This is a genomic window from Formosa algae, from assembly GCF_001439665.1.
In the GTDB taxonomy this organism is placed as follows: domain Bacteria; phylum Bacteroidota; class Bacteroidia; order Flavobacteriales; family Flavobacteriaceae; genus Formosa; species Formosa algae.
In genome coordinates this window covers 1-57,671 of sequence record NZ_LMAK01000013.1, presented here as the reverse complement: position 1 = coordinate 57,671, position 57,671 = coordinate 1, and the positions used below count along the sequence as shown (strand labels likewise).

The following is a 57,671-nucleotide window of genomic DNA, read 5'->3' as shown; positions in this document are numbered from 1 at the left end:
CTATCTTTCCAAGATCCTCCTTTGTATACACGAACTTCGTCACTAATCATAGAAGTTTTGTTGTTAGATTTATCGTATTCTCTTACGATATTTCCAGCAGAATCTTTTGAGATTGTGTTTTTAGGTGCGTGATACATGTTTTCTTTTTCTTTTCCGTCTTCATTATAGTCGAAGCTCTCTGCGTAATAGCGAGAAGATCTTTTGTCTCCATCTCTAAAGTCACGGTTATCACTTGAACTAAAGTTAGATCTTAAGTAAGTATCATTTTCGTCAACTGGTACTTGTAAAATATCTCCAGGTAAGTTTCTAGCGACTATTCTTCCGTTACTTAATGTGTCATAAACGATATCATCTGTAGTAACTATTTTAACAGTACCATCTTCGTTAATTGCATTTTTAGTATATACGTTACCACGGTAGTAGTTAAAGTCGTTAAAGTCATCATCAACTATAGGACGATACACATCAGCTACCCATTCTGCAACGTTTCCTGCCATATCGTAAAGTCCAAAATCATTTGGCTTATAAGATTTTACTTGAGCAGTAATATCAGCATTATCATCAGACCAACCTGCGATTCCACCGTAATCTCCTTTTCCTTGTTTAAAGTTAGCCATTTGATCTCCTAAAGTTCTACGTTTTTCTGAACGTGTGTACTGACCATCCCAAGGATATTTTTTTCTACCTCTGTATGTATTGTATTCTCTTAACTCAGCAAGACCAAGTGCTGCATATTCCCATTCTGTTTCAGTAGGAAGTCTATATGCAGGAGATAAAATACCAGTTTCTCTAGTTGCGTAAATATTAGTTTCGTTACCATCGGCATCTGTTCTAACGGCACCTTTTTTTCCCGTTTTCTTTATTTCTTCGTTTCCAGAAAATGTTTGTTGTGGTGCGTTAATATATGCATCTGTACTGAAGTTAGACGATGCAGTTACATCTTGACGTAAAGCTTTTTTATCTAAATAACCAGCCTCAGCAAGATTGTGTTCATTTACACGGTCTGTTCTCCACTTAGCAAATTCAACAGCCTGAATCCAGCTAACACCTACTACAGGGTATTCTGCATAGGCAGGGTGACGTAAGTAATTGTCAGTCATAACTTCGTTATAACCTAAACGGTTTCTCCAAACTAAAGTATCTGGTAAAGCACCATTATAAATGGCTCTAAACCCTTCTTCTGCTGGAGGGAACATGCGTTTTAAATAATCTAAATATTCAAGATACATGATGTTTGTTACTTCTGTTTCATCCATGTAGAATGATTGCACGTGTTGCTGTGTTGGTGTATTATTCCAATCATGCATTACGTCATCTTGAACTTGACCTTTTGTATAGGTTCCTCCTTCAATAAAGACTAACCCAGGCGCAGTTTCTTGTTCTTTATATTGCGTGTTGTATTGGAAACCTCCTTCTTTAGAGTTGATTTCCCATCCTGTGGCTTTCGAACTATTCGAACTTGAATTTTTACAGCTAATAGCGGCTAAAGCGATTGTTACAACTAACAGCCCCTTTACGGTTACTATGTTTTTCATATCCATACTTTTAAGTAAGCAAATGTTATTTTTGGTCTCGCAATATAAGAATTTAAGCTTACACTACAAGCGATTTTGACTAATTTGAGTTAAAAAATATGTATTTCGTCCTATTTTTTATTCATTATAACGATGATTTGTCCGTTTTTACTCGTGTTTTAGTGTTTTGTATTAACGTTAAATAACATAAAATATTATTGTACTTTTGGCTCAATACTCGAAAAAACTAAGGTTTTATACTAATTTCTAACGTTAACCGTTATTAAAATAATGAAAAAAACAGTCGTATTCCTTCTATTATTGGTCACAACTTTAGGCTATACTCAACAAAAACAGTTTCAGTTAGACTGGGATGGATATACTACAATTTCTTCAGGAAGCTTTTCAATAGAAGTGCCAAGTTTTAATCCAGATCATTTTGATTTTAGTATTGAAGACGGATTGAAATTTGTTTCTAAGTGGGAAATAAGTTCATCTTTAAACCCTTCTTCAGCGCGCTTAGAAAATGTAACGTATTCTTCTATCTCTAAATCTGAATTAAAAGGGTTAGATGTTTCAACTATACCAAGTGAAATAGAGTTTGAACTTCATAAATCTGTAGCACGTTTTAAAACATATGGTTTTTTAGAAGTATCACCTATTATAAAGGACGGTGCAAATTCTTATAAAAAAGTCACATCATTTAATTTAATATATAGCACTCAGGCTTCAAGCAGGAGTAGTTCGGTGGCTTCTTCTGTACCAAGTGTATCAAGTTCTGTTTTAAAAACAGGTGAGTGGTATCAGTTTTATATAGACACTACAGGTGTGTATAAATTGTCTAAATCCTTTTTACAGCAATTGGGTGTTAGTGTAAATAGTGTGAATCCGAAACAACTTAAAATTTATGGAAACGGCGGAAGTATGATTCCTTATAATAATGCAGATGAACAATTTTTTGATATTACCGAAAACGCGATACAGGTTATAGGTGAAGATGATGGATCTTTAGACGACGACGATTATATTTTATTCTATGCTATAGGTCCGAATGGTTATAATGAAGCCAGTAATACTAATATAAATAGTTACACCACCAAGACGTCTTACTTCTTAAAAGTAGATGGTGTAGAGGGGAAACGTATTCAGCCTTTTGTGAGTTCTGGCAATGCAGCCGATTTTATTGTAGACACCCATCAGACCTATTTGTTTCATGAAACAGACGATTATAATTTAGCTCAAGTGGGAAGACGTTGGTTTGGAGATCGGTTTGATGTTACATTACAACAATCCTTTTCATTTAATGTACCCGATCTTGTAACTTCAGAATCTATTACATTTAAAACCTATGTTGCCTCTACATCAGATAGTGCTTCAAGTTTCGATGTGTCTGTAAATGGAACTTCAGTAGGTACATTAAGTATTAGTGGTGCAAGTGATCCTACTTTAGCAAATGGTGCGTCTATGAATAGATTTGTAACAAGTACTAGTGAAGATATTACAGTAAGTTTAACCTATAATCAGCAATCCAATCCAAGTGCTTTGGGGTATCTAGATTATATTTCAATAGAAGCGACTCGTGCATTAAAGTTTAATGGCGATCAGTTTGGGTTTTATAATTCTGATGTCGCGTTAAAAAGTGGCTATGTAGAATATCAGTTAGAAAATGCTTCAGGCGTTTCAGAAATATGGAATGTTACAGACCCGTTTGCAGTGACGTCTTTATCAAATTCAGGTTCAGAATCTACGCTAAGTTTTGTCCGCTCTGCCGGGCAGTTAGAAACGTTTGTTGCTGTTACGGCTTCAGATTATTATACACCAACACGAGAATCTAATTCGCGTATAGAAAATCAAGATTTAAAAGGGACTGTATTTTTAAATGACGAGGGACAATTTCAAGATGTAGATTATATTATTGTGGCTCCAGCGGCATATTATACCCAAGCAGTTAGATTAGCCGAAATTAACGAAACTCAAAACGGGTTAAACGTTAAGGTCGCGACTTTAGAAAACATATATAATGAGTTTAGTACCGGGAATCAGGATATTTCAGCCATCCGTAATTTCGTAAAATATGTTTATGATAATGCCAGTACACCAGATAACGCAGTAAAATACTTGTGTATGTTCGGGGATAGTTCTTACGATTATAAAGGACGATTATCTAGTAATGCATATTACGTACCATCTTGGCACGAGTATAATAGTTTTAGCTTAACGAGTTCTTATGTGTCTGATGATTTTTATGGGATGATGGATGATGATGAAGGTTCTATGGTAACTTCAGATCAATTAGATATTGCGTTAGGACGTATATTGGCAGATGATCCTGCTCAGGCTAAGGAAATGGTTGATAAAATTGAACGTTATTATCAGGATGGAGCATATGGAAGTTGGAGAAACAGTGTGATTATGGTGTCTGACGATGTAGACGATTCTTGGGAATATATCTTAGAAGAAACCACAAATGATATTGCCGATGAGATTGCGGAAAAGAAACCGTTTATAAATGTCACTAAAATTCATTCAGATGCTTATAATCAAGAATCTTCTTCAGGCGGAGATCGCTATCCAGAAGTAAATGAAGCCATGATAAACGCCATGCAAAACGGTGCATTATTGGTTAATTATTTTGGACATGGTGGGGAAGATGGTTTGGCTCTAGAACGTATTTTTATGTCTACAGATGCCGAAGATTTATCGAATGCTTATAAAATGAATTGTTTTGTAACTGTAACCTGCGAGTTTACACGTTTCGATAATCCATTGCGTGAAACAGCTGGAGAAGTTACATATTGGAATCCGGATGGTGGTGCTGTAAGCCTACTGACAACAACACGAGAAATTTTTGTAAGTGTTGGGATTAATTTCAACACCATATTAACTGAGTATTTATTTTCTTATAATACAAGTGATAGTTATGCCGACGATGAATATCCGTCCATGGCTGAAGCCTTGCGTTTAACTAAAACAAATTCTTCAATTTCTTATACCAGTCAAAAGCATTTGGTGTTTTATATAGGAGATCCAGCCATGAAACTTGCTATTCCAGAACCAAATATTAAACTTATTCAAGTTAATGGTAAATCTATTACAGGAGAAATCGATCAGTTAAAAGCTTTAGATAAAGTGACGTTTTCTGGCGAGGTTACAGATACGTCTGGAAATGTGCTTACAGATTATAATGGTGTTTTAACGTCTACAATTTACGATAAAGATATAAGTAGAACCACCTTAGGAAATGATGGTACTGTAGTTGGTGATGCAGTGTATATAATGGATTTTACAACATTAGGTGAGGTTATTTTTAGAGGACAAGCATCGGTTACAGCTGGAGAATTTAGTTTCGATTTTGTGGTTCCAAAAGATGTTGGAGTACCTGTAGGTTCCGGCCGTGTTAGTTTCTATGCAAAAGCAGAAGATGAGCTAAACGATCAATCTGGAGCAAGTGTAGATATTATACAAGTCGGAGGAATAAATGAAGATGCCGAGACAGATGATATCGGACCCGTGATTAATCTTTTTATGAACGATGAAAATTTTGTTACAGGTGGAATTACTAACGAATCGCCTTCTTTATTGGTGAAATTGGAAGATGATAACGGTATAAATACAGCTAGTGGAATTGGACACGACCTTGTTGCTATTTTAGATGGCGATGAAACAAATCCATATGTTTTAAATGATTATTATCAGACCGAAGTAGACGATTATCAACGTGGCGTTATTACGTATCCGTTTAGAGATTTAGAAGCGGGTTTACATACCTTAACTGTTAAGGCATGGGATGTGTATAACAATTCATCTACTTCAGAAATTCAATTCGTAGTGTACGATGAAAGCGAAAGTTTGGTTATTACAAATGTGCTTAATTATCCTAATCCATTTGTTAATTACACAGAATTTTGGTTTAACCACAATAGTTCGGGTACTTTAGACGTTTCTATACAAATCTTTACCGTCTCCGGAAAATTAGTAAGAACCATAAACGGACAGACAAATACTACAGATTGTTGTGGGAGTAGCAATTCTACATTGTCCAGAGATATAGCTTGGGACGGCAGAGACGATTTTGGCGATAAAATAGGAAAAGGTGTGTATGTGTATAAATTAAAAGTACGTTCAGAAACACTAAATAAAACAGTCGAAAAAATAGAGAAACTTGTAATCCTCTAATAAACATATATATTTGTAACATAAATTAATTAAATGAAGACAATACTTTTAGGAATACTTTTTGTGCTAGTAACCTTTAATATACAGGCACAAACTCCGACAACAATTATTCCAAATGATCAAGATTCTAGAGTAATTACAACAGGAGTTCCGTTTTTACTTATTGCATCAGACGCCCGAGCAGGATCTTTAGGAGACATGGGAGTTGCAACTTCTGTAGACGGATTTTCTCAACAATGGAATCCATCAAAATATGTTTTTTCAGAGACAAAATCAGGGATTTCCTTAAGTTATACACCGTATTTAAGCAAATTGGTTAATGATATTTTCTTAGGAAGTTTTACCTATTATAACCGTATAAACGAAAGAAGTGCTTTTGCAGCAAGTTTAAGATATTTTTCCTTAGGTGATATTGAATTTACTGAAGACGAGTTTTCAGATCCTTTAGTGCAACGTCCAAACGAATTTGCCTTAGATGCTTCCTATGCGTTAAGATTAAGTGATCAATTCTCTATGAGTGTTGCCATGCGTTATTTGCGTTCAGATTTAAAAATAAATACAGGAGACACAGAAGCTGAAGCTGCAGGAACTTTTGGAGTAGATATTGCTGGATTCTACCAGAGTGAAGAAGAAGCGTATAACGACTTTAATGGGCGTTGGAGAGCTGGATTTGCGATTCAAAATATCGGGCCAAAATTTTCTTATGATGAAGGTGGTGTAGAGAACTTTCAACCAACAACCTTACGTTTAGGTGGAGGGTTCGATTTTGTGTTAGATGAGTATAATACCATATCTGTTACTACAGAATTTACTAAATTATTAGTGCCAACACCTCCTATTTATGGAACAGAATATGAATATAGTGATGAAAATGGGAATGGTGAGTACGATGAAGATATTGATGTTTTAGGAGATCAGATTTCTACAACAAATGGACTTATTTATAAAGGAGAAGATCCAGATGTAAATTTCCTTTCAGGAATGTTTCAATCGTTTGGGGATGCACCAGGCGGATTCAGTGAAGAAATGCAAGAGTGGACTTGGGCTTTAGGTGCAGAGTATATGTATCAAGATTCTTTCGGGTTCAGAGCAGGGTATTTCCATGAAGCAGAAGAAAAAGGAGCTAGACAGTTTTTTGCCTTAGGAGCAGGGTTTAAATATAATGTCGTTAATATCGATTTATCTTATTTATTCTCGACATCTAAAGTGCAAAGTCCTTTAGAAAACACATTACGTTTCTCGTTAACCTTTAATTTAGGTACTGGAACGTATTACGAATACTAGATAATATTTCAATATATAGAATATTAAAACTATTGCTTTTTGCAATAGTTTTTTGTTTTAAATAGTTTTATATCTTTAGAAATAAGAATTTAAGATTGTTTTTTAATGAAGACTATAAAAATAGAAACAGAATTTGAGGTTTACGACGATTTAAACGACGTGCCTAAGAATGTTTCAGAATTAATGGAATATGCGGTTAAAGCGCGTTTAAGAGCTTATGCGCCTTATTCTAAGTTTTTGGTTGGCGCAGCCATCTTACTTGATAATGGAGAGATTGTTACAGGTAATAATCAAGAAAACGCCTGTTATCCATCAGGATTATGTGCAGAACGCACAGCTATTTATTATGCAGGATCTAAATATCCAGAGGCTAAAATTGTACTTATGGCACTTATCGCCGGATCTACAAAACACAAAACTACAACACCTGTACCGCCTTGTGGTGCATGCCGACAAGCCATCTCTGAATATGAAGTGAAGCAAGATATGCCAATAGATATTTATTTTATGGGAGAGACCGGAGAAGTAATTCGCTCTAAGTCTTTATCTAATTTATTGCCCTTTGTTTTCGAAAAGGCGATAATATAAAAAAATTATTTAATTTTTTACTTAATTCGGTTTTAGTTTAAAGCCTAAAGTGTTACTTTTGTTTCTCGTTTTTAAAATAGCGCAACTCATGCAAAAAATCACAAAGGAAACATACATTAAATGGTATGAAGACATGTTGTTTTGGAGAAAGTTTGAAGATAAACTTGCTGCAGTATACATTCAACAAAAAGTAAGAGGATTTCTACACTTATACAATGGTCAAGAGGCCGTATTAGCAGGTGCTTTACATGCTATGGATTTGTCTAAGGATAAAATGATAACTGCATATCGTAATCACGTTCAGCCAATAGGAATGGGTGTAGACCCTAAGCGTGTTATGGCAGAATTATTTGGAAAAGCAACAGGAACATCTCAAGGTTTAGGAGGTTCTATGCATATCTTTTCTAAAGAACACCGTTTTTATGGTGGTCATGGTATTGTAGGAGGTCAGATTCCTTTAGGTGCAGGTATTGCATTTGGTGATAAATATCACGATAGCGATGCTGTTACACTTTGTTGTTTTGGTGATGGTGCTGCTCGTCAAGGGTCACTTCACGAAACATTCAACTTAGCTATGTTATGGAATTTACCTGTAGTGTTTGTTTGTGAAAACAATGGTTATGCTATGGGAACATCTGTTAAACGTACAGCTTCTCACGAAGATATCTATAAATTAGGTTTAGGTTACGAAATGCCTTGTGCACCAGTAGACGGAATGAATCCTATCAAAGTAGCAGAAGCCTTTGATGAAGCTATTCAGAGAGCCCGTACAGGAGGTGGACCAACATTCTTAGAATTAAAAACATACAGATATAGAGGTCACTCTATGAGTGATGCACAACATTATCGTACTAAAGCAGAAGTAGAAGAATACAAGAAAATAGATCCTATTTCTCAGGTAAAAGATGTTATTCTTTCTAAAAAATATGCAACTGAAGCTGATCTTAAAAAGATTGATGCAGATGTTAAAAAACGCGTTCTTGAATGTGAGAAATTCGCAGATGAATCTCCTTACCCAGATAAGAGTGTGATGTACGATGTCGTTTACGAACAAGAAGATTACCCATTTTTACAACATAAAATATAAGCTATGGCTGAGATTATTAATATGCCACGTTTAAGCGATACCATGGAAGAAGGTACTGTTGCTACGTGGTTGAAAAAAGTTGGAGATAAAATATCAGAAGGGGATATCCTTGCTGAAATCGAAACAGATAAAGCCACTATGGAATTTGAATCTTTCCATGAGGGTACATTACTGCATATTGGTGTCCAAGAAGGTGAAACGACTAAAGTTGACGAATTACTTGCTATTATAGGTGAAGAAGGTGAAGATATTTCTGCACTAGTTAGTGGAGGAGGAGCACCTGCCGCAGCTGAAGAGACTACAACTGAAGCACCTGCTGCAGAAGAAGCACCTGCTCCTACTGCAAGCGCTGAAGTTCCAGAAGGTGTAATAGTTGTTACCATGCCTCGCTTAAGTGATACCATGGAAGAAGGTACTGTTGCAACTTGGTTGAAAAAAGTAGGTGATAACATAGATGAAGGAGATATTCTTGCTGAAATAGAAACGGATAAAGCCACTATGGAATTCGAATCTTTCAATGCAGGAACATTATTATATATTGGATTACAAGAAGGAGAATCTGCTAAAGTAGATTCATTATTAGCAATTATTGGCCCTGCAGGAACAGATGTTTCTGGAGTAGCTAGTAGTTTTGGTTCTGCACCTGCTGCGGCTCCTGCGAAAGCAGAAGCTCCAAAAGCTGCTGCACCGAAAGCAGAGGCGCCTAAAGCCGCTCCAGTTGCTAAAGCTGCTGCACCTGCAGCAACACCTAAAGTATCTAAGGATGGAGGACGTTTATTCGTGTCGCCATTAGCTAAGAAAATAGCAGACGAAAAAGGATTTAATATTGCAGATATACCAGGTTCTGGAGAAAGTGGACGTATCATTAAACGTGATGTAGAAAACTTTACACCTAAAGCTGCTGCTCCTGCGGCTGCTTCTGGAACTGCTGTACCAGCATCTGAAGAGAGTTTTGAAGAAATTAAAAACTCTAACATGCGTAAAGCGATTGCAAAAAACTTAGCAAAATCTAAGTTTTCTGCACCTCACTATTACTTAAATGTTGAGTTTGATATGGATAATGCAATTGCATTCCGTAAGGAAGTAAATGCTGTTCCTGATACAAAAATTTCATTTAATGATATCGTAGTTAAAGCTTGTGCTATGGCTTTAAAAGAACATCCTCAAGTAAATTCTCAATGGTTTGACGACAAAATGAGATTAAACAACCACGTACATATAGGTGTAGCGGTTGCTGTTGAAGATGGTCTTCTTGTACCAGTGGTTAAATTTGCAGATCAACGTAAATTGACTCAAATTGGTGCTGCTGTTAAAGAATACGCTATCAAAGCTAAAACTAAAAAATTATCACTTGAAGAAATGGAAGGTAGTACATTTACTATCTCTAATTTAGGTATGTTCGGTATAGATTCTTTTACATCTATTATCAACCAACCTAACTCAGCTATTCTTTCTGTGGGAGCAATTGTTCAAAAGCCAGTTGTTAAAGACGGAGCTATTGTAGTAGGTAATACTATGAAACTTTGTTTAGCTGCCGACCATAGAACAATCGACGGTGCTACTGGAGCTCAATTCCTTCAAACATTAAAAGGTTATATTGAAAATCCAATTTCGATGTTATTGTAATCGGAATTAAAATATATTGTAAAAAAGCCATCTTTAAGATGGCTTTTTTTATGCTTTCAATTTTCTCGAACCTTATAAAGTCTTATTAAAAAACTATGCCAATTCAATGTGGGCAAGTATCTTTGTTAGCAAACGTATTACGCTATGAAAAATGTTATAATTACAGGTACAAGTCGTGGTATTGGTTTAGAATTGGTAAAATGCTTTGCAGAAGCAGGACACCAAGTATTAGCCTTATCTAGAAATAGTCAGCCTGTCTCCGATTTAAATTTAAAACAGGTTACTGCGCTTAGTTTTAATCTAGCTGAAGCCACAGATTTTGAAACGGTAAAAGCTTATGTAAACACACATTGGAAGCAAGTAGATCTTTTAATACATAATGCTGGAGCTTTAGTTAATAAACCTTTTTCAGAATTAACACCTGCAGATTTTCAGAATGTTTATACCACTAATGTATTTGGGGTAGCAGAGTTAACAAGAGTCTTACTTCCAAATATGGTTAAAGGCAGTCACATGGTTACCATTAGTTCTATGGGAGGCATTCAAGGGAGTATGAAATTTCCTGGTTTAGCAGCTTACAGTTCTAGTAAAGGTGCCGTAATTACATTGTCTGAATTATTAGCCGAAGAATATAAAGATTCTGGAATAGCATTTAATGTATTGGCTTTAGGAGCCGTGCAAACAGAAATGTTAGAAGAGGCTTTTCCTGGTTATGAAGCGCCAACAACAGCAGCTGGAATGGCGAGTTATATCTTTAATTTTTCATTAACAGGTTCTACTTTTTATAATGGAAAAGTATTACAAGTGTCATCTTCAACTCCATAATTATGAGTAAATATAAATGTGTGATTTTCGACTGCGATGGTGTCCTAGTAGATAGTGAGGCCTTAAGCAATGGCGTTTTAGTGGAATTAGGCAATCATTATGGTGCAAAGTTAGATTTAAGTTCGGCCATTAAAATGTTTAAAGGCTGTTCTATGAATGCTTGTATCGAAAAAATAGAAACCTTAATTAATAAGCCTTTACCTGAAGATTTCGAGTCTCAATATAGAGCCTTAAGTATGGAGGCTTTTAAAAAGTATATAAAACCTATAGAAGGTATAAAAGAAGTTTTAGATCAGTTAGATTTACCATTTTGTGTCGCATCTAGTGCGTTGGAAGCTAAGATGCGGTTAAATTTAGAATTGACTGGTTTGCTAGATAAGTTTGAAGGCAGACTGTTTAGTTGTTATACTATTCAGAAATGGAAACCCGATCCTGCTATATTTTTGTGGGCAGCAGAATCTATGGGATTTAAACCCGAAGAATGTCTTGTTGTAGAAGATAGTTATTCTGGTGTGACTGCAGCCAAAGCAGGCGGATTTGATGTGTTTGGATATACAGCAGACGATATTCATCATCAATTAAAAGGCTATGCGACCTTAGAATTCGATAATATGAATCAGTTAATATCTTTAATCAAGCAAGCCAAATAAAGATGTCTTTGTAAATTAAAAAAGACTAATTTTACGCGAAATTTTCCTCAAACATGCAACATACTACCAATACTATTTTAATGGTTCGTCCTATTAATTTCAGGATGAACGAACAAACAGCTGTTAATAATTATTATCAACACGCTATGAAAGGAGTATTGCCGGAAACGGTTAATGCAAGAGCACAACATGAATTTGATGCTTTTGTAGATAAGTTGCGTGCTATCGGGCTTAAGGTAATTGTGATTAGTGATACAGACGATTTTGATACGCCTGATTCAATTTTTCCAAATAACTGGATTTCTTTTCATGAAAATGGTACAGTAGGGTTGTATCCAATGTTTGCAGAGAATAGACGTTTTGAACGTCGAGAAGATGTTTTAGAAGTGTTAGAAAATGAAGGTTTTGTAATACACGATATTATGGATTTTACCAGTGCAGAAGACGAAGGTTTGTTTTTAGAAGGCACAGGAAGTATTCTTTTAGATCGCGTTCACGGTAAAGCGTATTGTGCGTTGTCGCCTAGAGCAGATGAAGATGTATTTATAGAGTTTTGTGAAGATTTTGATTATTTCCCAGTGATTTTCACAGCCAATCAAACTGTAGATGGTGAAAGAAAGCCTATTTATCATACCAATGTTATGATGTGTTTGGCAGAGACTTTCGCCGTAATTTGTTTAGAATCTATAGATGATAAAAAAGAACGTAAGCAAGTCCTTCAGCATTTAAAAGAAAGCGATAAAGAGGTTATAGCGATTACAGAATCTCAAGTACAACATTTTGCAGGGAATATGCTTCAAATACGAGCTGCTAACAATGAATTGTTTTTAGTGATGAGTAGTTCCGCTTATCAGTCGTTAACAGAAAAGCAAATTAATACCATAACTAAACATTGTAAAATTGTTCACAGTTCTCTAGATACAATTGAAGCTTGTGGTGGAGGAAGCGCCCGTTGTATGATGGCAGAGGTGTTTTTACCCCAATTTTAATTCTGGAGTTTCTTGTTTTGTTTTTGGTAACTCTACAAAGAATGTAGATCCAGAATTAACCACACTTTCTACCCAAATTTTACCCTTATTTAAGTCGACCAATTCTTTACAGATAGATAAACCTAATCCAGTTCCTTTTTCATTTTTAGTCCCTCGGGTTGAGAATGTATTGCTTTTAAACAGTTTGTCTAAATTAGGTTGAGAAATACCAACTCCAGTATCTTCTATGCTAATTATAGAATGTCCGTTATTAATTTGATTTGAAATTGTAATCGTATCTCCTGCTTTTGTAAATTTTACAGCATTAGTCAGTAGGTTTTGAATCACGATTTCTACCATACTATAATCGGCATAGACAAAATCGCGTAAGGTATTATCAACCAATTCAATTTGTTTATCGACTAACTTATGTTCAATTAATTTAATTTTATCTAAAACAACCTCGCGAATATCGAATAATGTCGCGCTAGGTTCTAAAGATTCCATTTGAGATTTAGACCAATTTAAAAGGTTGAATAATAATAACGAGGCATTATTTGCATTCTCACTAAGTTCAGGTATTAATCTGTCAAATTCTTGACGTGTTAGAGAACCATCTTTTAATAAATCTATAAATCCGTTAATTGAGGTTAAAGAATCTTTTAAATCGTGAGATACAATAGAAAATAACCTGTCTTTTATATGATTGATGTTTTCTAGATGTGCAGATTGTTCCAGAATTGCTTTATTCTGAATTTCAATTTTCTTGGTTTTTGCCTCAAGGTCTATGGTGTATTTAATACGTCGCTCTCGGTTTAAATAAATAAGCACTAAGAATGTAGACACTATAACAAAGGCTGCTAATAAAGCATAAGTTATAATTTGTAGTCTGTCAAATTTTCTTTTGGTATCTCCTAATAACGGGTGCTCTGCAGTAAAAACAGTTTCACCATCAACCTGTCCCTCTTGTTGTAAACCATTAAAAAGGTCTATGCCTTGTAACGATTTTATTTTATTAGAGGCTTTAGAGTTTGTTGCAGCCAAGTCTAAACTATCTTTTAACGTATAATACTTCCCTTGCCACATAAAGGCACGTTGGTATTGGTGTTGAATAGAATCTACAATCTTAAGCAGCGAATAGTTTTTTAGTTCTTCTGTTTTATTAGAGTAGTTTTTTAGTAGCGAATTTGCTTCATTTAAACGTATTTCAGCAAGTTGTACTTTACCGCGTTTATAATTTAATTCCCCACAATTATTTAAGGTTTCAATTAAACCATATGTATTGTCTAATCTTCTGTTTAAATCAATACTTTCTGAAAGGTAAAGTCCTGCTTTATCATAATCTCTAAACTGAACATACTCAAATCCTAACTTTGGCAATATATCGGCACGTATAGAATCGTTATTGCTATGGTTAACCATTAAAATGCGTTCGTAATATTCTATAGATTTACGGTGTTCTTTTTTAGTAGAATATAAAGCTGCTAGATTTTTAACAGCTTCAATAATAGAGTTTTTATCACCACTTAATTCTTCTATCTCTAGTCGCTTTAGGTTAAACTCTATCGCTTTATCATATTTCCCATTATTATAGTAGGCAGTTGCTAAGCCTTTATAGGTGTCTTTTAATTCTTTTTCTAAATGTCTTTTTTCAAGTTCGTTTATAGCAGAAAGTGTATGCGCTAATCCTTGATCGTAATACCCGCGAGAAATTTCTATAAGCCCAACTTGATTGTTTATTCTGGCAATGGCCAAAGTATCATCTAACGAACTGTAAAGTGTCTTAGCTTCAGAGAAATTGTTAATAGCGTTTAAATAATCGCCCTTCTTATTATAAATTAATGCTTTTAAGTACGAGATTCTGCTTAATCCTTGAATGTAATTTAATTTGGTAGCTAGTTTATCCGCTTCTAGCACATATTTAAGGGCAAGATTGTAATCTTTATTATCGTATAATTCTTCAACAAGTTCTATTGAAGTTGAAATTTTTGATGTATCAGTTTTCTGAAAAGCTAAAGCTACAGTTAAACTATCTATATTTTTGGTTTGTGCATAACCAAAACATACAGATAAAAGAATAATTACATAAATTATCTTTTTCATACAGGTACAGACATACCTTAATTGTATGGAGGAAATTTTTTCAAATTTACCCATATAACTAAGTATACTTAATTAAGATTTGTTAGTAAATCTTCTCCCTCACAAAGAAGATTTGTTAAAATAATAGCATAATACATCTCAAAGTTATGAAATGTGTTTTATTAATATAATTTAAGCGGTTTAATACCAATTTATTAGTTGAAATGTTAATGGTCTAATTTGATTGCTCTCTAGGACTCGATAAACGACCAAAATCATAGAAAAACGACTGCTTTTAAAAAAGTATCATTTTTCACTAAAAGACGATTAGGTCTTATTATATCCGTATTTTTAAAGAAATAAACATACTTCGTTATCAAGCGCTTTGTTTTAAAAGAATAAAATACTAATGTGTAATATGTAGCTCTGCTTAAAGACCGTTTATCCATATGCTAATCCTTCTTATTAATATGAGAAAAATAGTATCTTTGCGCACTTAATTAAATCAATTGTAATGAGTATACAAGAGTCTTTGTCGCAACATGTAAAACAAGCCGTGGCATCCATTTATAATGCAGAATTAGAATCCGTAGAATTTCAATCTACTCGTAAAGAGTTTGAAGGAGATATTACGGTGGTTGTTTTTCCAATGTTACGCGTAGTAAAAGGAAATCCAGTACAAATTGGTGAGGCTATAGGTGCATATTTATTAAAAGAGGTAGACGATGTTACAGGATATAATGTAGTAAAAGGCTTCCTTAATATCGTTATAGCAGATTCGTATTATCAAAATTGGTTTAATACCATTAAAACAGATGCAACTTTTGGATATGCATTTCCAAACGAAGATGATAAAGCCGTTATGGTAGAATATTCTTCTCCAAACACAAACAAACCTTTGCACCTTGGACATATTAGAAATAACTTATTAGGTTATAGTGTAGCCGAAATTTTAAAAGCTTCAGGTAAAAAAGTTTATAAAACGCAAATTATAAACGACCGTGGGATTCATATTTGTAAAAGTATGTTGGCTTGGAAGCGTTTTGGAGATGGAGAAACACCAGAAAGCACAGGTTTAAAAGGTGATAAGCTAGTCGGAAATTATTACGTAAAATTTGACCAAGAGTATAAGAAAGAAATCGAAGCTTTAAAAGCGGATGGACTTTCTGAAGACGATGCTAAGAAGCAAGCTCCAATTCTATTAGAAGCTCAAGACATGTTATTGAAGTGGGAAGCAGGAGATGATGAAGTTGTTACGCTTTGGAAAACCATGAACCAATGGGTTTATGATGGTTTTGAAGTAACTTATAATGACTTGGGTGTCGATTTTGATTGCTATTATTACGAAAGTAATACCTATTTATTAGGAAAAGAGTTTGTAGCCGAAGGTTTAAAAACAGGAGTCTTCTTTAAAAAAGACGATGGTTCTGTATGGTGCGATTTAACAGATGAAGGTTTAGACGAGAAAATCGTGTTACGTTCAGATGGAACTGCGGTTTATATGACACAGGATATTGGTACTGCAATTCAGCGTATAAAAGATTATCCAAATGTTGGTGGCTTAGTATATACGGTAGGAAACGAACAAGACTATCATTTTAAAGTACTGTTTTTAATTCTCAAAAAATTAGGTTTCGATTGGGCAAAGCATCTATTTCATTTAAGTTATGGCATGGTAGATTTACCTAGCGGAAAAATGAAAAGTAGAGAAGGAACTGTTGTTGATGCCGACGATTTAATTTCGGAAATGGCTGAAACTGCAGGCGAAATTTCTGAAGATTTAGGTAAATTAGATGGATACTCTCAAGACGAAAAAGATGTATTGTACAGTACTATTGGTTTAGGAGCTTTAAAGTATTATATTTTAAAAGTAGATCCGAAGAAACGTATTTTATTCGATCCAAAAGAATCTATCGATTTTCAAGGGAATACAGGACCGTTTATTCAGTATACATATGCTAGAATTCAATCTATAATAAGAAAAGCAGATTTCGATTATACTATCGATACTCCAAAAATAGACTTGCACGAAAAAGAAAAGTCGTTATTAAAACAATTGCAGTTGTTCCCAGAAACCATTCAATTGGCAGCGGTACAATACAGTCCTGCAATTATAGCGAATTACACTTACGATTTGGTAAAGGAGTTTAATTCATTCTATCAGAATGTATCTATTTTAGGAGCAGACAATTTAAACGAAAAAATATTTAGAGTACAGTTAGCTCAAGCTGTTTCTACAACTATAAAAAATGCATTTAGTTTATTAGGAATTCAAGTTCCAGAACGTATGTAATATTTACAACCAACAGCATTAAAAAGATATGAGAGTAAAATTAAGATCTATTGTAGAAGATAATACGAGCAGAAGCGGAAAGCTTTTTGATTATCTTATACAAGTTTTAATCTTACTCTCACTTATTGCGTTTTCTGTAGAAACGTTACCTAATATTTCTACTATCGTAAAATTTTATTTAGATCTTTTTGAGACCTTTTGTGTGGTTATCTTTTCTATAGAATATCTAATACGTGTGTATGTTGCGAAAAAACCTTTAAAGTATATTTTTAGTTTTTATGGCATCATCGATTTATTAGCTATTTTACCATTCTATTTAAGAGGAACTTTAGATTTTAGAGCGTTACGAGCATTCCGAGTCTTCAGAATATTTAGAGCTTTAAAACTTATTCGTTATAATAAAGCGTTGCATCGGTTTCACTTGGCTGCAAAATTAGTAAAAGAAGAAATTGTTTTGTTTTTAATTGTTACGGCCATATTTGTATTTATAGCATCTGCTGGTATTTATTATTTTGAAAATGATGCACAACCCGAAGTTTTTGCTTCTATCTTTCATAGTGCTTGGTGGGCAGTCGTTACACTTACAACAGTAGGTTACGGAGATGTATACCCTATTACTACCGGTGGTAAAATTTTTACATTTTGCATCTTAATAATTGGAGTAGGGATTGTTACTATTCCTGCCGGATTAGTGGCAACATCGCTATCTAAAGCACGTGAAATTGAAGAGAAAGAAAATGAAACGCTTAGTTAATTTATAACGCAAGCGTGGTAATAGACATAAATTAACAACATGCTAACACTTTAGTATGTGTGTAATACTTATTTTTAACGATTGTATGCCTAACAAAAACACATATCATAACAGTACGTTATTCAAGATTTTTAGTCTTGGATTACTGTTGTTATTGTCTCCTTGTTCAGTTAGGAACAGTCTGCAATCTGTTTTGCAGTTAGAGCAAACAGAGGTTAGTAGTAAAAGTAAAGTGGCTCAACTAAATGGTAGTTGTGTTGCACTTGAGGTTTCAAAAGTTACTGTATCAACTTCTAGTAAATCTTACAGTAAGATTGCCCAATTATTACCTTTAAGCTCTAAGTATATTGGGTTAGCTTCTGTTTTAGTTTCAGGGAATCCTGTAACACTTCAGTTTGAAAATCAAATTGTAACTCCTTTAAAGGTCCCGCTTTATATTTTGTATAAAAATAAGAAAGATGCCATTTTAGCGTAATAGTTAATACGTTAAAATAGATTTTTTATTATACAAAATATACATTCATGAATACAAAAATATCACAGTCATATACTATGGCTGGAATGTTCACACTCAGCTTACGTTTAGTTGTGGGGTGGACTTATTTTTCTGCCTTTTGGCGTAGATTAATATTAGCTAATAAATTAGATCCGGAAACTGCTGGTTATATCGGAGAGAAATTCAATCATTTTTTACCCAATGCTTTAGGCATAAAACCTATAATTCTTCATTTAGTAGAAAATCCAGATTCACTTTGGTGGGCAATGGTGACATTTACTATTATTGAAGGTATTGTTGGTCTATTTATTATGTTCGGTTTATTTACACGGTTAATGAGTATTGGTGTGTTTGGATTAGCAATGGGAATTCTATTGGGTTCGGGCTGGATTGGAACGACCTGTTTAGACGAATGGCAAATTGGCGTGTTAGGAATTGCGACTGGATTTACGTTATTTTTAACGGGTAGCGGACGCTATTCATTAGATTATTACTTTCAGAAAAAAGGGTTTAAAATAACAACATCAAAGTTTTTTAGATGGTTTGGATCTGGACCACTTCCTTTAGCTAATAGTGTGCTCTCTAGAGTTACTTTAATAGGTGCCATCGGAATTTTAGGTTTAACTTTATATACTAATCAGTATTTTCACGGCGGACTTTGGGGCACTTTACATAATAAATCTGTGAAGCCAATTGTTGAAGTTTCAGAGGCTAATATTCAAGATGGAGTGCTTAATTTAGAAGTGTTTAGAGTTGAAGGTGTTGACGTTTATGGTTCCTTTTTAATAGGTATTGATGTGCTAGATGAAACAAATACATCGGTTTTATCTTTATCAGGAGTAGAATTATCTCAGTTTACTCCAGAAATGATTACTAATGCTTACATCGCTAAAGTAAAACCAGGTGCGCACAGTTTAGTCATTCCTTTAGGTGCAAGAGCTCATCTAAGAATAGCAGATTCACGTTTACAGACTTTGGACAAATCTACTTATACTTTACAATTAACAGATATAAGTGGCATAACTTGGAAAGCTCCCATAATTTTAAAATAAGATTTTAGTTTTAATTAGGGACATAAAAAAAACGTGTTAGACAGAATCTAACACGTTTTTTGATTAATATATTATCATAGAAATTAATCTAATTCCCAACCTAATGTTGTCTGAAACACATAATCTACTTCAGATGCACCTTCAATAGGTTTACTATCAAAGTTGTGTGTTAATCCTAGTTTTACAAAGAAATCTAAAGGTAAATCATATTTTAAATTTAAGTTTAAATCTGTTCTCACACGATCACTTTCTGTTAAACTCGGATATACCACAAAGTTTGAATATAAGCTAATATCATCAAAATCAAACATGTTCAATTCTAAAGATAAAAAGGCCTCTAAACTGTTTTTAGTATCGATAGAAGCATCTGTATAATTTTCATTTGTCCAAGCTAAACCTGTACCGGTTGCAAAATATACGCGATTAGAGTGTATAATGTATTTACCAATACCACCTTGTGTTGAAGATCTAAGTTTTAATAATTGTTCATCGTTAGAAAGGAACGTTGCATTTGCTAAAGCAAACCAATCGTGTCTCATAAAGTATTTGGCTCCAATATTGGCATCTGTACGTTTGGTTTCTTCTACATCGTCTTGGTTGCTTCTTACAGAATTGAAACCTGCAGAAAAGCCCCATTTATCGGCTGTATACCCTATGTTACTTAATACCGAAAACTGAGTTAAATTATTGGTTTTTGCAAAGTTAAAACCAATGGATAAACTGGCATCTAGACGCGAGATAAAACTGTTTTCTATGGCTTTAACGTAAACAACGTCTGTTATTTTAGTTTCTATGACTTCTGTGCCTTGAGTTAAGACAATCATGTTAGAATCTCCTGTTTTTGTTTGTAGTTTACTATTTACACGACGCCCATTAGATAAAGACATTAAATAAGTCTGATCACTACTTACATAAATAACATCTTTCCATTTAATCTGGAAGTCACTATCACTATAGTCGGTTTCTATAGTAAGTACACCTTTGTTCATTTCTTTAATGTCACCTATAAGTTTGTCTTTATTTTTAAGGACTAAGGTGTCATTTTGAGCTTTAACTTGTGTGTTGCAAAAAACTGCTAATGATAAGTAAAACATGAAGGTATACCATTTTGGTATCTTAAATTGTTCTAACATAATGTGGTTGATTTATTGATTTTTGGCGAAGATAGTGAACTTTATTAAAAATAAAATAAGAACCCTCATGATCTAAATCGAATCTGACTAGATTATGAGGGTTAAAAAATTTTAATACAAGTAAGTTTTCTTTAATGCACAGCGCTTAAATCTACTTTTCCTGCTCCTTTTTTAATGAGTAGTACAAATGGTACACATAGTAAAAATAGAATCCCTAAATATAAAAATATGTCCATATAAGAGAGCACGACAGCTTGTTTTGTTACAGATAAATCTAACAATTCGTAGGCTTTACTTAACGATTCGTTTACAGAGAATCCTTTGCCCATAAACATGTATTGTAAATTCTGTATGCGTTGTTGAACATTAAAATGTGTAGGATCTAAATTAGAGATTAAATCTACGCGATGTTGTTGTCCCCAACGTGAAATCATAGTCGTAATAATTGCTATTCCAAAAGAACCCCCTAATTGTCTTGTCATTCCTGTAAAGGCAGCACCATCTCCGATATCTTTTCCTATTAAAGTTGAAAGCGATAAAGTGGTAATAGGTACAAATAGTAATCCTAAACCAACACCTCTAACTACAAGTGGCCAAAAGAAATGTTCAACTCCAGTGTCTGGTGTCATTTCTAAATACATCCATAAACTGTAAATAAAGAATACAGAGAATCCTGCGGTTACCAAATATTTTTGAGGTACACCTTTCTGAATTAACTTACCAATTATAGGCATCATAATACCTGTTGTAATTGAACTAGGTATCAATAATAATCCGGCATCTGTAGCTGTAAATCCTAAAACAGATTGCGTGTAAATAGGAATAATAAAAGTAGACCCGTACAATCCAAAACCTAAAATAAAGGTCATTATAGTTCCTACGCGTAAATTACTGTCTTTTAATACGCGCAGATTTACTATAGGGTTGTCGTAAACTAATTCTCTCCATATAAAGAGAATCAAGCCAAAAAATGAAGCAACGCTTAAGGTGATAATTAATGAATTATCAAACCAATCGTCTTGCTGGCCATGTTCTAATACAAATTGCAACGAACCTATAAATGTTGCTAAAAATACGATGCCCCACCAATCTACCTGACTTGCTTTGAGTTTCTCGCCGTATTTAGGACTCTTAACATACATAATAGTTAAGAACGTAGCGATGATACCTAAGGGAATATTTATGTAAAAAATATAAGGCCAAGAATAATTATCTACAATATAACCACCAAGAGGAGGACCAAGCGTTGGCCCTACAATTACACCCATACCATAAATAGCCTGAGCCATTCCTCGTTTTGCCATAGGGTAACTTTCTGTGATTATCGTTTGTGCAGTCACTAATAAAGCACCTCCACCTAGACCTTGAATAAACCTAAAGGCTACAAGTTCCCAAATGTTAGTCGCATTACCACATAAGAAAGATGCTACCGTAAAGATAATTATGGAGGTTGCGAAATAATTTCGTCTTCCAAATTGTTTAGACAACCAACTAGTCATGGGTATGATAATAACATTTGCTATAGCATAGGCCGTAATTACCCAAGCAACATCTGTTAAGGTTGCACCCAAACTCCCTTTCATGTCGTTAAGTGCCACATTTACAATAGTTGTATCTACAATTTCAAGAAGCGCACATAACACTGCTGTTATGGTAATGATAACGCGTCTAAAACCGTATTCAACTAAACTGTTTTCGTCTTCTGTGTCTTGCATAATTTATTTTAAATGCACATCTATATTTACATTCATTCCAGAACGTAATTTTTTAAATTCTTCTGCGTCGTTATTGTCTGTAAAATCAATTTTTACAGGTAAACGTTGAATTGTTTTTACAAAGTTTCCTGTAGCATTATCTGGAGGCAATAGAGAGAATTTAGATCCCGTAGCAGGCGAAAAATTTGTTACAATACCTTCAAACTCGTAATCAGGATACGCATCTACAGTAATACTCACATGCTGCCCGATGTTCATTTTTTCTAATTGTGTTTCTTTAAAATTAGCAACAACCCATTTTTCTTGCGTATTAACAAGGTAGAATAAGGATTGTCCAGGCTGTACAAATTGTCCCGCTTGAATTTTAACACTAGCCAACTGTCCGTCTATAGGAGCAGTAACATAAGTGTAGTTTAAGTTTTGAAGTGCAGCACTTAATTGCGCTTCTGCTAATTGTATTTGTGCTTCTGCAACAGAAACTTGTTTTTTAGAAATTGTAGTTTGGTGAGATGCCGCACTACTTTGGCTAGCGCTTGCTTTTTTCTGACTCTGTAAAATTTCTAATTGTTTTTCAGCTTCTTGTTTTAATGCAGATGCTTGTTCGTACTGTTGTGCAGTAATAGAATGGTTTTTATATAAGTTCTCGTAACGTTTAAAATCATTTTCTGCACGCCATAATTTAATTTTAGCAGTTTCTATGGTTAGACTTGCAGAGTTTGTTTGGGCATTAGCTGCACTAGAATTTGCTGCAAAAGATCCGATGCTAGCTTCAGAAACGGCTAATCCGCTTTGTGCTGCTGCTACATTAGCTTCAGCTTGTTTTAACTGAATCATATAATCTGTATTGTCTATAATTAAGAGCGTGTCTCCTTTTTTAACTCTGGCATTATCCTCCACTAAAACCGTGTTTACATAACCTGCAACATGAGGAATAATAGGAGTCATATTTGCTTCTATTTGTGCATCATCTGTTTCTTCATGAGCTAAAGAGTGCATAAATTTATATCCGCCGTAAATAATTCCGATAATAAGTATGACAGAAATTATGATTACGAATTTTTTATTTGTTTTTTGTTTTTGTTCCTGTTCCATTTTATTTTTTGTTACTAGTTGTTTATTAGTGTGGTTAATTGTCCTTGTGCAGTTAAAAGTTCATAATACTTTTGAGAGATATCTGCTTTAGCAAAGGCTAAATTAATTTTTGCTTGTAGTTGTTCTAAATCGGCTTCTAGCGTGTCGTTAGTATCGGCAAGCCCATTATCAAATTTATCTTTTACAATGCGATAATTTTCTATGGCTTGTTCTTCAGATTTCGCATACAGATTTAATTTTTTCAGTGCTAATTGATACTCCTGACTTGCATTTTCTATTTCAACTTTAATAGCATCTGTAGCCTTGTCTATAGTGTATTTTAGTTCGTCTGCTTTGCTTTTTGCAACAGCAACTTCACTTTTATTTTTAAAAATCTCAGAGAAATTGTAAGACAATCCCACACCAATATTCATGGCATTTGTTAATGTAAAAGCGTTTGGCACATCTACAGCCATATATCCTCCAACAATACCTATAGACGGATAATAATTACCTTTTGCAATTTTAATCTGATTTTCTGTTGCCCGTTCTTGTGCTTTTAGAGCTTCAAGGTCGTTTCTGTAGAAAGTATCCGTTTCAATTGTAGCCGGAGCAATTCCAAAATTTTCAGAAATGGTTTCAATTTTAGTATCTTCTGGTAGTTTTAGTAGACTAACTAAGCGGTAATTCAATATGTTTTTAGTCTTCTTTGCATTTTCTAAAGAAATTTGAACTTGTGATTCTTGAAGCTGAGCTTTCAATAAATCGTTACGTGCGAGAAGTCCGTTTTGTTCCATGTTAGTAAAATCTGTAACACGCTGTTTAGCGCTTACCAGATTATCTTCAAACATTGTAATAGACTGTTCTGCTTTATACAGACTGATGTATAAATTTATAGTTTCCAGAGCCAGTTTTTCGTCGTTATTTTTAGCCTTGTACGTTGTGGCTTCAAGTATGTTTTTACTAGCTTCAATGGTGTTTTTAATTTTGAAACCAGAAAAGATAGGCATCGAAATATCTAAGTTTCCCATTAAAAATTGATTTACATCTGGAATGGTCGAACTTTCGGCATCTTCTCCGCTTAATAAGTCTGAAGAAAAATCGACATGTGTTAAGTAACGGTATTGTCCGCCAGCAGTAACATCTGGATATTGCAGTGTCTTAGCAACTTGTACTTCATGAGTTGAGGTTGTGACTTGTGCTTGATTTATTTTAGATTCATCACTCTGCTCTAATGCCAAATGCACAGCATCTGGAATTGAAAGTGGTTTAGTCTGTTGTGCGTTACTTTGTAGGTTGCAAAATAACACTAGCGATAAGAAGGCTATTAGTTTACTCTTCATAAGTTAATAAAGCTTTAATGGTTTGTTTAATGTGTTGAGTTAATTGATTATGTACATAATGTTCGATCTCTGATTCGTTCGAAATATCTAAAAGGTTTTGGTAGAAATTCTTGTTATAATAAAAATGAAAATAGGTTCCTAATATGGTAGGGATAATCATTTGAACATTAATGTTTTTACTAAACTCGCTTTGTTCCTGACCGTTTTTAACGAAGTTCGCTACGATATTAAAATTCTCTTTTTTGTAATTTTCGTAAGCCTCAAAGTTGATTTCTCTAAACGGATTAGAATATTCAAAACTTACAATTTTGTGAGTGCGTCTGTTTTGGTGAATACGTTTAACCATCATCTCTATAAACGCATCTATTTTTTCAAGATATGTGCCTTTGTCTGAGACTATAGAATCAAACTCAGATCCAAAATCTGAAATTCTATATATTAAAAGTGCTTCTAATAACTTCTTTTTAGATCCAAAGTAATAGGAAATCATGGCGATATTGATTCCTGCTTTTTTAGAAATTTGCCTGATTGTAGTACCATCAAATCCATTATCGGCAAATAATTTTTCTGCCGTTAGTAGAATTTGGATTTTCTTTTCATTTAACTTCATAACTCCATCTTGTAATAAAACGGGTACAAAGTTAAACAAGTGTTTAAATTAAACAGTTGTTTAATTGTTAAAAATTGACACAAAAAAAGCATCATATAATAATTTATATGATGCTTTAATATGTTGAGTAGATTTATGGATTATTTTTTTCGTAATTCAAAAATATCCTTTCGTCTGTCTCTTAGGTTTTTAACGCTGCCAAATTGATTTAGATTTCTAAGCAGATCGATATCGACGTCTGCTATTAAAATCATTTCGGTGTTTGGCGTGGCTTCTGCTTTTATTCCGTTTGCCGGAAAAGCGAAATCGCAAGGTGTAAATACCATAGATTGTGCGAACTGAATATCCATGTTGTGTACTTTCGGTAAGTTTCCAACGCTTCCTGCGATAGCTACATAACATTCATTTTCAATAGCTCGAGCCTGTGCGCAATGTCTTACACGAGAATATCCGTTTTGAGTATCGGTTAAAAATGGGACGAATAAAATATCCATACCTTGATCGGCTAATAATCTGCTTAATTCAGGGAACTCAGAATCGTAACAAATTAAAATACCAATTTTTCCACAATCTGTATCGAACGCTTCAAGCTTGTAACCACCTTCCATACCCCAAACTTTGGCTTCGTCTGGTGTAACATGAAGTTTTTCATAGCGTTCGGTAGTTCCATCTCTTCGGCATAAATACCCAACATTATACAAGCGGTTATCTTCTGCGATTTCAGGCATACTCCCTGTAATAATATTGATGTTATAAGAAATAGCTAATTTAGAAAAGCGCAATACAATTTCCGCCGTATGTTCAGCTAAATTTCTAATAGCATCGGGTTCCGATAAATGGTTATCGTCTGCCATTAATGGCGCATTAAAAAATTCAGGAAATAATGCAAAATCGCTTCGGTATCCAGAAACGGCATCAACAAAATATTCTGCTTGTTGCATCAATTCATCTAAGTCGTTATATGGACGCATTTGCCACTGAATTAATCCTAAACGCACAATTTTTTTAGTTGTTGCAGCTTTAGTCTCTTTCTTTTCGTAATAAATGTTATCCCATTCTAAAAGCACGGCGTAATCTTCCGAATTACTATCACCTTCAAGGTAGTTCTTCAATACACGAGTAGGATGAAAATCATTAGAAATTTGAAAGTTTAAAACAGGATCATGAATCTCTTTACGCTTCACCTTATCTATATATTCTTTAGGTGAAAGTTCGCTAGAAAATTTATGGTAGTTAGGAATACGACCTCCAAAAGCTAAACCTCTTAAATTAAGGCGTTCACATAGTTCTTTACGGTAATCATAAAGACGTCTACCTAAACGTAAACCTCTAAATTCTGGTTTTATAAACACATCTACACCATAAATAACATCTCCGTTTTTATTGTGTGTACTAAACGTATAATTCCCGGTAATATCCTTGTAGGTGTGTGCATTGTCAAATTGACTATAATCTACAATTATAGACAGGGCGCAACCCGCAATTTGGTTGTTTATTTTTATAACAACTTGCCCTTCCGGAAATTGTTTTATTAAAGTTTCTATTTGGTGTTCTCTCCAATAGGAATCGGGCATGCTACTGTACGACTCAATCATTGCGGCTTTAAGTTCTTGATAATCATCTAGACTTAAATACGCTAATTCAATATTTTCAATATCTTCCATGAAAATCTGTTAACTAGTATTTTAGGAGCGAAATGTACAAATTAATTAATCAGCTTTTTAAAATAAATTGAGGTGCTAGCGTAATTTTTTTAAGCCTTCATAAACCACGATACTTACAGCATTTGCAAGGTTTAAACTGCGGATATGTTCACTAAAAAGCGGGATTTTAAAAAGCGAGTCTTTATAATCTTCAAGAAGTTGTTTAGGTAAGCCCACAGATTCCTTACCGAAGATGAGAAACATATCGTCTTCAAAATCGATATCCCAATGACTTTTCTCGCCATGACTCGATAAAAATGCCATTTTTTTATCAGCATTTATTTGGAAGAACTCACTTATAGAATTGTAATAGGTAATATTTAAATGTTGCCAATAATCTAAACCCGCACGTTTTAAACGTTTATCGTCTATTTCGAATCCGAAAGGTTTTACTAAATGTAAATGTGAGCCGGAGGCCAAACTTAACCGACCAATGTTTCCTGTATTGTTAGGTATTTCAGGTTCAAAAAGGACAATGTTTAAAGGCATATTATATGTGGTGTTAAAGCATAAAAAAGACTTTCCTGCTGTAGAAAAGTCTTTATATGTATGATAAATTATTTCTTTGTTTGTTGTTCTTTTATCGTTTGTTTATCGATATCGAACGTATTGGTATCCTGATTGGTGTTTGCCGTAGGATTTGTTGGTGTTGATTGTTCTTCTTTAGTTGTAAATTTCTTTTTGTCTTTAATAATTCCCATAGTTTCTCTTTTTTATTGATTCAATCGTAAGATAAAGAATCAAGTGTATTTTGGGTGTCAAAATTCTACTAAACCTTTGTTAAGAACTGTTAAACGAGTGTGTTAGGGTTTTATTTTAGAGGTAAATTCACCAATGTTTTTAATCCCATTTTCGGTAATATATTTAATAAAAGCACTTCCTATAATCGCACCTTTTGTATAGGCTGTGGCCTGATTAAAAGTTTCCTCGTTATTAATTCCGAAACCGATAATTTGTGGTGTCTTCAGGTTCATATCAGCAATACGTTTAAAGTATTTTGTCTGTTCGTCTCCAAACCCTGACTGACTTCCAGTTACGCTAGCGCTACTTACCATATAAATAAATCCGTTAGACATATCGTCTATAAAGGCAATACGCTCATCTGAAGTTTGTGGTGTAATTAAAAACACATTCACAAGACCATATTTTTCGAAAGTCTCTTTATAATGGGCTTTATATTCATCTACAGGTAAATCAGGAATAATTAAACCGTCGATACCAATCTCTTGACATTTTTTACAGAACGCGTCTACACCGTATTGTAGCATCGGGTTAAAATATCCCATAATGACTAATGGAATAGACACGGTTTTACGGATGTCTTTTAATTGCTCGAATAATTTTGCTGTGGTCATTCCGTTTTTTAAAGCTTGTGTAGAACTTGCTTGTATGGTAGGACCATCGGCTAAGGGATCACTAAAAGGTAATCCGATTTCTATCATATCTACACCATTTTTTTCAAGGTCTTCAATGATGCTTACCGTATCGTTTAAGCTAGGATATCCAGCGGTAAAATATATAGACAGTAATTTTTTGTCTTCTTGGAGTTTTTGATTTATTCTGTTCATTTTAAATGAAGAGTTTATATTCCCTCGCAGGAGGGAATCTTTTAATTTTTATATGTATTCTGAAAGATCTTTCCAATCTGGATTCAATCCTTTAATTAAATTTATTTTCCATTTTCGATTCCACTTTTTTAATTGCCGCTCTCTTTTAATGGCGTTATTTATATATTTCGTAGTTTCAAAATAGACTAACTTATGTACATTATATCTTCCTGTAAAGGTTTTTATACTGTTGTTTTTATGTTGAATTAATCTTACTTTCAATTGTTTTGTACGACCTATATATAGAACGGTATGGTTTTTATTGGTTAATATGTAAACGTAATAAACATCCATAAAAAGATTGATAAGATTTCCGCCTTCTCGGAAATGGAAAAACATCTATATTTTAAAATAATCGATATAATTCTGTAAATCTTTATCACCTCGACCAGATAAACTCAACACCACGACTTCATCAGGGTTGAATTTTCTATTCTTGAATACGGCTAAAGCATGAGAACTTTCAATAGCAGGAATAATACCTTCTAGTTTACATAATTCCATACCCGCGTTCATGGCCTCATCATCTGTAATCGAAATAAATTCTGCACGACCAGAAGCAAATAAATTCGCATGCATTGGTCCTACACCAGGGTAATCTAATCCAGCTGAGATAGAATACGGCTCTGTAATTTGTCCGTCGTCTGTTTGCATTAATAAGGTTTTACTACCGTGAATAATACCTTCTCTTCCTAATGCTGAGGTTGCTGCACTTTCTCCAGTATCTATACCTAAACCAGCCGCTTCAACCGCGATTAAGTTTACATCTGTTTCATCTAAATACTGATAAAAAGCACCGGCTGCATTACTACCACCACCCACACATGCAATAACGTGGTCTGGTTTAGTGCGACCTTCTTTTTCCTGTAATTGCCATTCCATTTCTTGAGACACTACAGATTGAAAACGCGCCACCATATCCGGATAAGGATGCGGTCCAACCACACTTCCTATAATGTAATGTGTATCTACCGGATTGTTAATCCAATCGCGAATGGCTTCGTTAGTCGCGTCTTTTAGCGTACGACTTCCAGATAAGGCTGGAATTACAGTTGCTCCAAGCATTTTCATTCGTGCTACATTTGGAGCCTGTCTAGCGATGTCTATTTCACCCATATACACAATACAATCTAAGCCCATAAGTGCACAAACTGTGGCAGTTGCCACACCATGTTGACCTGCTCCGGTTTCCGCGATAATACGCTTTTTACCTAAACGCTGTGCCATTAAAATCTGACCGATAGTATTGTTGATTTTATGTGCTCCTGTATGATTTAAATCTTCACGTTTAAGATAGATTTTAGTGTTGTATTTTTCGCTTAATCGTTTGGCGAAATATAAGGGAGATGGTCGCCCAACATAATCTTTTAATAACTGGTCGAACTCTTCTTTAAACGAAGGTTCTGCCATAATTTTTAAATAGTTTTGGCGTAACTCTTCAACATTAGGATATAACATTTCCGGGATGTATGCACCGCCGAATTCGCCATAATAACCTTGCTCATTTACATTGTAACTCATTGTATGTTGTTTTGTAGCTAAGTTGCTAAATAATTGCTTTTTAAATTGTTTTACACGTTCGAAATCTTTTAAACCTGGTTTGATTTCAAATTTACTATTTACATCAATGGCATAACAGTATTTTGATGCTTTACTTTTTGAAAATTCTAAAACGGCTTCTATTTCAGAATCTCCAATACCTCCACTTAAAAAATAAGGTTTTGTTGAAGGATAATCTTCAAGAATATTCCAATTGAAGGTATATCCATTTCCGCCAGGTAATTTACCTTTAGTATCGAAAAGAAAATAATCGCATGTGTCTTCAAATGGTTTTAAAACTTCAAAATTGAATTCATCTTTGATAGAAAATACTTTAATGATTTCAATCTCTGGAAGCTCTTGCTTGATGACTTTGCAATAGGCAACCGATTCGTCTCCATGAAGTTGAACAGCCTTCAAATTGTTTGCCAAAACGGTTTTAATTACTGTCTCTGTTGTGGCATTAACAAATACTCCAACTTTTTTAATGCGTTCTGAAATATTTGGAATTTCCGTATGTATACAACGTGCCGATTTATCGTAGAAAATGAATCCCAAATAATCAGGTTGTAAACTCCCAATTTCTGAAATGTTTTCGGGGAATTTCATACCACAAACTTTTAGTTTCATACCTATAGGTTTAAAGCCTTTATAAATTCGGTTGCACTTGCTCCGGCATTGTCGGTTTTCATGAAGTTTTCACCAATTAAAAACCCTTTGTAACCGTAAGGTTGTAATTCTCTTATGGCCTCAATGCTACTGATACCGCTTTCAGATACTTTTACAAAATCGTCAGGAATTAATGTGCTTAATGCTTTACTGATGTCTAGAGAAACTTCAAACGTTTTTAAATTTCTGTTGTTTACACCTAACATATCTAAACTTGGCATAAGTGATTTATGCAGTTCTTCTTCGTTATGTACTTCTAAAAGCACATCTAAATTCAAGCTTTTTGCTAATTTTGAAAAGGTTTTGATTTCTTCCCGAGTTAGTATTGCGGCGATTAATAATATAACATCTGCTCCGTACGCTTTCGCTTCAATAATTTGGTAGGTGTCTATTATAAATTCTTTGCGGAGTAATGGCAAATTACAACTCGCACGAGCGGTAAGTAAATCGTCTAGGCTTCCTCCAAAATATTTACCATCGGTTAAAACAGACATGCCGCAAACACCAGCATCTTCGTAGCCTTTTGCCACATCAAACACATTTAGATTGTGATTGATTACAGATTTAGATGGCGAACGACGTTTATGTTCAGCAATTATACCGCTAGTACTCGCTTTTAAGGCTGAAGCTAAAGAATTGGTCTCTTTTGAAAAGAGTATAGACTGCTCTAATTGTTTTACCGGAATTAATGTTTTCCTTAAAGCTACCTCTGTGCGTTTATCTGCTACAATTTTATCTAAAATATTCATGCTGTTATGCGCTTAAATCTACTAAAATTTGAAATCGTTTTAAAGCTTCTCCTGAATGTAAAGATTCTTGAGCAGCAGCAAAACTATCGGTTAAAGAAGTGTTGTTTACTGTTTTTATGGCCATGGCAGCATTTGCGCAAACGGCGTTGTTTTGTGCTGCTGTACCTTGTCCTTGTAAAATATTTACAAAAATATCTGCAGCGTCTTTAATCGTATCACCTCCAAAAATATCAGATTGCTTAATCATTTGCACTCCAAAATCTTCTGGGGATAACATGGTTTCAGAATGATTAGAAATCACTTTGGTATCACTGGTTAATGAAATTTCATCATATCCATCTAAAGCATGAAGAATTGTAAAATTCTTGTCTGTATTCTGATATAGGTATCCGTATAATCGTGCCAATTCTAAGTTGAACACGCCAACTAATTGATTCTTTGGAAATGCAGGATTTACCATGGGACCAAGCATATTAAAGAATGTTTTAACACCTAATTCTCTACGAATAGGCGCTACGTTTTTCATAGCTGGGTGAAACAAAGGGGCGTGTAACACACAAATTCCTGCTTTGTCTAAGCACTTTTCTAAGAAGCCTGCATCGTTAGTAAATTTTATTCCTAAATGCTCCATAACGTTACTTGAACCAGAAATAGAAGAGACGCCGTAATTACCGTGTTTGGTAACGTGTACACCTGCTCCAGCTGTAATAAATGAAGCTAAAGTTGAGATGTTAAAGGTGTTTTTTCCATCGCCTCCGGTACCACATAAATCAATGGTATTATACCCTGACAAATCTACTGCTAAGCATAATTCTAAAAGCGCATCTCTAAAGCCTTCAAGTTCGTCTGTGGTGATGCTACGCATCATATATACCGTTAAAAATGAAGCAATCTGACTCTGATTATAATCACCTTTAGAGATATTTACCAATACACGTTTTGCTTCTTCTTTAGAGATGTGTTCGTGATTAATAAGTCTGTTAAGTATTTGTTTCATGATTAACTATTTATCCAGTTTTTAAGCATTTGTTTTCCGTTAGGTGTTAACACCGATTCCGGGTGATATTGTACGCCACGGACATCGAATATACGATGACGTAACGACATAATCTGTCCGTTCTCATCGAAAGACGTGGCTTCTAATACGTCTGGTAATGCGTTTGAAACGACCCAAGAATGATAGCGACCAACAGGGAATGTTTTATCGAATCCGTCAAATAATTTTTCGTCGTCTACACTTAAAGTTACCTCAGTGGCTACACCGTGATATACATTGTCTAAATTTTCGATGGTTCCTCCAAAGACTTCAGCCATTGCTTGTTGTCCTAAACAGACGCCCAAAATACTTTTTGTAGGTGCGTAAGTTCTTATAATGTCTTTTAATAATCCCGCTTCATCAGGAATTCCAGGTCCAGGAGATAATACAATTTTATCGAAAGCGTCAACCTCTTCTAAGGTTAGTTTATCATTTCGTTTTACAGTGACTTCGCATCCTAAATCTTCTAAATAGTGCACTAAATTGTATGTAAAACTATCGTAATTATCTATAACTAATATCTGTTTCATAGTGATTTCTTGTATTTGCACTATTAAATGTTTTTTGCTAAATCTATGGCTTTGGTTAAGGCACCAAGTTTGTTGTACACTTCTTGTAACTCATCTTCTGGTTTCGATTTTGAAACGATACCTGCACCTGCTTGCCAATGCAGTTTATGGTCTTTACTCAAGAAAGTTCTAATCATAATGGCATGATTAAAGTTTCCGTTAAAATCCATAAATCCGATTGCTCCTCCATAAAACTCACGACTTGTTTTTTCATACTTTTCAATAAGTTGCATGGCTTTGTGTTTAGGCGCACCACTCAAGGTTCCGGCAGGGAAGGTATCTGCAACGACTTGCATGGTAATGGTATCTGCGTGTTTTTTACCAACTACTTTACTTACTAAGTGAATGACGTGCGAGAAGAATTGTACTTCGCGATAGGTTTCTACAGTGACTTGGCTTCCGTGTCGACTTAAATCGTTTCGGGCTAAATCTACAAGCATAACATGTTCTGCATTTTCCTTATCGTCTTTGGCTAGTTTTTTAGCAAGTTCCGCATCTTTCTCATCATTACCAGTACGTTTAAACGTACCTGCTATAGGATGAATTTCTGCATTTCCGTCCTGAACAACTAATTGGGCTTCAGGAGAACTTCCAAAGATTTTAAAGGTGCCGTAATCAAAATAGAATAGGTAAGGGGATGGGTTAATACTTCTTAAGGCACGATAAACATTAAATTCGTCGCCCTTAAATTCTTGAGAGAACTTTTTAGAAAGTACCAATTGAAACACATCGCCACGTGCACAATGTTGCTTGGCTAAAACCACATTCTTTTTATATTCCTCGTCTGTTAAGTTTGAAGTTATTTCCTCTTCCGGTGAGAATTGGTAGGTTGCAAATTGATTTGACTTTATAAGCTGATTTATATCATCTATATTATTCTCGGCATCGTAACAGTGTGCGAAAATATAGGCTTCATTATTAAAATGATTAATAGCTATGATGTTTTGATATACTGCATAATAAATGTCTGGAATACCTAAAACGTCTTCTTTTTTCGTGATTTCTATATCTTCAAAATAACGTACACCATCATAACCTATATAACCAAAAATACCATTGTTTATAAATTTAAACGCTTCATTCTCATCCGCTTTAAAACGCTTGGTAAAGTTGTGAATTTCTTCGGTAACTATACTGCGGTCCTCTATTCTTTTAGTGAGTATGTCTCCATTAGGAAACTCTTGGGTAATTGTTTCGTTTTGGACTTTTATAGAGGCGATAGGATTACAACAAATGTAAGAGAAACTGTTGTTGTTAGCGTGGTAATCGCTACTTTCTAATAACAGGCTATTAGGAAAACGGTCTCTAATTTTTAAATACACACTAACCGGAGTAATAGTATCGGCAAGTATTTTTTTGTAATGTGTGGTGAGTTTAAATTGTTTCATTTTTTTGTAATAAAAAAGGCTTGTCGTGAATGACAAGCCTTGTTATTTTGAGTTTAAAATATACAATAGGTTTAGTTCACGAAGATTGATTTTCGAGAGCTCCACCACCAAGTAATATTTAAATTTGTATTCAATTCTTTAATTATTTGTTTCAAATATAGGAATGAAAATTTAGTTATCAAATTTTTTTTGATAAAATTATAAAAGAGAATTCCTATAGCTGAGCAAAGTATGCATCATACCACAGGAATTTATCCAATTACACATTGGAACTCACATTTGAATTAGTCATATTAAAATTTTAATGACACATTTAAGTCAAACTCGTTGTAAATGGCTTTGTCTTGTAAGTTATCAAAGAAGCTTGCCGATCCGTATTTAATGTCGTATTTCGTTCTGTCTATTTTTAAAGCAGCTGTTGCAGTATTTTTAGCAACATTCATTTTAAACGTTACCGGCTTAGTAATTCCTTTAATAGTTAAATCTCCAGTCACAGCATAATCTGAACCTAAAGCCTTTACTTTAGTGAATTTTAAAGTTGCTGTAGGGAATTTATCTGTTCCAAAAAAGTCGTCTGCTTTTAAGTGACCGTCTAGTTTTGTTTTATATTCCCCTTCAAGATCAGTCGTATTTATAGATGTCATATCCATAGTGAATGCACCTCCAGTTAAAGTTGCTCCATCAAATTCTAGAGATCCTTCTTTAAGAGTAATTGTACCGTCGTGTTGCCCAGTAACTTTGTGACCAGTCCAGTTTACCTGACTTTCCTTTACGTTTACTTGTTTGTCCTTTAAGGTAGTGAAAGATGCAAAAGCGATAGTTACCACTAATACGATTGCCATTTTAAAATTGTTTTTCATGTTTTGAATTTAGTTTGATATTAATGTTGATTTATATTACTGAAAATAATGTGTTTTCAGGTTTTCTTACTTTTTTATAGTGTTGTGTGTCGTCGTCTTCGGCTCTATAGCCCAGGGTAACAACTACGGCTGCATTTAAGTTTTGTTGGTCTAAACCTAAAATAGAATTATAAGCAGGGCTGTCAAAACCTTCCATTGGGCAGGCATCTATTTCTAAAATAGCAGCTGCAGATAATAGATTACCTAAAGCGATGTAAACTTGCTTAGCAGTCCATATGTTTTTGGCCTCATTGGGTAATGCAATAACATTCGATTTCATCATGTTAGAATAGCTCTCAAGATTTTCTTTTGTTACACCACGAGTTTCACTCACATTCATGATATAATCATCTACAAGAGTATCGTCGGCATCGATAATGTTTGCTAAAACAAACATATGTGAAGCTTCTGTAATTTGTGGCTGATTCCAAGATGCTACTTTTAGCGATTCACGGGTTTTTTCATCTTCAATTATAAGTACTTTGTAGGGCTGTAACCCATAAGAAGAAGCCGATAACTTAATAGCTTCTTTTAACGTGTTTAGATCTTGCGTAGAAATTTTCTTGGTCGCATCAAATTTCTTAGTGGCATAACGCCAGTTTAATTGTTTAATATAGGTATTCATAACTTTATTGTTGTGTTTACATTATTTGTATATACAAGTGTTAGTGTTTTAAAAAAATTACTTTCTTAGTTTTGTTAATAATTCATTGAGTTGTACTAATTCAGTTTCTGTTAAATTAGAGGTCAGATCAGCTTCTGCCTGTTCTATAATAGGGTCTAGTTGTTTTAAGAGTTTAAGACCGTCTTGGGTGATAAAAATTTCAACTTTCCTTCTGTTCTTTTCACAAGTAAAGCGTTCTACTAATCCTTTTAAAATAAGTTTATCCACTAGTCTAGTGGTATTACTCATTTTATTTATCATTCGATTTTGAATGTCCTGTAAATTCGCAGGAATCCCTTTTTTACCTCTTAATATACGTAGTACATTAAATTGTTCCGAAGAGATATCAAAATTTTTTAATATAGATCCTGTAACATCCTTCATCCAAATATTTGAATAGGCAATATTTAAAACAGTTTTCTTTCTCAGCGGAATTGGGCTACTAGATTTTATAATGTCTTCTAACTCTTTCATGTACAATAATTGTATATACAAATGTAGTTTATAATTTCAGTATTCATAATGTATTTTAGCAAATATTTTGTTAAAAAGAATAAGAAGGGTAACGGTGATGACTATTTTTAACACATGAAAAAGATAGTTGTATGGGCTCTGTTAGGTTGTTTTGCTTGTAAAAATGATGTTAAAAAGGAGACGGAATTAAAAGTAAACACACCTGAAATCACAGCAAAAACTACTGAAGACTATGCTGCACTTAAGGTGTATGATAATTTTGATTCACTAGAACCACTACTAAATATTAAAGATGATAAGGTACACGTTGTTAATTTCTGGGCAACATGGTGTGCACCTTGCGTAAAAGAGTTACCTCATTTTGAGAAATTGAGAACAGTATATGCCAAAAAAGGTGTAGATGTGCTTTTGGTAAGTTTAGATTTTCCGAATGCTTTCGAGACTAAACTAAAGCCTTTTATAGCAAATCAGAACATACAATCTTCTGTAGTTGTTTTAAACGATCCCGATTCTAATACTTGGATTCCTAAAATAGAGTCTTCTTGGTCAGGTTCTATTCCTGTAACAATTATTTATAAGAATAACATCCGTAAATTTTACGAGACACCTTTTACTTACGAAGCTTTAGAAAAAGAATTACACACTTTTTTAGAATAGATTTTAAATAATAATTTACTACATTTTCTTGATAAAGACCGTTAACACACAGTGTACTATTGTAGTGTTCTTTTTTTAGTTGAACTGTATTGTAATAGTTCAATCATAAAATAAAGCCGAAATTGTAAGACTTCGGTTTTTTTTTCGTTTATATATTAAAGATATTATAAATTTGTAATCAAAATATTTAAACAGTTATGGCAGATTTAACACAAGAAGAATGGGTAGAACAGTTGGCTAGCGATAGTAATGCTGTGATTTTAGACGTACGTACAGATGATGAAGTAGATCAAGGATTTATACCAAATTCTAAGCATATAGATTTTTATTTAGGTCAGGAATTTGTAAATCAGGTTGACGAATTAGACAAATCTAAAAATTATTATGTGTATTGTCGTTCTGGAGCAAGGAGCGGAAAAGCTTGCGAAATTATGGACCAATTAGGCATTGAGAATGCCTATAACTTATTAGGCGGATTTAATGATTGGGCTGGAGAAGTCGCAGAGAGGTAAACATTAGATGAAAAAAACATATATACTTTATTGCTTTGTAATTCTATTATTCTCGGCATGTAATTCTCATGAAACCGGTGTGATTGAAGTTGTTTCTGCAGAAGAAATGCAATCGCTTATTAGCTTAGATGATGTGCAATTGGTAGATCTTAGATCTCATGAAGATCGATTAAAACAAGGTTATATTGCCAATTCGCAACATGTAGATTATAGTTCTGCTACTTTCGATGAAGATATAAAGCACTTAGATAAAACTAAGCCTGTTGCATTATATTGCAATTCTGGAAAACGTAGCGCAGAATGTGCAGAGAAACTAAAAGCAGCTGGTTTTGTAAAGATTTTTGATTTACAAGGTGGTGTCTCGGAATGGAAACATAAAGGAAATGATCTTATAGTAGAGTAAATTCTAAAATAAGACTAAAAGAAAAAAAGCAGCATTTAATAATGATTAAATGCTGCTTTTTTGTTGACTATTTTTAAAGATGTTTTATTTAGTATATGTAATGGAGTCTCCTTTTTTTAGTTGCCAAAGGTCTGCTAAACCTGCATTTATCTCCAAAACATACATAGCAGGTTCGTAAGAAAGTAAAGAGGTTTCATCCATAGGTTTTGCATTTTTAGAAATACTTACTACGGTTTGATTTTTTCCGATATAAATAAGATCTAAAGCAATTTGGGTGTTTTTCATGTAAAAGGCACGTGGCTCTTCTTTAGGAAACACAAACAACATACCACGGTTTTCTTCCATAGACGATCTATACATTAATCCTGTTTCTCTGTCGTAACCTGTATCGGCAATTTCTATATCTAATACTTTAATTATAGAATCTGTTTTCGCTTTATACAGAGTTAATTCGCCTTCCTTTTTAAATGTAATTTCTGTAGGTGTAACGCTTTCTTTTTTTTCTTCTTTACAAGCTAAAGTTAGGGTGGCTAAGCCTAATAAAATTATCGAAAAAATAAGTTTAGTTATTTTCATAAAATACGGTTTTAAGCTTTTTTAGAAGCTCCTTTATATACAAACATAAAGTAGAATCCAACAAGAATAAATGGTATACTTAACCATTGCCCTGTGTTTAATGCCCATGTTGCACGATCGTCTACTTGTGCTTCTTTTACAAATTCTACAAAGAATCTAATGGTCCATAATAAAACTAAAAACAAACCGAATAAAAATCCTGGATCATCTTTTTTAGTGGTTTTGTTATAAATGGCCCATAAAATGATAAACACAAAGACATAACATGCAGATTCGTATAGTTGTGCTGCATGTCTGTAAGGTACAGCATCTAATAAGTTTTGAAATTGCGGATTATTCGCTATAGCATTATAAGCTTCCTTCGGATTGTTAATACCTGTAAGTCTTACGGCTTCGCGTTTGCTATATTCTTCCTGAATAAAACGTACCCCTAAGCTAGAGTCTGTTATTTTTCCTATAATTTCTGAATTGATAAAGTTTCCAATTCTAATAAATATAGCACCTAATGATACGGGAATTACAATACGATCTAATATCCACATTAACGATTTGTAATTGTATTTTTTTCGGTATAAATACATTCCTATAATAATACCTATTGCAGCGCCGTGACTTGCTAAACCTTGAAATCCAGTAAATTCTAATTCAGGTTTTGTGCGAATAGGTAGAAAGATACTTAGAAAATCTTGCTGAAATAATTCAGGCTGATAAAAGATTACATGGCCTAAACGTGCACCAATCATAGTCGCTAATACAGTATATATAAATAGTGGATCTAAATATTCTAGAGACACTTGTTCCTTTTGGTAGATACGTTTCATAACGTACCAGCCCAATAAAAAAGCTGTCACCCACATAAGGCTATAAAAATGAAGTTGGAAATCTCCAATAATTTCAATTCCTGATGTAGGATTCCAATCGAATTTTAAAAAGTGCATAGTGTTAAGTTTTCAATGCGTAAATATAAACATTTGCATTATGGTTTAAAAAAGAATAGTACGTTAAGCACTATTTTAAAAACATATTTTTTGGTAATAACTATGGGACAGGATCGTATCCGGAACCTCCCCAAGGATGACAACTAAAAATGCGCTTAATAGCTAACCATCCGCCTTTAATTAGTCCGTGTTTTATTAATGCTTCTTTGGTGTATTGAGAACACGTTGGATGATACCTACACGAGGCCGGAGTTAATGGCGATATTAGTGTTTGGTATATCTTGATTAAGAATAAAAAAGGAGCGATTAAAAAGCGTTTCATGAGTATATAAAAAACGGACAAGTGTAAATGCTTGTCCGTGTTATGTTTCTAATTGGTCGAAAATGTTGTGCCTTCTTTACCATCGTTTAGCTGTATGCCAACCGCAGCAAGTTCATCACGTATTTTATCAGATAAAGCAAAATCTTTATTTGCTCTGGCTTCTTGTCTTAATTTAATTAATAAATCGACTGCTCCTGTTAATTTGTCTTCTCCAGTTTCTGTTTGTGAACCATATACAAGTCCTAAAACATCAAATGTAAACGTGTGCATAGTCGCTTTTAATTCCTCTAAATCTGCTTCAGAAATAGTTACCTTTCCATCTTTAATTTGATTGATGAATTTAACAGCTTCAAATAAATTAGCAATTAAAATTGGCGAATTAAAGTCGTCGTTCATCGCATCATAACATTTCTGTTTCCATTCTGAAATGTTTATAGATGAAGATGCGCTTGCTTTTAAGGTGTCTAAATCTGATATGGCATCCATTAATCTATTAAATCCTTTTTCACTAGCTAATAATCCATTATTAGTAAAATCTAGAATAGAACGATAATGTGCTTGCAACATGAAAAAACGAGCCACACTAGCACTAAATGCTTGTGTAATATGTTCATTTTCTCCAGTAAATATTTGTTCAGGAAGGATAAAATTTCCTGTAGATTTCGCCATTTTTTTACCATTCATAATTAACATATTGGCATGCATCCAATAGTTAACAGGCGATTGATGATTACAAGCTTCGGCTTGTGCAATTTCACATTCGTGATGTGGGAATTTTAAATCCATTCCGCCTCCGTGAATATCAAAATGTTCGCCTAAATATTTTGTGCTCATGGCTGTACATTCTAAATGCCAACCTGGAAAACCGTCGCTCCAAGGCGAAGGCCAACGCATTATGTGTTGAGGTTCTGCCTTTTTCCAAAGTGCAAAATCTTGTGGGTTTTTCTTATCTGTTTGGCCATCTAAAACACGTGTATTGTGAATTAAATCTTCAACGTTTCGTTTGCTTAATTTACCATAATTATTGGTTTCGTTAAACTTTAAGACATCGAAGTACACAGAACCGTTTATTTCGTAACCAAACCCATTATCGATAATCGTTTTTATTAATTCGATTTGTTCAATAATATGTCCCGTCGCAGTAGGCTCTATACTTGGTGGTAAAAAATTGAATTTATGTAAAATATTATGAAAGTCTACCGTATAACGTTGTACCACTTCCATAGGTTCTATTTGTTCTAAACGTGCTTTTTTTGCAATTCTATCTTCACCTTCATCTGCATCGTTTTCTAAATGTCCTGCATCTGTAATGTTACGTACGTAGCGTACTTTATAACCCAAATGTTTTAAGTAACGAAAAATAGTATCAAAAGACATAAAGGTTCTTACATTTCCTAAATGTACATTGCTATAAACGGTCGGACCGCAGACATACATACCAACATAACCGTCGTTTATTGGTGTAAAAACTTCTTTTTGTCCAGTAAGTGAATTGTAAACTTTAATATGTTGTTGCTTGTATAGCTGAGGCATAATCGGGGTAATTTAAAATTGCGTCTCTAATTTTATGTACTCAATAAATTCTCTACGAGTATCTTTTTCTTTGAATTTTCCTCCAAATTCGGCAGTAACAGTGCTACTTTCAATATCTCTAATCCCTCTAGAGTTCACACATAAATGCTTGGCATCTATAATACATGCTACATCTTCGGTGCCTAAAACGGCTTGTAATTCTTTTACAATTTGAATGGTTAAGCGTTCTTGAACTTGTGGTCGTTTTGCATAAAAATCTACAATACGATTCATTTTAGAAAGGCCTACAACATTACCTTTAGAAATGTAAGCGACATGAGCTCTACCAACTATAGGTAATAAATGATGCTCGCAAGTAGAGTATACAGTTATGTTTTTTTCAACCAACATTTCGCCATATTTGTATTTATTGTCGAATGTTGAAGCCGTAGGTTTTTTATTAGGATTTAAGCCACCAAAAATTTCTTTTACAAACATTTTAGCCACACGGTTTGGTGTGCCTTTTAAGCTATCGTCGGTTAAATCCAAGCCTAATGTTTCCATAATATGGCGCACATCAGCTTTTATAGTTTCAATTTTTTGGTCGTCGGAAATGTCAAAAGCATCGGCACGCATTGGAGTATCTGTAGATGTTCCAACATGGTTATCGCCAATAGCGTCTAATTCTTCCATATTATTGTCAAATTTCATTTATGTAAAAAATAAAGCTGTTTTAATGCGCAAAGATAGGTAATTCCGTTTTCTTTAAGTTTGAATTGTGAAACAATTAATAATTGCACGATTTTGTAAAATAAGCAGGTCTGATTTATATTTAAAATCAGACCTGCTTATAAATGTTTTAAGATGAGTTTTATAAAGTAAAACTTAAAGAAAAGGTGATGTTAGATACTCTAGTGTCTAGTGCCGCCGAATCTGTAAGTCCTACACTGTACAATTGGTATTCTGATTCACGTTGATATTGATCGAATGTAACATCAAAAGTCGTTCCTCCAAAACGATATCCTAATCCTACAGAATAGCCTGTTAGATCTCCAATAGTTTCGCCGTTTTTATATGGACTTTCTTCAAAACGATATCCACCTCGAAGACTCAATTGTTTTATTCTGTATTCTCCACCAATATTAAACGCTGATGCTCCTTTTAAAGCATCGCTAATAATGGTGTTTTGCTCGTTAAAGTAGATGTCATTTTTCGGTCTAAACTTTATGCTTCCATAATCTTTAAAAGAATAATCAAAACTAATTAAGCCACTTGTACCAAATACATAAGCAATACTTCCTAAATACTTTCCTGGAGTTTGTAACTCGTAACTTGGGAATACATTAACCACATTTGGGTTAATAACCTGATCGATACTTGCGCCATTATCAACTCGTGTTGTTTTTAAATACTGAGAGGTTTCTTCTTCAATAGTATACCAAGTAGGAGAGTTGTAGGTTAAACCTAATCTTAGACTTTCAGTAGCTTTATAAATTGTCCCTAGCTGAAAAGAAAATCCACCCCCAATGGTAGATAATCTGTTTTCAAAATTAACATCTCTAACTACAGAATCGATATTAGAATTAGATTCTGTGAAATACGTTAAGCGGTCATAATTTATAAAATGTGTATTTAAATTAAGTCCTAAGTATAATTTGTCGTTGACTTGAGTTGCTAAGTTTACAGCAATTTTTCCGTTGTACCCTGTGGCAGAATATATATAGTTCTGATTGAATGTTCCAGGCGAGATATTAGAGTAATACTCGGTATTTTCATTTGTAGAATTAACCGGTTCTATAATATAAGACTCGTAACCTAAAAATGCTTGTTGATTTCCTGATCCGTATACCTGACCTATTTCAGAATAAGCGCGAGACAACGATTCGTTTTGCAAAGCCGAAATTTCTTCTAAAGGTTTACCTTGAGCATATGCTAGAAAATAATTTGAGATAGAATTTGAACCTTCTCCATGCGCCGCCCAATCTTCTTTAAAGTCTCGAGTTTTATCATAAGTAAATCCTAAAGTGAATTTTTGAAAAGAACCACTAGAATTTGGGTTATGAAATACAAAAGCCGTTCCTATTTGTGTAAATTCTGTGTACGAATCTTTGTTAGAATCTAATCCGTCGTAATAAGCTGTTTCGTTTTTAATATTTAAGTTCGTTAATGAGAAGGACATAAAGCTAGAAGTAAAAACCGCAGATCCAGCAGGGTTTAGACTGGCAGCAGATAAATCACCACCTAAAGCACCAAAGGCTCCACTTAACCCTCTATATCTTGCAGAACCAACAATTTCGTCTTGCGAATATCTAACTGCATCTGTTATGTCTTGAGCATAAAAAGCAGGCACCGTTAAAATGCCTGCTAATAAGAAAACTATCGTTTTAAATTTCATTATAATAAAATCTATGTTTTAATGTATTATCTACCTCCTCTTGAAGATCTACCTCCAGATGATGATCCTGGACTTCCAGAATACGATGATCTACTACTGCTACTACTAGTAGATGTTCTGCTAGGAGTAGAGTAACTTCTTCTTGAAGACGACGATGAACGTGTTGTCGTATTGTTTGATCTATTAGTACTGCTACTTCTGGTACTAGAAGATCTTGTATTGCTTGTGGTTGTAGGTCGTTTTCTATTATAATTTGTAGAATTTCGAGTTGTTCTATAAGAACGTGTTGTTGTGTTACTATTAGAACTTCTAGATGTTGATTGACTGTTTCTACTTAAATTTTGGTACCTGCTACTACTTGTGTTAGAAGTAGATCTACTATAGCGGTTGCTATTTAAATATATGTTATTAGAATTGTAAGCAAGACCTCTGCTGTAGCCTAGGTTATTACCTCTACGACCATTCATATAATATCTGTTGTTCATATGTCCACCAGGGCGTCCATAGTAATGACTAGGATATCCCCAACCAAAGGCCCAGCCTCCGCCGTAGCCCCAACCTCCGTAATAAGGTGGGTAATATCCGCCACCCCAGCCCCAACCGTAGTAAGGTCTGTTCCATCCAGCGTAACCCCAACCATACCCGTTATAAGGATAGCCGTAGCCAAATCCGCCATACATAAACGGATCATTATATATAGTCACAGTCACACCATTCGTTTCTTGACCCCAACCGCCATTACCATTGTAATCGCTTTGGTTGTCGTAGGTGTCGTCGTAAACTTCTTCTGTATAGGTGTTGCTTTGGTAACTATCTACATCTGTGAATATTGAATCTTGCTCTGCTTCTGCATTGTAAAGCTCTATCTCTTGAGATTTCTCTTTAAAGTAGTTCTTATAGTATACATTATCTGCAGTGTCGTAATGGTCTTCATATACAACAGTGTTGCTAGTAGAAGAACCATATATTCCATCGTTACTTTGTTGTGCGTAATCCTGCGAACTTACACAAGATGAGAGTATAAGTAAGCTAGAAAGCATTGTAAAGAAAAGTGAATTTTGTTTTAGAATATCTTTATATCTCATATCAGGATTAAATTTATTGTTGAACATAACAAAAATAGTTAGTTTTGCGTAACTATTTAATGTATTTAACATAGTGGCAATATTTATGCCAAATTTAACAATATGAGCAAAAAACTTACAAGCAGGGCAGAAGACTACTCAAAGTGGTATAACGAATTAGTAGTAAAAGCAGATCTCGCTGAAAATTCGGCAGTTAGAGGATGTATGGTGATAAAACCTTACGGATATGCTATTTGGGAAAAGATGCAAGCTGAATTAGACCGTATGTTTAAAGAAACAGGGCATCAAAATGCATACTTTCCATTATTTGTGCCAAAGAGTCTATTTGAAGCCGAAGAGAAAAATGCAGAAGGCTTTGCTAAAGAGTGTGCAGTGGTTACACATTATAGATTGCAAAATGATCCTGATAAACCTGGAAAATTACGTGTAGATCCAGAAGCAAAATTAGAAGAGGAGCTTGTAGTTAGACCAACAAGTGAAGCTATAATTTGGAATACGTTTAAAGGTTGGGTTCAATCTTACAGAGATTTACCTTTATTAATAAATCAATGGGCTAATGTTGTGCGTTGGGAAATGCGTACCCGTCTGTTTTTACGTACAGCCGAATTCTTATGGCAAGAAGGACATACTGCACACGAAACTAAGGCCGAAGCCATTGCAGAAGCAGAATTAATGAATAATGTGTATGCTACCTTTGTAGAAAACTTTATGGCAATACCTGTTGTAAAAGGACTTAAAACAGAGAGTGAGCGTTTTGCAGGAGCAGACGATACCTATTGTATTGAAGCCTTAATGCAAGACGGTAAAGCATTGCAAGCCGGAACGTCTCATTTCTTAGGGCAAAATTTTGCAAAGGCCTTCGATGTTAAATTTACATCTAAAGAAGGAAAGCAAGATTATGTTTGGGCTACGTCTTGGGGAGTGTCTACACGTTTAATGGGGGCGCTAATAATGACACATAGTGACGATCATGGTTTAGTATTACCTCCAAACTTAGCACCTCACCAAGTTGTAATTGTTCCTATATATAAGACAGATGAACAATTTGATGAGATTTCTAAAATTGCGAATTTAATTATAAGTGATTTAAGAGCTAAGAATATATCTGTTAAGTATGATAACCGTACAACATACAGACCAGGCGCTAAGTTTGCTCAACATGAGTTACAAGGTGTGCCTTTGCGTATTGCTATAGGGCCAAAAGATCTTGAGAACGGAACTGTGGAGCTAGCCAGACGAGATACATTGACTAAAGAAGTTGTGTCTTTAGACTTGCTTACAGGTATTGTAGAAGGGTTAATGACAGAAATACAAAATACTTTATATAAAAAGGCATTCGATTTTAGAGCATCTCATACTACAGAAGTTAATACTTTTGAGGAATTTAAAGATACTTTAGAAAAAACTGGAGGTTTTATTTCTGCGCATTGGGACGGTACAACAGAGACTGAAGATAAAATAAAAGATATTACTAAAGCTACAATACGCTGTATTCCAGAAAATTCTGTAGAAGAAGAAGGCGTTTGTGTATTTAGTGGAAAACCCTCTACACGTCGAGTGTTATTCGCTAAAGCCTATTAATTTAATTTTTTTTCAAAAAACTTTCATTTGTTGTTGCAACATTCAAAAAAGGTTGTATATTTGCACCCGCAATGGGATAAATATTAAATAAAAAATCACATTGAAAGTTTTTTGAAAAAATGTTTTGCAAATTAAAATTAAATTTTATATTTGCACACTCAAAAAAAAATAATGGCCCGTTCGTCTATCGGCTAGGACGCCAGGTTTTCATCCTGGTAAGAGGGGTTCGATTCCCCTACGGGCTACAATCATTTAATAAGAAAAGATCAAATGGCAAATCATAAGTCATCGTTAAAAAGAATTAGAAGTAACGAAGCTAAACGTTTAAGAAATAGATATCAGCATAAAACGACTCGTAATGCTATTAAGAAGTTACGTGACGCTGAAACCAAAGAGGAAGCACAAGCTTTATACTCTGACGTAGTTTCTATGATCGATAAATTAGCTAAGAAGAATGTAATTCATGCTAATAAAGCTGCAAACCTTAAATCTGGTTTAACAAAGCATATCGCTGCTTTATAAGAATTACTTCAGTTATATAATAACAAGAAGCTCTACAGAAATGTAGGGCTTTTTTTGTGCGTTATATATTTTAATGTATCGTTTTAGTGTTTTACTAGTATTAGTGATACTGATACGTATTAGAAATGTGTAGAGGTTTATGGCGTTCCATAAATAGAGCTGCAGAAGTTCTTATTTGTCTCCTATTATTTAAGATTTAGGATGTTGCATCGATAAAAACACTAATTATTACGATAAACTGCAAATTTTGCTTGAGTTTCGGAATTTCTTTTGATATCTTAGCCAAAACAAATTCTTTAGAACTATTTATATTATGAAAAATCTAATTTTTATATTGACTCTTATTCTAAGTCTTAATGTGTGTGCTCAGAATACTTCATTTGAAGATACAAATGTTTTTGTTAGAGTTTACGATGCACAAGGAAAAAAAATTAATAAAGGACATATTGTATCTATTTCAGATACTTCACTTCAATTGGTGAAAAGAGGGGAAACTATAGATGTTCCAATAAATGATATTGGTTCTATTAAAACCAAATATTCAGGATGGACTAATGTGGTAACAGGAGCTGTTCTTGGAGCAGGGGTTGGTTTTATTGCTGGAGATCCAGAAGTTATTGCAATAGGAACTGTTGCCGGTGCTGCTGCAGGATGGATTACTACATTGTTTAAGAAAACAGAAACCTTCGATATTGATGGAGATGCTGCTAAATTGGAAGCATTAGAAAGTCTATTAGTAGAATAATACTAATAATATTTAATTACATTTTAAACACTTTAGTTAAAACAAAAAAAAACTCAGCTTAGAAATAAGCTGAGTTTTTAGTTTAAAGGTACTTTAAATTGTTTTATTCTATAACAATACGCTTACTAATAGAGCCATTGTTTTCTGCATTTACTTTAAGAATATAGATACCAGATGTTATTGCTGATACATCTAAACGGTTATTAGTTAATTCTGTTGTAGACAGTACTCTTGATCCTAAAACGTTATATAATTGAACAGATTGAATTTGAATATTATTTTCTGATTTTATATTAATTTCAGAATTTGCTGGGTTAGGATATACTTTTAATCCGGAAGCAAATACGTTATCACTTACAGATAAAGTTTCATTTGTCAAAGTTAAATAATCTAAAAATGCTTCATCTTCACCTGAAGACCATGTCCAAGGTCTGCTATCGCTAGCATCGTCTGGTGGAGTAGTAGGGCGTCCTGTTCCTCTCGCAAATATTGCAATACTTGTTTCGTCTCCACTATTAAAGGTTAATTCGTATTCACTATAGCTATCTTCTCCTGGATGAACTAAAGTTGTGAAAGCAATGTTGTTGTCGTCATTTTCAACACTTGTAATGTCGGTATATCCAAAACCAGATGTAGGCTTAATTGTAGCGTCTGTGTAATATGTTATCTCATATCCTTCTTCGTAACCAGATCCCTTAAGTATGCGTATTTCTAATGTTGTTGGAGTTGCGTCTGGATCTACGTCATCATCAACTCTTGCAGAATATGTTAATTTATATTCTGTATTTGGTAATACAGCTACTTCTTGATAAATTAAATCAGACTCAAAATTATCAAATTTGAGTGCCTTATTTGGATCCTCAACACCGGTTGAAGATGTTTCTCCTTGATCTCCCAAGTCTTTATTAATCCAATGCGAACAAGCACAATCGCTAGAGCCTTCAGCTTTAGGGATTTGGTCGAATTGCCCGTTTTGTACAACTGGGTCTTGCGCGAATGCAGAAAATGATGCCAATAGGCATAATGAAAGTAAAGTTTGTTTCATGATGTTTAGTTTTATTTAGTTATTATTAATGTTTTTGATTGGATTACCAATCTGGTTAACCAAATGTAATGAAAAAAATCATTCGTTTGTTAATTTGTTTTCATAATCGCAATTATTAAGTGTTTTGTTGTTTAAATTAATTATATAAGATGCGTTATGGTGATATACTAATAATTAATTAATAAATCTTATGAAATTGGTCGTGGTAAGGGTTTGCCTTAGGTAAATGCTAAGTTGTTTATTTATAGTTTGTTATGTTTGTCGGTTTTTTTGCTTACTATTTTAAATATTTAATTCAGATAATAAATTTTAGGTATTATAGGTGAAGTTTAAGAATTATAAAGTAATACCTGAGCTTAAGGAGTTATTTTAAAAAAGCAGAACGCGTATATCATTTAGTCTATATTACTAAATGCTATACGCGTTATAAAAATAATCTTAGAGCGGCAGCTATATTAAAAAAGAGCTACTATAAATTTATTCTGTTTTCAATGCGTTTATATCTATAATTAATTGGGCTACTGAAGCTCTATTTAATCCGTTGTAAATACCTCTAATATGTTTGTTTTTATCAATAAGTAAGAAGTTTTCTGTATGTAAGAAATCGTCCAAGCTTTTAGGTTCCCCCAAATCATTTTCAACAAAATATTGTTCTCTACCTAGAGCATATATTTCTGTCTTGTCTCCAGTTACTAAATGCCATTTGTTATCGATAACGTTATGAGATTTAGCATAGGCGTTTAATACCGGCACAGAATCTGTTGTTGGCATTACAGAATGTGACAGTAAAAGTACTTCGGGATCATCTTTAAATTCTTCTTGTACTTTAAGCATGCTTTCAGCTAATTTTGGACAGATACCTGGGCAAGTGGTAAAGAAAAAATCGGTGATGTATATCTTGTTTTCAAAAGTAGCTTGGGTGACAGTATCTCCCAATTGATTTATTAATTTGAAATCTGGAATTTTATGAAATTTTTGTTCTTCTGTAGTTCCGGGGGTAATCCAATGTGGTGTGAATGATTCGTCTTCATAATACGGAAGATAATCTACTCTGCTAGTTTCAGTAGTTTTAATATCTTCTTTTTTTGGCTCATTCTTACAGCTTGTACTTAGTACAAGTATTATAATTAATACTGGGCTATATTTTTTTATCTCTTTTAATAACTTCATCTTCTAGTTTATAACATGAATTTGCTCTTTTCATTCCAAAAATACGCCCGTTTTTGGCTTCGTAATTTACATATAGGGTTCCGTTTTTTAACCACGCCTGTTGTAAACCATTTTCTTTTCCGTTAACGAGTTGTCTTTGTTTGGCTAATTGTCCATTAGGATACCATTCCTTTTGAACACCTTGTTTTACGCCGTTTTCATAGTAAGTTTCTGAAGACAATACACCATTATCCCACCATGTTTTATATGCAAGATCTAAACGGTTGTGTTTGTAATACGACTCAATACGAAGTACACCTTTATCCGACCATTTTCTGGCTACGCCTTCTCTTTTGCCATTAACAAAGCCTAATCGTTCTGCTAGCGTGTCATTTGAGTGGTATTTAACTGAATAACCAAAATAAGGTTTGTCTTTGTAATACCATCTCCCTTCTATTTGGTTAAGTACCAAATCATCTTTCAAAACTTCAATATTGTTAATCTCAATAATGACTTCAGTTACGTCTACATTCTTATGCGTTGTCGTGTTATTACAACCTATAAGAATGAATAAAGAAACATATATTATGACGATAAGTGCTTTCATTAATTAATAACCTTGAAACGGACCAGCAAATGCTAAATACGATCCTGTTGTAGAGTATATTTCGTTTATAATGTGGTAATGGTATTCTTCCTCACCATCTGTATATTGTGTCTCAGAGGTGTGTCCTCCAGATTCATCTAAATCTGTAGGATACGTTCCAGTAGAATAACATTGTCTTCCGTACAGAAATACACCATCTAATAAAATCCCTGCTAAACTATCGTCATCATCTGTAAACGCTATGGGTTCTAAATGATAGTGATATACGCCAGGACCAATATGTGCACCTGTCCAGTCTAAAGATGCTGCAGCCTCGTCTAAATCGCCAGCACCTTCTTGATCATTAAAGATTGATGCTCCGCTAACAGCAATACCAATCGTATTTAATTCTGTGTCTACCGTGTTTCCTGTTAAATCTGGAGTCGCATCAACAGTAATAGTTACTGCATTATTGTTGCTAGACATAATAGAAGGCGTTATTGCTACATCTGGCTCTTCTATATAAAGGGTGTTTCCTTCTCCCCAATATACTGTTTCGTGATCGGGTAAACCTGTTGTTTCTATAACAACATTAGATCCGTCTAGGTAAATTGTAGTGGCTTCAGAATTAAATGCGGCAAATGCGGCGTGTAGTTCTGTTACGGTGTCGTCGTCATCGTCATCTTGCGTTGTAGTGTCGTCACTAGTGCTAGAATCGTCGCTACTTGTAGTAGAATCATCACTAGAGCAAGCCATAAATAATGAAATGGCTAATGTTGTTAATATAAATGTTGCGATTGTTTTTTTCATGTGTTTTTGTTTTAGAAGGGTATTATATTAGTGGGGTTAATTTATTTTTAAGAGTCTGTATTAGAGTTGTCTTGTGCTGTAATTATGGTCAGGTTCTGATATTCTAACGATAAAACTACTCTTTTTATACATTGTAAATTAATTAAATCTACTTACAGTATTAGATTTTAAGTAGATGGCATGATATATTCAGTCAGTAGGAAAACGAGAACTGACTAAAGTCCTATTTTTTAATCTAAAAATAGTGTATGTATAAAATCGAAATGACTAAACTTAAAACTACTATACTGTAGATTAAGTTGTTTTTAATCTTATATAAAACAGCGATACAGACTAATTATTAATATGGTGTATTGTTAGCTGAAAAAAAATGAATGCGGTTTAGTGATATAAATTTTTTGATGTAGAACGACGATAATGATAGTATAGAGGAGGTGAAAAAGCGTGAAAAGCAGAATAAAAAAAGGGTTTCAATTGCTTGAAACCCTTATAAACACTAGTGACCTCGACTGGATTCAAACCAGTAACCTCTTGAGCCGTAATCAAGACGATATACTTTTGTTTATTACCTGTTCTTTACCAAAAAACACAAAAACCCCAACAAAACAAAGACCTAACACAAATAAACCATATTTTAACTATCCTTACATTACTGTTTAATACCGTAAAAAGTGTGAATATTGTGTGAATACAATTATCTTTGTTTCAAATAATAAATATGGCTTACAACATCTCAATTTACCACGAAACAAGACGAGTAAAGGAAAATGGCAAATTTTCAGTTAAAATTAGAGTTTACAACAAGCACGATAACAAAAAAACGGTACGATACTTCACCACAGGAATTGATTTAACTGAAAAAGAGTTTGAAACAATTTGGCTAAACCCTGAAAACAAAAACTTAAGAGGTACAAACAAAGAAATAGAATTAAAGCTAAGAGCTATAGAAAAAAGAGCTAATGACGAAGCTCAAGCGATGTCTGTTTTTGACTTTTCTAAATTTGAAACAAAGCTTTTTCGCAAATCCACAGATAAAAACAACATTAAGTACTATTTCAATCTAGCAATTGAAAAAAATAAAAATATAGATAAAATTGGTACAGCAGAAAGTTATAGATATACTCTTAATTCTTTAGCTAATTTTAGCGAGCTAATTAATAAATGTAACATTGAAAAATTAACATTTAATGAAATTACAGTGGAATGGCTAAAAGCTTATGAGAAATTCATGATTAACAAAGGTAAAAGCTATACTACCATAGGAATTTACACAAGAACACTTCGAGCAGTTTTTAATAATGCTATAGAGCAGAACGATATTAGCAATGACATATATCCTTTTGGAAAAAACAAATACAAAATTCCACGTACCAAAAAAGTTAAGAAAGCACTTAACAGTATTCAGCTTAAAGCATTATATGAATCTAAGGTTGAAAACAATAAAGAGGAAGAAGCCAAAGACTTCTGGTTTTTTAGCTATGCTTGCAATGGAATGAATTTAAAAGATATTGCATTACTCAAATATTCAGATATTGATGACAATAAGTTTAAATATTATAGAGCAAAAACTTTCGACAAGTCCTCAGAAAAAACAGAAATCACTATTTACCTAACTGACTTTACAGCTAAAATTATAGAAAAGTACGGTAATGAAAACAAAAATGGGTTTGTCTTTAATATAATAAGTAAAGAAGACGATATCAATACTCAGTACAAAAAAATAAAAAACTTCAATCGCTACATAAACGATCACATAAAGAGAATTGCGAAAGCAAACAATCTACCATTAGATTGTAGTTTTTATTGGGCACGTCATTCTTTTGCAACGAATTCAATTCGTAAAGGAGTAACAATGGAATTCATTAGCGAAGCTTTAAATCATAGTGATCTTAATGTTACAAAAAATTATTTCGCTGGCTTTGAAGATGAAGCAAAAAAGGAATTTGCTGATTCTTTACTCGACTTCTAAAAAAAAATATTTGTTTTTAGAACTGCATTTACTACACTTACTACATGAATTTCACATAAGATAGAATGAAAGACGTATTAATTAATGACAACCTTTTAGAAGAAGTTAGAACAAGTAAAAACACTTCAAAATGGCAAGATGTAAATTGCGAAAGAATTGTAGATTTTGGCTATACGCATGAATATTTATTAGCGAAACGTAATGTTGACGATATTATAAAAAAGTCTTATACAGATACTTTTAAAGGAATGTACAGGACAGACGAGTGGAAAGAGTATACCAGTCACGATAGACCAAATGAAAACACTATAATAAACCACTGCTCTTTCTTAATCGAAGGTGCTTTGCATAATAGAGTAAACTTATGGGCGAAGATCGGTACACTTCTAGAATTAAAAGACCAACACAACTTAAATAATCAATACATATATCTCTCATCTCTAACTCCCTATTTCAAAAGATATGCAAGTAATTTTAAATCAGGCTACAATCAGTTCTTGAATGTTATTGTAAAACCATATTTGCTATTCGACAACAGCAAAGAAGAGGCCGCTCATATAATTTTTAGATTTATAACAAATAATCATTCAAATGCGCCAGTTTCAACTGTAATTACGGGGTTTGATTTTGAAAATGAAAATTACAACATCAAATACGACTTAACGGATGGTTTAATTGAAGGGTATCTTTATAAAGCTTGGAGTATTATTTTTACTCAAAATGAACTATTCCTACCTATATTCAAAAAGTATTCAAGTGGAGAGGTTTTCACTAACACAAATAAAGCAAAAGTAATAAAAGATGATATTCTAAAAATGCAAAACAAACTTATCCCTAAGGTAAGCATAGAGTATGTATATGATTTTTTTAGCGTATTAATAGAGCCTAACAAAAAGGGAACCTTTTATTTAGACCAACAAAAACTATTAATTTTTATTGAATCTACTTTTATAAACAAAAAACCAATACAACAATCCTTTAATGTTCCCTTTAGTAAAGACAAAAAAGATGTTAGAAGTGTATTTCGAAGATTTTATGAAAATTGTTTTGATTTAGAATACGACAAGAAAAATTTAAGTAGAAAGTATTTTGACATAATGAATAATGCTTTTAAAGGTTTTTCAGTAGATAAGGATTTACCAAAATGGCACGAAACCAATAACCAAATACTAACGAAAGATAAGCCGAAAGGTAAATTATAGGTTCTAAAGGTTAAAACATAAAAGGTAAAGGCTATTCAGTTTCTAGAAAGGTAATAATCTGATACCATTGTGGTAGAAACGTATAAAATTACTACTATGGAAGTACCTCCTTTTACACAAACTCAACTGGATGTTATTGAGATTAAACACTCAAACATTAAAATTTTAAACTATTTACACCATTGGGAAAAAACCAAACAAGAACAAGAAGAGGAAGACCCTAAGAATATTGATGAAATCTCTTTAATAACAGGGTACACAAAAAAGACCCTTTATGGTTACTGTCAAAAAAACCAAATTCCGCACTACAAAAAAAACGGACGTCTTTTTTTCTTTAAGTCTGAAATTATTGAATGGATTAAAGAAGGAAAGCAAAAAACACTTAAAGAAATTCATTCTGATACTGATGACTTTTTAACTAATAAAAATAAAAGGTTGAAGTAATGAAAAATCACTACAACAACCTTGAGAATTCGCAGTCACAAGGTAATAATTTTAATTTAAGGGAAGAAACTAATATTATAAGTAATGATCTTATAGAGGAGCGGAAACCCTTATTAGATGAGATTCTTAAAGAAACTGAAACTCTTTTAAATAAGACAGCTAGTGATCTTCAAGTATTGAAGAATAATCAAGCAGATAGTATTTTAAAAGAAATACTTGAAGGTATAGAGCTTGTTGCTTTTAGTGTCTATTGTGAAGAAAATAAACTTCGAAAAAAGCATTTTTTAGTTGCTTGCGTAGAAATATTATTGGAATTAGTAAATAAAGTCGACTATAGTCTTTGTAGAAAAAACAAGTTTATTTATTTGTATAATTCTGAGTATTGGGAAGTTATAAGCGTAGTTGATTTTAAAGATTTTTTAGGAGATGTTGCTTTGAAAATGGGAGTTGATAAATTTGATGCTAAACATCATCTATTTAAAGAAGATTTGTATAAACAGTTTTTATCAGATGCACGCTTAAAAGAAGTTGAAAGTAATGGAAGTACGACACTTGTGAATTTGAATAACGGAACTTTTGAAATAACACCTACAAGGCAAATTTTAAGAGAGTTTAGAAAGTCCGATTTTCTTACCCATCAACTACCATTTGATTTTAAAAGTGAGGCAAATGCACCGCAGTTTCAAATGTTTTTAAATGAAGTGTTACCAGAACAAGAATTACAAGATATTTTAGCAGAATATTTAGGTTATATTTTTGTGAAAAACAATGTTTTAAAACTAGAAAAGGTGTTGCTTTTGTATGGTGCTGGAGCAAATGGTAAAAGTGTTTTATTTGAGATAATGATGGCTTTATTAGGTAGTCAAAATGTTACAAATTTTTCATTAAATAGGTTAACTGACGATCAAGGAAATTCTAGAGCACAATTAGGGGGTAAATTACTTAATTATTCAAGTGAAATTAATGGGAAGCTTGAAAGCAGTATTTTTAAACAATTAGTGTCAGGAGAACCTGTAGAAGCTAGATTTCTTTATAAAGACATTCAGATTATGACGGACTATGCAAGGCTTATGTTCAACTGTAATGAGTTACCAGGAAAGGCAGAGAATACAAATGCTTATTTTAGGAGACTTCTAATTTTACCTTTTAGAGTTACTATTCCTCCCGAAAGACAAGACAAGGATCTTTCGAAAAGAATCATAAAAACAGAGTTGTCAGGTGTTTTTAATTGGGTTTTGAATGGCTTAACGCGATTATTGAAAAATAAAGATTTTACTCAAAGTAAGATTGTAGAAGAAGAAGTTTTACAATATAAAAAAGAAAGTGATAGTGTTTTAATGTTCTTGGAAGAAGAAGGGTATTCTATTTCTTTTGATAAAACAAGTCCACTTAAGAGTGTTTATATTGAATATGTGGATTATTGCAAAATGAATCATTATACAGTTTTTTCTAATCAGAATTTTTCAAAAAGATTAAAGGCAATGGGATATAAATTGGGTAATCGCAAAAGCTATGGGTTTCCTCTTTTTATAACTAAAAATATATCTAATTAAATGAAAATGTTTAGATATCAATTAGAACCATATAAAGGAATGAAAACTCGTTTTTGTTGCCCTAAATGTGGTAAGAAGAATGTGTTCACTAAATATGTAGATACTGAAAGTAATGCTTATTTAAATGAATTAGTTGGTTGTTGTAATAGGATGCTAAAATGTGGCTATCACTATAAACCTAGGGAATATTTTCAAGATAACAATATTTCATCTGCTATAAGTTTTAAGTCTAAAGGAATCGGTGATAAAAAATCGAAACTGAAAACTAGTTTTATAGCTATTGATATTATGCAGAAAAGTATGTCTGGAAAGAATTATTTTATTGACTATTTAGCAAGTCTTTGGGATATGGAAACGGCTAATTTTTTAAAAGAAAAATACAATATTGGTACATCAAAATATTGGAGTGGAGCTACAGTATTTTGGCAATTGGATAAAGAAAGAAGAGTAAGGAGCGGAAAAATTATGCTCTATAATCCTAAAAGTGGTAAAAGAGAAAAAAAACCATTCAATCATATCAATTGGGTTCATAGCGTTTTAAAACTGAAAGACTTTAATCTTGATCAATGTTATTTTGGTGAACATTTATTGGTTGAAGATAAGAACAAGCCTGTTGCTATTGTTGAGAGTGAAAAAACAGCTGTAATATCTAGTATTTATTTGCCGGAATTTATTTGGCTTGCCTGTGGGAGTGTAAATAATTTGAATGCTTCAAAAACAAAATGCTTAAAGGGTAGGAGTGTGATTTTATTTCCAGATTTGAAATGTTATGACATTTGGAATGATAAGATTCCAACATTTACAAATTTAGCAACTTTTAGAACGTCTACTTTATTGAGAGATTATGCTACTGAAAAGGAAAAAGACATGGGGTTGGATTTAGCTGATTATTTAATCAAAATTAAACCTTAATTATTTTGAATAAATTGGGTTTCCGAGAAATAATAAAGCAAGATATGTGTTTTACTCTTGTTTTATTTTTCGAATACATTTATATCCAAATATTTTTATAACTATATGCTTTTATACATTTATAACATTATATCGAAATAGATTTATACCAATGTACTCTTGTATTCTTATAACACTATAGCTTTATAT

At 33.5% G+C, this 57,671-nt stretch carries 54 protein-coding genes, 1 tRNA gene and 1 pseudogene (1 of these 56 running past the window's edge); 24 read left to right on the top strand and 32 right to left on the bottom strand.

Annotated features, from left to right (window positions below):
* On the bottom strand, window positions 1-1,541 hold the 5' portion of the coding sequence (gldJ, locus tag AST99_RS04890) for a gliding motility lipoprotein GldJ (protein WP_172441766.1). The gene continues 130 nt to the left of window position 1, outside the view; the window shows 1,541 of its 1,671 coding nt (coding positions 1-1,541); the start codon lies at window positions 1,539-1,541; the stop codon falls past the left edge of the window.
* 264 nt (window positions 1,542-1,805) lie between these two features.
* Between gldJ and porU the strand changes: the two genes are divergently transcribed.
* The 8 genes from porU (at window position 1,806) to ctlX (ending at window position 12,739) form a co-directional block, all read left to right on the top strand.
* On the top strand, window positions 1,806-5,690 hold the full coding sequence (gene porU, locus AST99_RS04885; protein ID WP_057779768.1) for a type IX secretion system sortase PorU: 3,885 nt from the start codon (window positions 1,806-1,808) through the stop codon (window positions 5,688-5,690).
* A gap of 33 nt (window positions 5,691-5,723) precedes the next feature.
* On the top strand, window positions 5,724-6,974 hold the full coding sequence (porV, locus tag AST99_RS04880) for a type IX secretion system outer membrane channel protein PorV (RefSeq protein ID WP_057779767.1): 1,251 nt from the start codon (window positions 5,724-5,726) through the stop codon (window positions 6,972-6,974).
* Window positions 6,975-7,079: 105 nt separating this feature from the next.
* Window positions 7,080-7,562 (top strand): cytidine deaminase, encoded by a 483-nt coding sequence (gene cdd / locus AST99_RS04875; RefSeq protein ID WP_057779765.1) that lies wholly within the window; start codon window positions 7,080-7,082, stop codon window positions 7,560-7,562.
* 88 nt (window positions 7,563-7,650) lie between these two features.
* Window positions 7,651-8,649 (top strand): pyruvate dehydrogenase (acetyl-transferring) E1 component subunit alpha, encoded by a 999-nt coding sequence (gene pdhA / locus AST99_RS04870; protein ID WP_057779763.1) that lies wholly within the window; start codon window positions 7,651-7,653, stop codon window positions 8,647-8,649.
* A gap of 3 nt (window positions 8,650-8,652) precedes the next feature.
* Window positions 8,653-10,275 carry a pyruvate dehydrogenase complex dihydrolipoamide acetyltransferase gene (locus AST99_RS04865; RefSeq protein ID WP_057779761.1) on the top strand — a complete coding sequence of 541 codons (1,623 nt, stop codon included), beginning with the start codon at window positions 8,653-8,655 and terminating at the stop codon, window positions 10,273-10,275.
* Window positions 10,276-10,419: 144 nt separating this feature from the next.
* Window positions 10,420-11,100, top strand: coding sequence for an SDR family NAD(P)-dependent oxidoreductase (locus AST99_RS04860; protein WP_057779760.1), 681 nt, complete (start codon window positions 10,420-10,422; stop codon window positions 11,098-11,100).
* 2 nt (window positions 11,101-11,102) lie between these two features.
* On the top strand, window positions 11,103-11,750 hold the full coding sequence (locus AST99_RS04855; RefSeq protein ID WP_057779758.1) for an HAD family hydrolase: 648 nt from the start codon (window positions 11,103-11,105) through the stop codon (window positions 11,748-11,750).
* A 53-nt stretch (window positions 11,751-11,803) separates the two neighbouring features.
* Window positions 11,804-12,739 carry a citrulline utilization hydrolase CtlX gene (ctlX, locus tag AST99_RS04850; protein WP_057779756.1) on the top strand — a complete coding sequence of 312 codons (936 nt, stop codon included), beginning with the start codon at window positions 11,804-11,806 and terminating at the stop codon, window positions 12,737-12,739.
* On the opposite strand, the gene AST99_RS04845 is transcribed toward ctlX, so the two are convergent.
* Window positions 12,725-14,821: a tetratricopeptide repeat-containing sensor histidine kinase gene (locus AST99_RS04845; RefSeq protein WP_057779754.1), complete on the bottom strand. Its 2,097-nt coding sequence runs from the start codon at window positions 14,819-14,821 to the stop codon at window positions 12,725-12,727. The two genes, ctlX and AST99_RS04845, sit on opposite strands and share 15 nt — an antisense overlap.
* A gap of 493 nt (window positions 14,822-15,314) precedes the next feature.
* Here AST99_RS04845 and argS point away from each other — a divergent pair, with 493 nt between their 5' ends.
* The 4 genes from argS (at window position 15,315) to AST99_RS04825 (ending at window position 19,395) form a co-directional block, all read left to right on the top strand.
* Window positions 15,315-17,093, top strand: coding sequence for an arginine--tRNA ligase (gene argS, locus AST99_RS04840; protein WP_057779752.1), 1,779 nt, complete (start codon window positions 15,315-15,317; stop codon window positions 17,091-17,093).
* 28 nt (window positions 17,094-17,121) lie between these two features.
* Window positions 17,122-17,847: an ion transporter gene (locus tag AST99_RS04835; RefSeq protein WP_057779750.1), complete on the top strand. Its 726-nt coding sequence runs from the start codon at window positions 17,122-17,124 to the stop codon at window positions 17,845-17,847.
* 85 nt (window positions 17,848-17,932) lie between these two features.
* Complete coding sequence (locus tag AST99_RS04830; RefSeq protein ID WP_157486300.1) at window positions 17,933-18,322, top strand: hypothetical protein; 390 nt, start codon at window positions 17,933-17,935, stop codon at window positions 18,320-18,322.
* A gap of 47 nt (window positions 18,323-18,369) precedes the next feature.
* Window positions 18,370-19,395: a TQO small subunit DoxD gene (locus AST99_RS04825; RefSeq protein ID WP_057779745.1), complete on the top strand. Its 1,026-nt coding sequence runs from the start codon at window positions 18,370-18,372 to the stop codon at window positions 19,393-19,395.
* Between the two features lie 83 nt (window positions 19,396-19,478).
* On the opposite strand, the gene AST99_RS04820 is transcribed toward AST99_RS04825, so the two are convergent.
* The 19 genes and pseudogenes from AST99_RS04820 to AST99_RS04740 form a co-directional block, all read right to left on the bottom strand.
* The gene (locus tag AST99_RS04820) at window positions 19,479-20,528 is read right to left on the bottom strand and encodes a DUF481 domain-containing protein (protein ID WP_057779743.1); all 1,050 of its coding nucleotides are present in this window, start codon (window positions 20,526-20,528) and stop codon (window positions 19,479-19,481) included.
* Between the two features lie 131 nt (window positions 20,529-20,659).
* The gene (locus tag AST99_RS04815) at window positions 20,660-22,243 is read right to left on the bottom strand and encodes a DHA2 family efflux MFS transporter permease subunit (RefSeq protein ID WP_057779740.1); all 1,584 of its coding nucleotides are present in this window, start codon (window positions 22,241-22,243) and stop codon (window positions 20,660-20,662) included.
* Between the two features lie 3 nt (window positions 22,244-22,246).
* Window positions 22,247-23,335, bottom strand: a complete 1,089-nt coding sequence (locus AST99_RS04810; RefSeq protein WP_057779738.1) for an HlyD family secretion protein — start codon at window positions 23,333-23,335, stop codon at window positions 22,247-22,249.
* Between the two features lie 14 nt (window positions 23,336-23,349).
* Window positions 23,350-24,657, bottom strand: coding sequence for a TolC family protein (locus tag AST99_RS04805; RefSeq protein WP_057779736.1), 1,308 nt, complete (start codon window positions 24,655-24,657; stop codon window positions 23,350-23,352).
* Window positions 24,647-25,306 (bottom strand): TetR/AcrR family transcriptional regulator, encoded by a 660-nt coding sequence (locus AST99_RS04800; protein WP_232301579.1) that lies wholly within the window; start codon window positions 25,304-25,306, stop codon window positions 24,647-24,649. The genes AST99_RS04805 and AST99_RS04800 overlap by 11 nt, the downstream gene beginning before the upstream one ends.
* A gap of 101 nt (window positions 25,307-25,407) precedes the next feature.
* Window positions 25,408-26,931, bottom strand: coding sequence for a carbon-nitrogen hydrolase family protein (locus AST99_RS04795; protein ID WP_057779732.1), 1,524 nt, complete (start codon window positions 26,929-26,931; stop codon window positions 25,408-25,410).
* Between the two features lie 75 nt (window positions 26,932-27,006).
* On the bottom strand, window positions 27,007-27,459 hold the full coding sequence (locus AST99_RS04790) for a tRNA (cytidine(34)-2'-O)-methyltransferase (RefSeq protein WP_057779730.1): 453 nt from the start codon (window positions 27,457-27,459) through the stop codon (window positions 27,007-27,009).
* Window positions 27,460-27,527: 68 nt separating this feature from the next.
* A complete protein-coding gene (locus tag AST99_RS18695) occupies window positions 27,528-27,671 on the bottom strand; it encodes a hypothetical protein (RefSeq protein WP_172441767.1) in 144 nt (47 codons plus the stop codon).
* A 102-nt stretch (window positions 27,672-27,773) separates the two neighbouring features.
* On the bottom strand, window positions 27,774-28,538 hold the full coding sequence (gene trpA / locus AST99_RS04785; protein WP_057779728.1) for a tryptophan synthase subunit alpha: 765 nt from the start codon (window positions 28,536-28,538) through the stop codon (window positions 27,774-27,776).
* Window positions 28,539-28,586: 48 nt separating this feature from the next.
* Window positions 28,587-28,916, bottom strand: a complete 330-nt coding sequence (locus AST99_RS04780) for a GIY-YIG nuclease family protein (RefSeq protein WP_232301578.1) — start codon at window positions 28,914-28,916, stop codon at window positions 28,587-28,589.
* The gene (gene trpB, locus AST99_RS18980; protein WP_057779811.1) at window positions 28,917-30,098 is read right to left on the bottom strand and encodes a tryptophan synthase subunit beta; all 1,182 of its coding nucleotides are present in this window, start codon (window positions 30,096-30,098) and stop codon (window positions 28,917-28,919) included.
* A 48-nt stretch (window positions 30,099-30,146) separates the two neighbouring features.
* Window positions 30,147-30,725 (bottom strand): annotated as a pseudogene (locus AST99_RS18975) (phosphoribosylanthranilate isomerase); the annotation flags it as partial.
* A 23-nt stretch (window positions 30,726-30,748) separates the two neighbouring features.
* Window positions 30,749-31,534, bottom strand: a complete 786-nt coding sequence (gene trpC, locus AST99_RS04770) for an indole-3-glycerol phosphate synthase TrpC (RefSeq protein ID WP_057779726.1) — start codon at window positions 31,532-31,534, stop codon at window positions 30,749-30,751.
* A gap of 4 nt (window positions 31,535-31,538) precedes the next feature.
* The gene (trpD, locus tag AST99_RS04765; RefSeq protein ID WP_057779724.1) at window positions 31,539-32,531 is read right to left on the bottom strand and encodes an anthranilate phosphoribosyltransferase; all 993 of its coding nucleotides are present in this window, start codon (window positions 32,529-32,531) and stop codon (window positions 31,539-31,541) included.
* A 2-nt stretch (window positions 32,532-32,533) separates the two neighbouring features.
* Window positions 32,534-33,100, bottom strand: coding sequence for an anthranilate synthase component II (locus AST99_RS04760; RefSeq protein WP_057779722.1), 567 nt, complete (start codon window positions 33,098-33,100; stop codon window positions 32,534-32,536).
* Between the two features lie 23 nt (window positions 33,101-33,123).
* A complete protein-coding gene (locus AST99_RS04755; protein ID WP_057779720.1) occupies window positions 33,124-34,527 on the bottom strand; it encodes an anthranilate synthase component I family protein in 1,404 nt (467 codons plus the stop codon).
* A gap of 293 nt (window positions 34,528-34,820) precedes the next feature.
* Window positions 34,821-35,387 carry a YceI family protein gene (locus tag AST99_RS04750; protein WP_057779718.1) on the bottom strand — a complete coding sequence of 189 codons (567 nt, stop codon included), beginning with the start codon at window positions 35,385-35,387 and terminating at the stop codon, window positions 34,821-34,823.
* Window positions 35,388-35,418: 31 nt separating this feature from the next.
* Window positions 35,419-36,051 carry an NAD(P)H-dependent oxidoreductase gene (locus tag AST99_RS04745; RefSeq protein WP_057779716.1) on the bottom strand — a complete coding sequence of 211 codons (633 nt, stop codon included), beginning with the start codon at window positions 36,049-36,051 and terminating at the stop codon, window positions 35,419-35,421.
* Between the two features lie 57 nt (window positions 36,052-36,108).
* Window positions 36,109-36,564, bottom strand: a complete 456-nt coding sequence (locus tag AST99_RS04740; protein WP_057779714.1) for a MarR family winged helix-turn-helix transcriptional regulator — start codon at window positions 36,562-36,564, stop codon at window positions 36,109-36,111.
* Window positions 36,565-36,678: 114 nt separating this feature from the next.
* Between AST99_RS04740 and AST99_RS04735 the strand changes: the two genes are divergently transcribed.
* The 3 genes from AST99_RS04735 to AST99_RS04725 all read left to right on the top strand — a co-directional run bounded on the left by AST99_RS04735 (window position 36,679) and on the right by AST99_RS04725 (window position 38,136).
* Window positions 36,679-37,221, top strand: coding sequence for a TlpA disulfide reductase family protein (locus tag AST99_RS04735; RefSeq protein WP_057779713.1), 543 nt, complete (start codon window positions 36,679-36,681; stop codon window positions 37,219-37,221).
* A 197-nt stretch (window positions 37,222-37,418) separates the two neighbouring features.
* Window positions 37,419-37,733 (top strand): rhodanese-like domain-containing protein, encoded by a 315-nt coding sequence (locus tag AST99_RS04730; protein WP_057779711.1) that lies wholly within the window; start codon window positions 37,419-37,421, stop codon window positions 37,731-37,733.
* Between the two features lie 7 nt (window positions 37,734-37,740).
* Complete coding sequence (locus AST99_RS04725) at window positions 37,741-38,136, top strand: rhodanese-like domain-containing protein (RefSeq protein ID WP_057779709.1); 396 nt, start codon at window positions 37,741-37,743, stop codon at window positions 38,134-38,136.
* Window positions 38,137-38,220: 84 nt separating this feature from the next.
* Here AST99_RS04725 and AST99_RS04720 read toward each other — a convergent pair whose 3' ends face one another.
* From AST99_RS04720 to AST99_RS04690, 7 genes are all read right to left on the bottom strand, one after another.
* Window positions 38,221-38,712: a DUF192 domain-containing protein gene (locus AST99_RS04720; RefSeq protein ID WP_057779707.1), complete on the bottom strand. Its 492-nt coding sequence runs from the start codon at window positions 38,710-38,712 to the stop codon at window positions 38,221-38,223.
* 11 nt (window positions 38,713-38,723) lie between these two features.
* Window positions 38,724-39,650 (bottom strand): prolipoprotein diacylglyceryl transferase, encoded by a 927-nt coding sequence (gene lgt, locus AST99_RS04715; protein WP_057779705.1) that lies wholly within the window; start codon window positions 39,648-39,650, stop codon window positions 38,724-38,726.
* Window positions 39,651-39,750: 100 nt separating this feature from the next.
* A complete protein-coding gene (yidD, locus tag AST99_RS04710; RefSeq protein ID WP_057779703.1) occupies window positions 39,751-39,972 on the bottom strand; it encodes a membrane protein insertion efficiency factor YidD in 222 nt (73 codons plus the stop codon).
* A gap of 48 nt (window positions 39,973-40,020) precedes the next feature.
* Entirely contained in the window at window positions 40,021-41,505 is a 1,485-nt protein-coding gene (gene cysS / locus AST99_RS04705; RefSeq protein WP_057779702.1) for a cysteine--tRNA ligase, read from the bottom strand.
* 12 nt (window positions 41,506-41,517) lie between these two features.
* Window positions 41,518-42,195, bottom strand: a complete 678-nt coding sequence (folE, locus tag AST99_RS04700; RefSeq protein WP_057779700.1) for a GTP cyclohydrolase I FolE — start codon at window positions 42,193-42,195, stop codon at window positions 41,518-41,520.
* Window positions 42,196-42,355: 160 nt separating this feature from the next.
* Window positions 42,356-43,879: an OmpP1/FadL family transporter gene (locus AST99_RS04695; protein ID WP_057779698.1), complete on the bottom strand. Its 1,524-nt coding sequence runs from the start codon at window positions 43,877-43,879 to the stop codon at window positions 42,356-42,358.
* A 26-nt stretch (window positions 43,880-43,905) separates the two neighbouring features.
* Entirely contained in the window at window positions 43,906-44,964 is a 1,059-nt protein-coding gene (locus tag AST99_RS04690; RefSeq protein WP_232301577.1) for a hypothetical protein, read from the bottom strand.
* Between the two features lie 102 nt (window positions 44,965-45,066).
* Here AST99_RS04690 and proS point away from each other — a divergent pair, with 102 nt between their 5' ends.
* The 4 genes from proS to AST99_RS04670 all read left to right on the top strand — a co-directional run bounded on the left by proS (window position 45,067) and on the right by AST99_RS04670 (window position 47,812).
* Window positions 45,067-46,545 (top strand): proline--tRNA ligase, encoded by a 1,479-nt coding sequence (gene proS / locus AST99_RS04685; protein WP_057779694.1) that lies wholly within the window; start codon window positions 45,067-45,069, stop codon window positions 46,543-46,545.
* Between the two features lie 173 nt (window positions 46,546-46,718).
* A tRNA-Glu gene (locus AST99_RS04680) sits at window positions 46,719-46,790 on the top strand.
* A gap of 25 nt (window positions 46,791-46,815) precedes the next feature.
* Complete coding sequence (gene rpsT, locus AST99_RS04675) at window positions 46,816-47,067, top strand: 30S ribosomal protein S20 (protein ID WP_057779809.1); 252 nt, start codon at window positions 46,816-46,818, stop codon at window positions 47,065-47,067.
* Window positions 47,068-47,380: 313 nt separating this feature from the next.
* Complete coding sequence (locus tag AST99_RS04670; protein WP_157486298.1) at window positions 47,381-47,812, top strand: hypothetical protein; 432 nt, start codon at window positions 47,381-47,383, stop codon at window positions 47,810-47,812.
* A 103-nt stretch (window positions 47,813-47,915) separates the two neighbouring features.
* Here AST99_RS04670 and AST99_RS04665 read toward each other — a convergent pair whose 3' ends face one another.
* From AST99_RS04665 to AST99_RS04650, 4 genes are all read right to left on the bottom strand, one after another.
* Complete coding sequence (locus tag AST99_RS04665) at window positions 47,916-48,857, bottom strand: T9SS type A sorting domain-containing protein (protein WP_083495598.1); 942 nt, start codon at window positions 48,855-48,857, stop codon at window positions 47,916-47,918.
* 477 nt (window positions 48,858-49,334) lie between these two features.
* Entirely contained in the window at window positions 49,335-50,027 is a 693-nt protein-coding gene (locus tag AST99_RS04660) for an SCO family protein (protein ID WP_057779688.1), read from the bottom strand.
* Window positions 49,996-50,613 (bottom strand): toxin-antitoxin system YwqK family antitoxin, encoded by a 618-nt coding sequence (locus AST99_RS04655; RefSeq protein ID WP_057779686.1) that lies wholly within the window; start codon window positions 50,611-50,613, stop codon window positions 49,996-49,998. The genes AST99_RS04660 and AST99_RS04655 overlap by 32 nt, the downstream gene beginning before the upstream one ends.
* Window positions 50,614-50,616: 3 nt before the next feature.
* Window positions 50,617-51,402 carry a YHYH protein gene (locus AST99_RS04650; protein ID WP_057779684.1) on the bottom strand — a complete coding sequence of 262 codons (786 nt, stop codon included), beginning with the start codon at window positions 51,400-51,402 and terminating at the stop codon, window positions 50,617-50,619.
* A gap of 718 nt (window positions 51,403-52,120) precedes the next feature.
* On the opposite strand from AST99_RS04650, the gene AST99_RS04645 reads away from it, so the two are divergent.
* The 5 genes from AST99_RS04645 to AST99_RS04625 all read left to right on the top strand — a co-directional run bounded on the left by AST99_RS04645 (window position 52,121) and on the right by AST99_RS04625 (window position 57,482).
* Window positions 52,121-53,371: a tyrosine-type recombinase/integrase gene (locus AST99_RS04645; protein WP_057779682.1), complete on the top strand. Its 1,251-nt coding sequence runs from the start codon at window positions 52,121-52,123 to the stop codon at window positions 53,369-53,371.
* 65 nt (window positions 53,372-53,436) lie between these two features.
* Window positions 53,437-54,573, top strand: coding sequence for a hypothetical protein (locus tag AST99_RS04640; protein WP_057779680.1), 1,137 nt, complete (start codon window positions 53,437-53,439; stop codon window positions 54,571-54,573).
* Window positions 54,574-54,669: 96 nt separating this feature from the next.
* Complete coding sequence (locus AST99_RS18420; RefSeq protein ID WP_057779678.1) at window positions 54,670-55,017, top strand: helix-turn-helix domain-containing protein; 348 nt, start codon at window positions 54,670-54,672, stop codon at window positions 55,015-55,017.
* Complete coding sequence (locus tag AST99_RS04630) at window positions 55,017-56,570, top strand: DNA primase family protein (protein ID WP_057779676.1); 1,554 nt, start codon at window positions 55,017-55,019, stop codon at window positions 56,568-56,570. The genes AST99_RS18420 and AST99_RS04630 overlap by 1 nt, the downstream gene beginning before the upstream one ends.
* Window positions 56,571-57,482, top strand: coding sequence for a DUF6371 domain-containing protein (locus tag AST99_RS04625; RefSeq protein WP_057779675.1), 912 nt, complete (start codon window positions 56,571-56,573; stop codon window positions 57,480-57,482).
* The last annotated feature ends 189 nt before the right edge of the window (window positions 57,483-57,671 follow it).

Excerpts from the sequence above, each read along its gene's own strand:
- AST99_RS04815 (WP_057779740.1), bottom strand. The coding sequence starts at position 22,243 with ATGCAAGACACAGAAGACGAAAACAGTTTAGTTGAATACGGTTTTAGA.
- AST99_RS04820 (WP_057779743.1), bottom strand. The coding sequence starts at position 20,528 with ATGTTAGAACAATTTAAGATACCAAAATGGTATACCTTCATGTTTTAC.
- AST99_RS18420 (WP_057779678.1), top strand. The coding sequence starts at position 54,670 with ATGGAAGTACCTCCTTTTACACAAACTCAACTGGATGTTATTGAGATT.
- AST99_RS04835 (WP_057779750.1), top strand. The coding sequence starts at position 17,122 with ATGAGAGTAAAATTAAGATCTATTGTAGAAGATAATACGAGCAGAAGC.
- AST99_RS04740 (WP_057779714.1), bottom strand. The coding sequence starts at position 36,564 with ATGAAAGAGTTAGAAGACATTATAAAATCTAGTAGCCCAATTCCGCTG.
- AST99_RS04650 (WP_057779684.1), bottom strand. The coding sequence starts at position 51,402 with ATGAAAAAAACAATCGCAACATTTATATTAACAACATTAGCCATTTCA.
- lgt (WP_057779705.1), bottom strand. The coding sequence starts at position 39,650 with ATGCACTTTTTAAAATTCGATTGGAATCCTACATCAGGAATTGAAATT.
- AST99_RS04760 (WP_057779722.1), bottom strand. The coding sequence starts at position 33,100 with ATGAAACAGATATTAGTTATAGATAATTACGATAGTTTTACATACAAT.
- proS (WP_057779694.1), top strand. The coding sequence starts at position 45,067 with ATGAGCAAAAAACTTACAAGCAGGGCAGAAGACTACTCAAAGTGGTAT.
- AST99_RS04790 (WP_057779730.1), bottom strand. The coding sequence starts at position 27,459 with ATGCCTTTAAACATTGTCCTTTTTGAACCTGAAATACCTAACAATACA.
- AST99_RS04865 (WP_057779761.1), top strand. The coding sequence starts at position 8,653 with ATGGCTGAGATTATTAATATGCCACGTTTAAGCGATACCATGGAAGAA.
- AST99_RS04670 (WP_157486298.1), top strand. The coding sequence starts at position 47,381 with ATGAAAAATCTAATTTTTATATTGACTCTTATTCTAAGTCTTAATGTG.
- AST99_RS04830 (WP_157486300.1), top strand. The coding sequence starts at position 17,933 with ATGCCTAACAAAAACACATATCATAACAGTACGTTATTCAAGATTTTT.
- AST99_RS04735 (WP_057779713.1), top strand. The coding sequence starts at position 36,679 with ATGAAAAAGATAGTTGTATGGGCTCTGTTAGGTTGTTTTGCTTGTAAA.
- folE (WP_057779700.1), bottom strand. The coding sequence starts at position 42,195 with ATGAAATTTGACAATAATATGGAAGAATTAGACGCTATTGGCGATAAC.
- ctlX (WP_057779756.1), top strand. The coding sequence starts at position 11,804 with ATGCAACATACTACCAATACTATTTTAATGGTTCGTCCTATTAATTTC.
- porU (WP_057779768.1), top strand. The coding sequence starts at position 1,806 with ATGAAAAAAACAGTCGTATTCCTTCTATTATTGGTCACAACTTTAGGC.
- AST99_RS04860 (WP_057779760.1), top strand. The coding sequence starts at position 10,420 with ATGAAAAATGTTATAATTACAGGTACAAGTCGTGGTATTGGTTTAGAA.
- AST99_RS04825 (WP_057779745.1), top strand. The coding sequence starts at position 18,370 with ATGAATACAAAAATATCACAGTCATATACTATGGCTGGAATGTTCACA.
- porV (WP_057779767.1), top strand. The coding sequence starts at position 5,724 with ATGAAGACAATACTTTTAGGAATACTTTTTGTGCTAGTAACCTTTAAT.
- AST99_RS04655 (WP_057779686.1), bottom strand. The coding sequence starts at position 50,613 with ATGAAAGCACTTATCGTCATAATATATGTTTCTTTATTCATTCTTATA.
- trpA (WP_057779728.1), bottom strand. The coding sequence starts at position 28,538 with ATGAACAGAATAAATCAAAAACTCCAAGAAGACAAAAAATTACTGTCT.
- AST99_RS04720 (WP_057779707.1), bottom strand. The coding sequence starts at position 38,712 with ATGAAAATAACTAAACTTATTTTTTCGATAATTTTATTAGGCTTAGCC.
- trpC (WP_057779726.1), bottom strand. The coding sequence starts at position 31,534 with ATGAATATTTTAGATAAAATTGTAGCAGATAAACGCACAGAGGTAGCT.
- trpD (WP_057779724.1), bottom strand. The coding sequence starts at position 32,531 with ATGAAACAAATACTTAACAGACTTATTAATCACGAACACATCTCTAAA.
- AST99_RS04660 (WP_057779688.1), bottom strand. The coding sequence starts at position 50,027 with ATGAAGTTATTAAAAGAGATAAAAAAATATAGCCCAGTATTAATTATA.
- AST99_RS04725 (WP_057779709.1), top strand. The coding sequence starts at position 37,741 with ATGAAAAAAACATATATACTTTATTGCTTTGTAATTCTATTATTCTCG.
- AST99_RS04695 (WP_057779698.1), bottom strand. The coding sequence starts at position 43,879 with ATGAAATTTAAAACGATAGTTTTCTTATTAGCAGGCATTTTAACGGTG.
- cdd (WP_057779765.1), top strand. The coding sequence starts at position 7,080 with ATGAAGACTATAAAAATAGAAACAGAATTTGAGGTTTACGACGATTTA.
- AST99_RS04795 (WP_057779732.1), bottom strand. The coding sequence starts at position 26,931 with ATGGAAGATATTGAAAATATTGAATTAGCGTATTTAAGTCTAGATGAT.
- AST99_RS04690 (WP_232301577.1), bottom strand. The coding sequence starts at position 44,964 with ATGAGATATAAAGATATTCTAAAACAAAATTCACTTTTCTTTACAATG.
- cysS (WP_057779702.1), bottom strand. The coding sequence starts at position 41,505 with ATGCCTCAGCTATACAAGCAACAACATATTAAAGTTTACAATTCACTT.
- argS (WP_057779752.1), top strand. The coding sequence starts at position 15,315 with ATGAGTATACAAGAGTCTTTGTCGCAACATGTAAAACAAGCCGTGGCA.
- yidD (WP_057779703.1), bottom strand. The coding sequence starts at position 39,972 with ATGAAACGCTTTTTAATCGCTCCTTTTTTATTCTTAATCAAGATATAC.
- trpB (WP_057779811.1), bottom strand. The coding sequence starts at position 30,098 with ATGAGTTACAATGTAAATGAGCAAGGTTATTATGGCGAATTCGGCGGT.
- AST99_RS04630 (WP_057779676.1), top strand. The coding sequence starts at position 55,017 with ATGAAAAATCACTACAACAACCTTGAGAATTCGCAGTCACAAGGTAAT.
- pdhA (WP_057779763.1), top strand. The coding sequence starts at position 7,651 with ATGCAAAAAATCACAAAGGAAACATACATTAAATGGTATGAAGACATG.
- AST99_RS04780 (WP_232301578.1), bottom strand. The coding sequence starts at position 28,916 with ATGTTTTTCCATTTCCGAGAAGGCGGAAATCTTATCAATCTTTTTATG.
- AST99_RS04665 (WP_083495598.1), bottom strand. The coding sequence starts at position 48,857 with ATGAAACAAACTTTACTTTCATTATGCCTATTGGCATCATTTTCTGCA.
- AST99_RS04750 (WP_057779718.1), bottom strand. The coding sequence starts at position 35,387 with ATGAAAAACAATTTTAAAATGGCAATCGTATTAGTGGTAACTATCGCT.
- AST99_RS04805 (WP_057779736.1), bottom strand. The coding sequence starts at position 24,657 with ATGAAGAGTAAACTAATAGCCTTCTTATCGCTAGTGTTATTTTGCAAC.
- AST99_RS04745 (WP_057779716.1), bottom strand. The coding sequence starts at position 36,051 with ATGAATACCTATATTAAACAATTAAACTGGCGTTATGCCACTAAGAAA.
- AST99_RS04730 (WP_057779711.1), top strand. The coding sequence starts at position 37,419 with ATGGCAGATTTAACACAAGAAGAATGGGTAGAACAGTTGGCTAGCGAT.
- AST99_RS04625 (WP_057779675.1), top strand. The coding sequence starts at position 56,571 with ATGAAAATGTTTAGATATCAATTAGAACCATATAAAGGAATGAAAACT.
- AST99_RS04645 (WP_057779682.1), top strand. The coding sequence starts at position 52,121 with ATGGCTTACAACATCTCAATTTACCACGAAACAAGACGAGTAAAGGAA.
- AST99_RS18695 (WP_172441767.1), bottom strand. The coding sequence starts at position 27,671 with ATGGGAATTATTAAAGACAAAAAGAAATTTACAACTAAAGAAGAACAA.
- AST99_RS04845 (WP_057779754.1), bottom strand. The coding sequence starts at position 14,821 with ATGAAAAAGATAATTTATGTAATTATTCTTTTATCTGTATGTTTTGGT.
- AST99_RS04755 (WP_057779720.1), bottom strand. The coding sequence starts at position 34,527 with ATGAAACAATTTAAACTCACCACACATTACAAAAAAATACTTGCCGAT.
- AST99_RS04640 (WP_057779680.1), top strand. The coding sequence starts at position 53,437 with ATGAAAGACGTATTAATTAATGACAACCTTTTAGAAGAAGTTAGAACA.
- AST99_RS04810 (WP_057779738.1), bottom strand. The coding sequence starts at position 23,335 with ATGGAACAGGAACAAAAACAAAAAACAAATAAAAAATTCGTAATCATA.
- AST99_RS04855 (WP_057779758.1), top strand. The coding sequence starts at position 11,103 with ATGAGTAAATATAAATGTGTGATTTTCGACTGCGATGGTGTCCTAGTA.
- rpsT (WP_057779809.1), top strand. The coding sequence starts at position 46,816 with ATGGCAAATCATAAGTCATCGTTAAAAAGAATTAGAAGTAACGAAGCT.